Source organism: Paenibacillus sambharensis, assembly GCF_003233845.1.
In the GTDB taxonomy this organism is placed as follows: Bacteria; Bacillota; Bacilli; order Paenibacillales; family Paenibacillaceae; genus Paenibacillus_I; species Paenibacillus_I sambharensis.
This window is the reverse complement of sequence record NZ_QKRB01000054.1, coordinates 1-57,671: the sequence shown is the minus strand read 5'-3', so window position 1 is coordinate 57,671 and position 57,671 is coordinate 1. Positions and strand designations below refer to the sequence as shown.

At 54.4% G+C, this 57,671-nt stretch carries 51 protein-coding genes, 1 tRNA gene and 1 riboswitch (1 of these 53 running past the window's edge); of the genes, 8 read left to right on the top strand and 44 right to left on the bottom strand.

Features of this window, described 5'->3' with window-relative positions; all coding sequences use genetic code 11:
* From hemA to DNH61_RS19240, 11 genes are all read right to left on the bottom strand, one after another.
* A protein-coding gene (gene hemA, locus DNH61_RS19290; protein WP_111148462.1) for a glutamyl-tRNA reductase crosses the window boundary here: on the bottom strand, positions 1 to 706 show its 5' portion. Its footprint begins 683 nt before the window's first position; 706 of the gene's 1,389 nt are visible here — the first part of the coding sequence; its start codon is at positions 704 to 706; its stop codon lies off the left edge, out of view.
* A gap of 210 nt (positions 707 to 916) precedes the next feature.
* A complete protein-coding gene (gene speD / locus DNH61_RS19285; RefSeq protein WP_111148460.1) occupies positions 917 to 1,321 on the bottom strand; it encodes an adenosylmethionine decarboxylase in 405 nt (134 codons plus the stop codon).
* Between the two features lie 350 nt (positions 1,322 to 1,671).
* On the bottom strand, positions 1,672 to 2,265 hold the full coding sequence (locus DNH61_RS19280; RefSeq protein WP_111148458.1) for a non-ribosomal peptide synthetase module: 594 nt from the start codon (positions 2,263 to 2,265) through the stop codon (positions 1,672 to 1,674).
* A gap of 193 nt (positions 2,266 to 2,458) precedes the next feature.
* On the bottom strand, positions 2,459 to 3,046 hold the full coding sequence (yihA, locus tag DNH61_RS19275) for a ribosome biogenesis GTP-binding protein YihA/YsxC (protein WP_111148456.1): 588 nt from the start codon (positions 3,044 to 3,046) through the stop codon (positions 2,459 to 2,461).
* 32 nt (positions 3,047 to 3,078) lie between these two features.
* Positions 3,079 to 5,418, bottom strand: a complete 2,340-nt coding sequence (lon, locus tag DNH61_RS19270) for an endopeptidase La (RefSeq protein ID WP_111148454.1) — start codon at positions 5,416 to 5,418, stop codon at positions 3,079 to 3,081.
* Positions 5,419 to 5,454: 36 nt separating this feature from the next.
* The gene (gene lonB / locus DNH61_RS19265; protein WP_111148452.1) at positions 5,455 to 7,158 is read right to left on the bottom strand and encodes an ATP-dependent protease LonB; all 1,704 of its coding nucleotides are present in this window, start codon (positions 7,156 to 7,158) and stop codon (positions 5,455 to 5,457) included.
* Between the two features lie 223 nt (positions 7,159 to 7,381).
* Positions 7,382 to 8,491, bottom strand: coding sequence for a flavodoxin-dependent (E)-4-hydroxy-3-methylbut-2-enyl-diphosphate synthase (gene ispG / locus DNH61_RS19260; protein ID WP_111148450.1), 1,110 nt, complete (start codon positions 8,489 to 8,491; stop codon positions 7,382 to 7,384).
* 89 nt (positions 8,492 to 8,580) lie between these two features.
* The gene (gene clpX / locus DNH61_RS19255; RefSeq protein WP_111148448.1) at positions 8,581 to 9,837 is read right to left on the bottom strand and encodes an ATP-dependent protease ATP-binding subunit ClpX; all 1,257 of its coding nucleotides are present in this window, start codon (positions 9,835 to 9,837) and stop codon (positions 8,581 to 8,583) included.
* 24 nt (positions 9,838 to 9,861) lie between these two features.
* Positions 9,862 to 10,455, bottom strand: a complete 594-nt coding sequence (clpP, locus tag DNH61_RS19250; protein ID WP_111148446.1) for an ATP-dependent Clp endopeptidase proteolytic subunit ClpP — start codon at positions 10,453 to 10,455, stop codon at positions 9,862 to 9,864.
* A gap of 224 nt (positions 10,456 to 10,679) precedes the next feature.
* Positions 10,680 to 11,981: a trigger factor gene (gene tig, locus DNH61_RS19245; protein WP_111148444.1), complete on the bottom strand. Its 1,302-nt coding sequence runs from the start codon at positions 11,979 to 11,981 to the stop codon at positions 10,680 to 10,682.
* Positions 11,982 to 12,070: 89 nt separating this feature from the next.
* A complete protein-coding gene (locus tag DNH61_RS19240; RefSeq protein ID WP_111148442.1) occupies positions 12,071 to 12,955 on the bottom strand; it encodes a hypothetical protein in 885 nt (294 codons plus the stop codon).
* A gap of 363 nt (positions 12,956 to 13,318) precedes the next feature.
* On the opposite strand from DNH61_RS19240, the gene DNH61_RS19235 reads away from it, so the two are divergent.
* Positions 13,319 to 13,392: transfer RNA gene (locus tag DNH61_RS19235), tRNA-Arg, on the top strand.
* Between the two features lie 79 nt (positions 13,393 to 13,471).
* Here DNH61_RS19235 and DNH61_RS19230 read toward each other — a convergent pair.
* From DNH61_RS19230 to DNH61_RS19220, 3 genes are all read right to left on the bottom strand, one after another.
* Positions 13,472 to 13,675 carry a PLDc N-terminal domain-containing protein gene (locus DNH61_RS19230; RefSeq protein WP_245948263.1) on the bottom strand — a complete coding sequence of 68 codons (204 nt, stop codon included), beginning with the start codon at positions 13,673 to 13,675 and terminating at the stop codon, positions 13,472 to 13,474.
* Between the two features lie 170 nt (positions 13,676 to 13,845).
* Positions 13,846 to 15,591 carry a methyl-accepting chemotaxis protein gene (locus tag DNH61_RS19225; RefSeq protein WP_111148440.1) on the bottom strand — a complete coding sequence of 582 codons (1,746 nt, stop codon included), beginning with the start codon at positions 15,589 to 15,591 and terminating at the stop codon, positions 13,846 to 13,848.
* Complete coding sequence (locus tag DNH61_RS19220) at positions 15,581 to 17,266, bottom strand: pyridoxal phosphate-dependent decarboxylase family protein (RefSeq protein WP_111148438.1); 1,686 nt, start codon at positions 17,264 to 17,266, stop codon at positions 15,581 to 15,583. The genes DNH61_RS19225 and DNH61_RS19220 overlap by 11 nt, the downstream gene beginning before the upstream one ends.
* A 130-nt stretch (positions 17,267 to 17,396) precedes the next feature.
* Positions 17,397 to 17,491, bottom strand: a riboswitch (cyclic di-GMP riboswitch).
* A gap of 357 nt (positions 17,492 to 17,848) precedes the next feature.
* Between DNH61_RS19220 and DNH61_RS19215 the strand changes: the two genes are divergently transcribed.
* Positions 17,849 to 18,757: a YihY/virulence factor BrkB family protein gene (locus tag DNH61_RS19215; RefSeq protein ID WP_111148436.1), complete on the top strand. Its 909-nt coding sequence runs from the start codon at positions 17,849 to 17,851 to the stop codon at positions 18,755 to 18,757.
* Positions 18,758 to 18,787: 30 nt separating this feature from the next.
* On the opposite strand, the gene DNH61_RS19210 is transcribed toward DNH61_RS19215, so the two are convergent.
* Both DNH61_RS19210 and DNH61_RS19205 read right to left on the bottom strand, forming a co-directional pair.
* Positions 18,788 to 19,132: a hypothetical protein gene (locus DNH61_RS19210; protein WP_111148434.1), complete on the bottom strand. Its 345-nt coding sequence runs from the start codon at positions 19,130 to 19,132 to the stop codon at positions 18,788 to 18,790.
* Entirely contained in the window at positions 19,129 to 19,479 is a 351-nt protein-coding gene (locus tag DNH61_RS19205; RefSeq protein WP_111148432.1) for a hypothetical protein, read from the bottom strand. The genes DNH61_RS19210 and DNH61_RS19205 overlap by 4 nt, the downstream gene beginning before the upstream one ends.
* Before the next feature lie 136 nt (positions 19,480 to 19,615).
* Here DNH61_RS19205 and asnB point away from each other — a divergent pair, with 136 nt between their 5' ends.
* Positions 19,616 to 21,460, top strand: a complete 1,845-nt coding sequence (gene asnB / locus DNH61_RS19200; RefSeq protein WP_111148430.1) for an asparagine synthase (glutamine-hydrolyzing) — start codon at positions 19,616 to 19,618, stop codon at positions 21,458 to 21,460.
* A 101-nt stretch (positions 21,461 to 21,561) separates the two neighbouring features.
* Here the strand turns inward: asnB and DNH61_RS19195 are convergent, their stop codons facing one another.
* From DNH61_RS19195 to DNH61_RS19185, 3 genes are all read right to left on the bottom strand, one after another.
* A complete protein-coding gene (locus tag DNH61_RS19195) occupies positions 21,562 to 22,251 on the bottom strand; it encodes a non-canonical purine NTP pyrophosphatase (RefSeq protein ID WP_111148428.1) in 690 nt (229 codons plus the stop codon).
* Complete coding sequence (rph, locus tag DNH61_RS19190; RefSeq protein ID WP_111148426.1) at positions 22,248 to 22,994, bottom strand: ribonuclease PH; 747 nt, start codon at positions 22,992 to 22,994, stop codon at positions 22,248 to 22,250. Before rph ends, DNH61_RS19195 begins: the two co-directional genes overlap by 4 nt.
* 195 nt (positions 22,995 to 23,189) lie before the next feature.
* Positions 23,190 to 24,260, bottom strand: coding sequence for a GerMN domain-containing protein (locus DNH61_RS19185; protein WP_111148424.1), 1,071 nt, complete (start codon positions 24,258 to 24,260; stop codon positions 23,190 to 23,192).
* A 128-nt stretch (positions 24,261 to 24,388) separates the two neighbouring features.
* On the opposite strand from DNH61_RS19185, the gene DNH61_RS19180 reads away from it, so the two are divergent.
* Positions 24,389 to 24,928 (top strand): phosphatidylglycerophosphatase A family protein, encoded by a 540-nt coding sequence (locus DNH61_RS19180; protein ID WP_111148422.1) that lies wholly within the window; start codon positions 24,389 to 24,391, stop codon positions 24,926 to 24,928.
* 133 nt (positions 24,929 to 25,061) lie between these two features.
* On the opposite strand, the gene DNH61_RS19175 is transcribed toward DNH61_RS19180, so the two are convergent.
* From DNH61_RS19175 to DNH61_RS19130, 10 genes are read right to left on the bottom strand one after another with little or no spacing between them, the layout of a single operon-like run.
* On the bottom strand, positions 25,062 to 26,060 hold the full coding sequence (locus tag DNH61_RS19175; RefSeq protein WP_111148420.1) for an MBL fold metallo-hydrolase: 999 nt from the start codon (positions 26,058 to 26,060) through the stop codon (positions 25,062 to 25,064).
* A 2-nt stretch (positions 26,061 to 26,062) separates the two neighbouring features.
* Entirely contained in the window at positions 26,063 to 26,806 is a 744-nt protein-coding gene (locus DNH61_RS19170; protein WP_181438790.1) for a class I SAM-dependent methyltransferase, read from the bottom strand.
* A 27-nt stretch (positions 26,807 to 26,833) separates the two neighbouring features.
* Positions 26,834 to 27,907 (bottom strand): type 2 isopentenyl-diphosphate Delta-isomerase, encoded by a 1,074-nt coding sequence (fni, locus tag DNH61_RS19165; RefSeq protein WP_245948262.1) that lies wholly within the window; start codon positions 27,905 to 27,907, stop codon positions 26,834 to 26,836.
* A gap of 23 nt (positions 27,908 to 27,930) precedes the next feature.
* The gene (locus DNH61_RS19160) at positions 27,931 to 29,427 is read right to left on the bottom strand and encodes a phytoene desaturase family protein (RefSeq protein WP_111148416.1); all 1,497 of its coding nucleotides are present in this window, start codon (positions 29,425 to 29,427) and stop codon (positions 27,931 to 27,933) included.
* Positions 29,424 to 30,563, bottom strand: coding sequence for a glycosyltransferase family 2 protein (locus tag DNH61_RS19155; protein WP_111148414.1), 1,140 nt, complete (start codon positions 30,561 to 30,563; stop codon positions 29,424 to 29,426). The genes DNH61_RS19160 and DNH61_RS19155 overlap by 4 nt, the downstream gene beginning before the upstream one ends.
* Positions 30,539 to 31,306, bottom strand: coding sequence for a lysophospholipid acyltransferase family protein (locus DNH61_RS19150; protein WP_111148412.1), 768 nt, complete (start codon positions 31,304 to 31,306; stop codon positions 30,539 to 30,541). Before DNH61_RS19150 ends, DNH61_RS19155 begins: the two co-directional genes overlap by 25 nt.
* Positions 31,275 to 32,066 carry a carotenoid biosynthesis protein gene (locus DNH61_RS19145; RefSeq protein ID WP_111148411.1) on the bottom strand — a complete coding sequence of 264 codons (792 nt, stop codon included), beginning with the start codon at positions 32,064 to 32,066 and terminating at the stop codon, positions 31,275 to 31,277. The genes DNH61_RS19150 and DNH61_RS19145 overlap by 32 nt, the downstream gene beginning before the upstream one ends.
* On the bottom strand, positions 32,063 to 32,956 hold the full coding sequence (locus DNH61_RS19140; RefSeq protein ID WP_111148409.1) for a phytoene/squalene synthase family protein: 894 nt from the start codon (positions 32,954 to 32,956) through the stop codon (positions 32,063 to 32,065). Before DNH61_RS19140 ends, DNH61_RS19145 begins: the two co-directional genes overlap by 4 nt.
* Positions 32,953 to 34,521 (bottom strand): phytoene desaturase family protein, encoded by a 1,569-nt coding sequence (locus DNH61_RS19135; RefSeq protein WP_111148407.1) that lies wholly within the window; start codon positions 34,519 to 34,521, stop codon positions 32,953 to 32,955. Before DNH61_RS19135 ends, DNH61_RS19140 begins: the two co-directional genes overlap by 4 nt.
* A complete protein-coding gene (locus DNH61_RS19130) occupies positions 34,518 to 36,089 on the bottom strand; it encodes a phytoene desaturase family protein (RefSeq protein ID WP_111148405.1) in 1,572 nt (523 codons plus the stop codon). The genes DNH61_RS19135 and DNH61_RS19130 overlap by 4 nt, the downstream gene beginning before the upstream one ends.
* A 272-nt stretch (positions 36,090 to 36,361) precedes the next feature.
* Here DNH61_RS19130 and nagB point away from each other — a divergent pair, with 272 nt between their 5' ends.
* Positions 36,362 to 37,099 carry a glucosamine-6-phosphate deaminase gene (gene nagB, locus DNH61_RS19125; RefSeq protein ID WP_111148403.1) on the top strand — a complete coding sequence of 246 codons (738 nt, stop codon included), beginning with the start codon at positions 36,362 to 36,364 and terminating at the stop codon, positions 37,097 to 37,099.
* The gene (nagA, locus tag DNH61_RS19120) at positions 37,086 to 38,294 is read left to right on the top strand and encodes an N-acetylglucosamine-6-phosphate deacetylase (protein WP_111148401.1); all 1,209 of its coding nucleotides are present in this window, start codon (positions 37,086 to 37,088) and stop codon (positions 38,292 to 38,294) included. Before nagB ends, nagA begins: the two co-directional genes overlap by 14 nt.
* A 117-nt stretch (positions 38,295 to 38,411) precedes the next feature.
* Here nagA and DNH61_RS19115 read toward each other — a convergent pair whose 3' ends face one another.
* The 6 genes from DNH61_RS19115 to citZ all read right to left on the bottom strand — a co-directional run bounded on the left by DNH61_RS19115 (position 38,412) and on the right by citZ (position 45,880).
* Positions 38,412 to 39,368, bottom strand: a complete 957-nt coding sequence (locus tag DNH61_RS19115) for a sugar kinase (RefSeq protein ID WP_111148399.1) — start codon at positions 39,366 to 39,368, stop codon at positions 38,412 to 38,414.
* Between the two features lie 54 nt (positions 39,369 to 39,422).
* Positions 39,423 to 39,863 (bottom strand): hypothetical protein, encoded by a 441-nt coding sequence (locus DNH61_RS19110; protein ID WP_245948261.1) that lies wholly within the window; start codon positions 39,861 to 39,863, stop codon positions 39,423 to 39,425.
* Between the two features lie 58 nt (positions 39,864 to 39,921).
* Positions 39,922 to 42,201, bottom strand: a complete 2,280-nt coding sequence (gene recQ / locus DNH61_RS19105) for a DNA helicase RecQ (RefSeq protein WP_111148395.1) — start codon at positions 42,199 to 42,201, stop codon at positions 39,922 to 39,924.
* A gap of 124 nt (positions 42,202 to 42,325) precedes the next feature.
* A complete protein-coding gene (mdh, locus tag DNH61_RS19100) occupies positions 42,326 to 43,267 on the bottom strand; it encodes a malate dehydrogenase (protein WP_111148393.1) in 942 nt (313 codons plus the stop codon).
* 59 nt (positions 43,268 to 43,326) lie between these two features.
* Positions 43,327 to 44,619 carry an NADP-dependent isocitrate dehydrogenase gene (gene icd / locus DNH61_RS19095; protein WP_111148391.1) on the bottom strand — a complete coding sequence of 431 codons (1,293 nt, stop codon included), beginning with the start codon at positions 44,617 to 44,619 and terminating at the stop codon, positions 43,327 to 43,329.
* A 148-nt stretch (positions 44,620 to 44,767) separates the two neighbouring features.
* Complete coding sequence (gene citZ, locus DNH61_RS19090; protein WP_111148389.1) at positions 44,768 to 45,880, bottom strand: citrate synthase; 1,113 nt, start codon at positions 45,878 to 45,880, stop codon at positions 44,768 to 44,770.
* A 340-nt stretch (positions 45,881 to 46,220) separates the two neighbouring features.
* On the opposite strand from citZ, the gene DNH61_RS19085 reads away from it, so the two are divergent.
* Positions 46,221 to 47,735, top strand: a complete 1,515-nt coding sequence (locus DNH61_RS19085) for a Ppx/GppA phosphatase family protein (protein ID WP_111148387.1) — start codon at positions 46,221 to 46,223, stop codon at positions 47,733 to 47,735.
* Between the two features lie 6 nt (positions 47,736 to 47,741).
* On the opposite strand, the gene ppk1 is transcribed toward DNH61_RS19085, so the two are convergent.
* Positions 47,742 to 49,805, bottom strand: a complete 2,064-nt coding sequence (gene ppk1, locus DNH61_RS19080) for a polyphosphate kinase 1 (RefSeq protein ID WP_111148385.1) — start codon at positions 49,803 to 49,805, stop codon at positions 47,742 to 47,744.
* A gap of 159 nt (positions 49,806 to 49,964) precedes the next feature.
* On the opposite strand from ppk1, the gene ytvI reads away from it, so the two are divergent.
* On the top strand, positions 49,965 to 51,086 hold the full coding sequence (gene ytvI, locus DNH61_RS19075) for a sporulation integral membrane protein YtvI (protein ID WP_111148383.1): 1,122 nt from the start codon (positions 49,965 to 49,967) through the stop codon (positions 51,084 to 51,086).
* A gap of 69 nt (positions 51,087 to 51,155) precedes the next feature.
* Here the strand turns inward: ytvI and DNH61_RS19070 are convergent, their stop codons facing one another.
* From DNH61_RS19070 to DNH61_RS26480, 8 genes are all read right to left on the bottom strand, one after another.
* A complete protein-coding gene (locus DNH61_RS19070) occupies positions 51,156 to 51,548 on the bottom strand; it encodes an FxsA family protein (protein ID WP_111148381.1) in 393 nt (130 codons plus the stop codon).
* A gap of 22 nt (positions 51,549 to 51,570) precedes the next feature.
* Positions 51,571 to 52,056: an acyl-CoA thioesterase gene (locus tag DNH61_RS19065; RefSeq protein ID WP_111148379.1), complete on the bottom strand. Its 486-nt coding sequence runs from the start codon at positions 52,054 to 52,056 to the stop codon at positions 51,571 to 51,573.
* 145 nt (positions 52,057 to 52,201) lie between these two features.
* On the bottom strand, positions 52,202 to 53,956 hold the full coding sequence (pyk, locus tag DNH61_RS19060) for a pyruvate kinase (RefSeq protein WP_111148377.1): 1,755 nt from the start codon (positions 53,954 to 53,956) through the stop codon (positions 52,202 to 52,204).
* A 281-nt stretch (positions 53,957 to 54,237) separates the two neighbouring features.
* A complete protein-coding gene (locus DNH61_RS19055; RefSeq protein ID WP_111148375.1) occupies positions 54,238 to 55,263 on the bottom strand; it encodes an acetyl-CoA carboxylase carboxyltransferase subunit alpha in 1,026 nt (341 codons plus the stop codon).
* A complete protein-coding gene (accD, locus tag DNH61_RS19050) occupies positions 55,253 to 56,119 on the bottom strand; it encodes an acetyl-CoA carboxylase, carboxyltransferase subunit beta (protein WP_111148373.1) in 867 nt (288 codons plus the stop codon). The genes DNH61_RS19055 and accD overlap by 11 nt, the downstream gene beginning before the upstream one ends.
* 114 nt (positions 56,120 to 56,233) lie before the next feature.
* Positions 56,234 to 56,422, bottom strand: coding sequence for a glutamate decarboxylase (locus DNH61_RS19045; RefSeq protein WP_111148371.1), 189 nt, complete (start codon positions 56,420 to 56,422; stop codon positions 56,234 to 56,236).
* Between the two features lie 224 nt (positions 56,423 to 56,646).
* Positions 56,647 to 57,150 carry a phosphatidylglycerophosphatase A family protein gene (locus tag DNH61_RS19040; protein ID WP_111148369.1) on the bottom strand — a complete coding sequence of 168 codons (504 nt, stop codon included), beginning with the start codon at positions 57,148 to 57,150 and terminating at the stop codon, positions 56,647 to 56,649.
* Positions 57,151 to 57,343: 193 nt separating this feature from the next.
* Positions 57,344 to 57,671 (bottom strand): hypothetical protein (locus DNH61_RS26480; RefSeq protein WP_181438788.1); only part of this gene is annotated, 328 nt, incomplete at its 5' end.

Below are 57,671 nucleotides of genomic sequence, written 5' to 3'. Positions count from 1 at the left end.
CTTCCTTAAGCGTTATCGGCTCGCCCTTGAACTTGCCCGCAAGCTCCAGGGCACGCTCGTAAGTCCGGTTTACAACAAGCACCCGCTCTGCACCATTGGCGTGCAAATGCTTCGCTGTCAGCTCGCTCATCTTGCCCGCTCCGATAATCATGACCGTCTTGCCGCTGAACTTGCCGAATATCCGTTTGCCGAGTTCGACTGCTGCATAGCTAACCGATACAGCCGATTCACCAATTGAAGTCTCTGCATGGGCACGCTTGGCCAATGTAACAGCCTGCTTGAACAGCATGTTAAACAGCGTCCCGGTCGCTTTCTCCTGCTGGGCAAGCAGGAATGCATTCTTGACCTGCCCCAGAATCTGGGTTTCACCAATGACCATGGAATCCAGTCCGCTGGTAACACGGAACAAGTGATCAATCGCACGATCGTCTTCATACATATATAGATGCTGCGTGAACTGGTCACGCGGCAGTCCAAACCACTGTTCCATGAAGCTTCTTATATAATGTCCGCACAGGTGATGACGGTCCACGACCGCATAAATCTCTGTGCGGTTGCAAGTACCGACAATGACGCCTTCCAATATGCTCTTCGTATGTTTGAGCTGTCTGACCGCCTCCGGTAGATCAGCTTCAGCGAACGAGAAACGTTCTCTGACCTCTACGGGAGCTGTACGGTAATTCAGACCGACCACTATGATGTGCACATGCGTCACCACCTTTACTTGATCTTAAGCTGTGTTAATTATAGCATAGTTCGACAGGTTGTACGGATTCATTTATGAATAAAATTTGAATGCAAATCAACCAAATATAGTGTAAACAAGCACTCGGTTGATTATACCAGAAACACCCGCAAGAGGAAAATATCAAAAAAAATAACCACAGCATCAGCTGTGGTTATTCGATCATGCCGGTTAAGATTTGACCAGCTCTACATGCTTAAATTCAGGGTCAACCACCTGTAATTCGCCCAAGCCGCGAACAAGCTTCTTGGCATGAATCGTGGTTGGCTTCAATACCGACATCATGTAATCAATCGCGAGTTGAGGATCTACTGTTTCGCCACAAGTATAACAATCCAGTGCGGCAAAACCTCTCTCAGGATACGTGTGAATGGAGAGATGACTTTCCGACAGCAATACAAGAACCGTCGCCCCTTGAGGCTCAAACTGTTTGGATTGTACCGACAGTACTGTAGCGCCGCATGCCTCTGCAGCCTCTACCATCTGAGCTTGCAAGAACTCAGCGTTGTTCAGCAAATCGAAATCTACACCCCAAGTGTCAACAGCTACATGTCTTCCGAAAGTTGAATATTCCATCTTCCGGTTCCCCCTTCCTAGGAATAAAATGTTTGAAAAATTTCATCCGCTAGGACCTACGTCATTCACTACCCGAGGGAATAATCTCTCGCAACATTACATGTCCTGAGTGAATCCTGGTTCCTATTATCATGTCAACGAAGTTAAAAATAACATCTATCGTCGAATAATGCAATAGTTTTTTTCAAATCCGACGCTGGATGTACAAACTCTAATCTTCACGGCCGCTGCGCATGTTCCGTAGACAGAGTATGAGCGTCTCCGTATGGTTGTGCTGTCTTCATAGTAAAAAAATAAACCGCCATAGCCGGAAGGCTCTAGCGGTTTAGATTCAAGCTTGCAACCCTTGCTCAAGGAGCTTCAAGGATGAACAGCTTCTGGGTGTGCTGCTTCAGACGCGCATCAATGTCGCTGATCTCGACCGGGTTCTTCGACTGATTCCGAAGGTCCAGCAGCTCATTAATCGCACTCTGAATCCGTTCAATCTCAAATTCGATTTGGCGGTTATGGAACACACGCTCCAGCTGACCGAGTGTATCCTTCAGTTCGAAGACCGTCCGGGTTTCACCGGCGGCATGCTCTTCAATCTTCTGAACAGCACCCTTCTTATAGTGGTAAACCATCGTATAATTCGGATAGATACGGTTCACGATCGCATCGCCGCGGAAGGTGGATACCGCTTTGCGCATGGCGTTAGTTAATTTCTGATGAACCAGGCGGCAGGAAAGCACACACACAAACAGTTCTTCATGTCTTTCAAAGGTCAGGCGGATTTCTTCACTCGCTGCTTCATCCACGAGGGCCAGTTCATGATTGCCGTTCTCGAGCACCCGCACCTTCATGCGAACATTCTGATCTCCCATGAAACGGACAAACTTGGCCATCTCTTGCGCCGTTAACTGCAGACAGGCTTTCACATATTCCGTGGCTAACCGTTGAGCCATAAAAATCTCCTCAATTCTTTAAACTTACATGACTTTCTGCCTGATTCTATTATAAGCCATTTAGCTTCCAACTTCTTGCCGGCGAGGCTCGATATTTCCGCATATTTCTGAATAATCCCGTGGATTTCACGAAGAGGCCAGCCTTTTTCGCTGTATCCTCTCTTTTGTAGCGAATGTTAAGCGGGTTTCTGCCTTATCCGGCAATTGCTCGCTGGATTACTTCCCACAGCTCTTCCCTACCTATACCCTTTTCGGAGGAAAATAAAACAAACTGGTCAGACGGATCAGCCTGAAGCGTTTCCTTCGCAATCCGGATATGTTTATCCCACTTGCCCTTCGGGATTTTGTCACACTTGGTGACGACGACGCATACCGGGATGTCATGGTGCTTAAGCCAATCATACATCAGACAGTCATCCTCCGTCGGCGGAAAGCGGATATCGACAATCTGGATGAGAAGCTTCAGCGGCTCGCGCTCCCGGATGTAGGATTCGATGATTTCGCCCCACTTGGCCCGCTGGGCCTTGGAAACCTTGGCATAACCGTAGCCTGGAAAGTCCACAAAATATAACATGTCATTAATGCGGTAATAGTTGAGCTGCTGTGTCTTTCCCGGCTGTGAGCTGGTTCTTGCCAAATTCCTGCGTTCGATCATCCGGTTGATGAGCGAGGATTTCCCCACGTTTGAACGCCCTGCCAGAGCAATCTCCGGCAAGGCGTCCTCAGGGAATTGGTCCGGTTTAACGGCACTGATTACAAACTCGGCTTGCTTGATCTTCATAAAAGGCTTCCCTGCTTTCGGTTAGTAACGGATTAATGTACATCAGCTTGAACGGTAAGCGCATGCTCCAGCACTTCATCCATATGCGCAACCGGAACAAACTCCAGCTCGCTTCGGACGCTGTCCGGGATATCGCGCAGGTCACGTTCATTGTCTTTTGGAAGCAATACTTTCTTGATGCCGGCGCGGTGCGCGGCGAGTGACTTTTCCTTCAGTCCGCCAATCGGCAGCACACGTCCCCGCAGTGTAATTTCGCCCGTCATCGCCACCTCCCTGGATACGAAGCGGCCGGTCAGCGCTGAGATCAGCGCGGTAGCCATCGTAATTCCCGCGGACGGGCCATCCTTAGGAATCGCTCCTTCCGGTATGTGGATGTGAATATCATTCTTCTCGTGGAACTCCGGATCAATCCCGAATTCCTTCGCTTTGCCCCGGGTATAGCTGAAGGCGGCTTGAGCGGATTCCTTCATCACATCGCCCAGCTTGCCTGTCAGGGTCAGCTTGCCGCTGCCGGGCAGTACGGTCACTTCAATGACAAGCGTGTCCCCGCCAACCTCTGTCCATGCAAGCCCGGTAACTGCGCCGATCTGATCCTCCTGCTCCGCAAGACCAAACCGGAATTTGCCCGGTCCGAGCCAGTCCTTGACCTTGTCGGTGTCCACAGTAATCGGAGCGGCTTCCGGACTGGCCACAATTTCCTTGGCAGCCTTCCTGCAGAGTGCTGCGATTTGCTGCTCAAGATTCCTGACGCCGGATTCCCGGGTATATTCCCGGACTACCTGCATTACAGCGTCATCTTCAACAACAAGCTGCTCTTCCTCCAGCCCGTGCTCACGCTTCTGCTTGGGCAGCAGATACTTCCGGGCAATCTGCATCTTCTCAAGCTCCGTATAGCCCGGTATATAGAGCATCTCCATCCGGTCAAGGAGCGGCCTCGGAATATTGTGAACAGCATTCGCTGTCGTGATGAACATAACATTCGACAGGTCAAAGGGCACCTCAACGAAATGGTCGCTGAATGTGTTATTCTGCTCAGGGTCCAGCACCTCCAGAAGCGCAGATGCCGGGTCTCCACGGAAATCCATCGCCATCTTGTCGATTTCATCCAGGAGGAAGACCGGGTTAAGTGAGCCCGCTGTCTTCATCCCCTGTATGACACGGCCCGGCATCGCGCCGACATAAGTACGGCGGTGGCCGCGGATTTCCGCTTCATCACGCACACCGCCAAGCGATATCCGGACGAATTCCCGTCCAAGCGATTTGGCCACAGAACGCGCAAGCGAGGTTTTGCCCACCCCTGGAGGGCCGACGAGACAGAGAATAGGCCCCTTCATCTTCTTGACCAGCTGCTGCACGGCTAAGTACTCCAGCACCCGCTCCTTCGGCTTTTCAAGGCCGTAGTGATCTTCGTCCAGAATAGCTTCAGCATTCTTGATATCCAGGTCATCCTCGGTAAGCTTGTTCCATGGAAGCGCCAACAGCCAATCCACATAGTTGCGGATTACACCTGCTTCAGCCGAAGCAGCCGGCATCTTCTCCAGGCGGTCGATCTCCTTCTCAATCTTCTCCTTGACGCTCTCCGGCACACCTGCTTCTGCCAGCTGGTTGCGAAGCTCCTCCACCTCACCGGCACGGCCTTCCTTATCGCCAAGCTCCTTCTGGATCGCCTTCATCTGCTCGCGGAGGTAATACTCCTTCTGTGTCTTCTCCATCTGCTTCTTGACCCGCTGGCTGATCTTCCGCTCAAGCTCCAGCACTTCCCGCTCATTATTCAGAATGTCCAGCAGCTTCTCCAAGCGGGCGCGTACATCTACCGTTTCGAGAATCTCCTGTTTATCCTTGATTTTCAGCGAAAGATGGCTTGTGATAACGTCCGCCAGCCGCCCGGGCTCATCAATATCCGATACAGCCGCCAGCGTCTCTGGCGTTACCTTCTTGGAGAGATTGATGTAGTGCTCAAACTGGTTCAATACCGTGCGCATCAGCGCATCAATCTCCGGATCTGTTGACTCCTGCTCCGGAAGTTCCTTCACCATCACCTCATAAAACTCATCATTGCTCAAGTATTCCTGTATTTCGGCGCGGACAACGCCCTCTACGAGAACTCGGATCGTACCGTTCGGCAGCTTAAGCATCTGCCTGACACGCGCGATCGTTCCCACTCGGTATATATCTTCTACTGTCGGCTCTTCAATGTTGACCTCCGACTGCGAGCACAGCAAAATCATATGATCTTCGATCATTGACCGCTCCAACGCCCGGACTGATTTATCCCTGCCGACGTCTAGGTGGAGCACCATGCTGGGATACACAAGAAGACCCCTCAGCGGAAGCAATGGCAGCCGCCGCCCTTTTCCTTTTCCAGGTCCCATGCAAGCACCTCCAAAAATGTCTTTCCCCTTATTTTATCATTCCGCGGAATCCGCCTGCAAATACGACACCCCTGGTGCATGAAATAATTCAGCAGGCTTAACGATTTCCAGCTCGGGAACCTGCAGCTCGACGGCCGGGAATGCCGCTTTGAACAGATCATCCACATGATCCGCGGGAATGACCTTGAGTCCTTCCAAACCGCCAAATATGTCCTGCCAATTGTCCTTCGGAATCAGTACCGTCTCAGCCCCTGCCTGGAATGCTGCTTCTACCTTGGCAAGCACCCCGCCTACCGGCTTGATGTTGCCGTGAATTCCTACCTCACCAGTCATCGCCAGCTTGTTGTCAACCGGCTCTCCCATAATCGCAGAGGCGATCGCCGTCAGCATGGCTACCCCTGCGGAAGGCCCGTCAATCGGTGTACCGCCCGGAAAGTTAATATGAAGATCGTAATGCTGCGGCTGGAAGCCGTAACGGCGAAGCACGGTCAGCACATTTTCCACTGAACCCTTCGCCATGCTCTTCCTGCGTAGTGTCCGGGAGCCGCCTCCGAGTTCTTCCTCATCTACAACACCTGTAATGGTGAAGCTGCCTTTGCCGCTGCGGACCGGAATCGCACTGACTTCGATCTCCAGCAGTGTGCCCATATTCGGACCGTAAACCGCTAGACCATTCACAAATCCCACCTGAGGCTCTGCCGGAACCTTCCGGTCAGGCCGAGGCGGAATCTGACTGCTGTTCACTACCCATTCAATGTCTGCCGCCGTAATCGTATCCCGCTTCTCCGACATCGCAAGTCCGGCCGCCAGCTGTACGACATTCACCGCTTCCCGGCCGTTGGTTGCGTACTTCATAATGACATTAACCGCTTCCTGATTGGTGGGAAACCCAATTTTCTGAATTGCATTGGATGCAATGACCGCAATCTCATCCTGAAGCAGCGGGCGGAAATAGATTTCCATACACCGCGAACGCAATGCCGGCGGCAGTTCCGTCGAGGATCGGGTCGTCGCTCCGACAAGCCTGAAGTCCGCTGGCAGCCCATTCTGAAAAATATCATGAATATACATCGGAATGTTATGGTCTTCCGAATTGTAATACGCGCTCTCCAAATAAACCTTGCGGTCCTCAAGCACCTTTAACAGCTTGTTCATCTGGATAGGATGCAATTCACCGATTTCATCGATGAAGAGCATGCCGCCATGAGCCTTGGTAACCGCCCCCGGCTTCGGCTGGGGGATTCCGGCCACACCCATCGCGCCCGCTCCCTGATAGATCGGGTCATGGACCGATCCGATCAGGGGATCAGCGATACCCCTCTCATCAAACCGGGCGGTCGTTGCGTCAATCTCAGTAAATTTCGCCTCTGCCAGAAATGGCGATGAAGGATTCCTCTTCGCCTCCTCCAGCACAACTCTGGCGGCGGCCGTCTTCCCCACACCCGGCGGCCCATAAATAATGACATGCTGCGGATTGGCGCTGCACATGGCAGCCTTCAATGCGCGCAGTCCGTCCTTCTGGCCGATAATATCATTCATTGACTGCGGCCGCGTTTTCTCGGCCAGCGGCTTGGTAAGTGAAATCGACCGCAATTTTCTCAGCTTATCCATCTCTTTGCGCGATTCCTTATCCACCGCAGACCGGTTCGTCTTCTGGTTACGCAGAAGATTCCAGAAATACAAGCCGATCACAACGGCGAAGAATACTTGAATCAACATCAACACAATACTTAAATTCATTCCAATCCGCTCCTCCCAAAGGTAACCGGTTAACCTGCTTCTACACCACTGCATCCTCTTGTTTATGTACCGGGCAGCCATTCTGGAAAGTTCCGCCCGTGCAAGCGGCAAGCTTCTCTCAAAAGCAAAACACCGGCAAAAGGCTAATACTTGGTAGTATTGCCCCTTGCCGGTAGGAATAACCGTAACGTCTTATGGAATTTATATGGATGGAATGACAGCTTTACACTGGCATATGCTTGCTTCGGCCGGGAATTTCCCCTGTAGCTTCATAGACGCGAACGATTTCGTCAATCTCCTTCTTCAGCTCGCTCAGCAGCTCAGTTTCAGGAACTTTACGGATCATCTCTCCGTAGCGGAACAGCATCCCTTCACCCCGCGCTCCAGCGATACCAATATCAGCTTCACGCGCCTCACCCGGTCCATTGACCGCACAGCCCAGTACAGATACCTTAATCGGAACCTTAATCTGGGATATGTACTCTTCCACCTCATTGGCGATCGAGAAGAGATCGATATCCAGGCGTCCACAGGTCGGGCAGGACACAAGGGTTGCCGCATTGGTGATCAGACCGAAGGTCTTAAGCAGCTCGCGTGCCACCTTTACTTCTTCGACCGGATCAGCACTAAGACTAATCCTTACTGTATTACCAATCCCCATAGCGAGCAGGGCCCCAATGCCCGCGGAGCTCTTGACAGTGCCGGAGAACAGCGTCCCCGCCTCCGTAATCCCCAGATGCAGCGGATAACGGATTTTCTCGGCTGCCATACTGTAGGCGGCAATGGCCATCGGCACATCCGAGGCTTTCAGCGAAACGATAATATCGTGGAAATCCAGCTCTTCCAGAATGCCGATATGGAACAACGCACTCTCTACCATGGCTTCAGGTGTCGGGTAACCGTATTTCTCCAGCAGGTGGTTCTCCAGCGAGCCGGCATTTACACCGATCCGGATCGGAATGTTCCGCTCCTTGCACGCTTTTACTACCGCCTCTACCTTCTCCCTGCGGCCGATATTGCCCGGGTTAATACGTACCTTGTCGATCCCGTTCTCGATGGCCTTCAGGGCAAGCCGGTAGTCAAAATGAACATCGGCAACAAGCGGAATGTGGATGCGCTTCTTGATTTCCTTAATGGCTTCCGCTGCTTCCACATTGTTCACCGTCACGCGCACCACCTGACAGCCGGCTTCCTCAAGACGCAGGATCTCATTAACTGTCGCCTCTACGTTCGCCGTCTTGGTCGTGCACATGCTCTGGATGATGACCTCATTGCTGCCGCCGATAGTGAGATTCCCGACTTTGACTGGTATGGTATCTTTCCTGTGTATCATAAGTCTCCCTCTCCCTATGAACGTCAAAGTCCACCCTGCGGGAGCGCATTAGCGGCTCCCGGCAAGGGTGGATTCGACGTTTATCCGTATTAGGCGCTTTCTTCCTTCTTCTTACCCTTCTTGGTTGTCAGCTCCGGCATGATTTTATCCTGAACGACCTTCTCGGTAATCAGGCAGTTGTTCACTTCGTCGCGTGACGGCGCTTCATACATCACGTCGAGCATAATGCCTTCGATAATCGCCCGGAGTCCGCGTGCGCCTGTGTTGCGCTTAATCGCTTCCTTCGCAATCGCTTCAAGCGCCGCAGGCTCAAACTCCAGCTTGACATTATCCATCTCAAGCAGCTTCTGATACTGCTTGACAAGCGCGTTCTTCGGTTCGGACAGAATCCGAATGAGGGCCTTCTCGTCAAGCGGCTCCAGAGCAGAGATAACCGGCAGACGTCCGACGAATTCCGGAATCAGACCAAACTTCAGCAGATCCTCCGGCAGCACGAGCGACAGATACTCGCCCGGCTTCAAATCCTTCTGTCCTTCGCCTCCTGTATTGAAGCCGATAACCTTCTTGCCGATCCGGCGTTTGATCAGCTGTTCCAAGCCGTCAAATGCTCCGCCGCAAATGAATAGGATATTGGTGGTGTCAATCTGGATAAACTCCTGGTGAGGATGCTTCCGTCCGCCTTGCGGAGGTACCGAAGCAACGGTGCCTTCCAGAATCTTCAGCAGTGCCTGCTGCACCCCTTCACCCGATACGTCGCGTGTAATCGACGGGTTCTCGGATTTACGTGCGACCTTATCAATCTCATCGATATAGATAATCCCGCGCTCAGCCTTCTCCACATCATAATCAGCAGCCTGGATCAGCTTGAGGAGGATATTTTCCACATCTTCACCGACATAGCCTGCTTCCGTCAGCGAGGTTGCATCCGCAATTGCAAACGGCACGTTCAAAATTTTGGCCATTGTCTGAGCAAGGAGTGTCTTGCCTGAGCCCGTTGGTCCAACCAGAAGAATGTTACTCTTCTGCAGCTCGACATCCTCAATCTTGCTCTGCGAGTTAATTCGCTTGTAGTGGTTATAGACAGCAACAGCCAGCGACTTCTTGGCCTGGTCCTGCCCGATCACGTATTGGTCGAGGATATCACGGATATCCTTCGGCTTCGGCACGTCCTTCAGATCGAGCTCTTCCTCATGGCCGAGCTCCTCCTCGACGATTTCCGTGCAAAGCTCGATACACTCATCGCATATATAAACACCAGGACCGGCAACAAGCTTGCGCACCTGGTCTTGGGATTTGCCGCAGAACGAACATTTCAGCTGGCCCTTCTCATCATTGAACTTAAACATCGGATCACCCCTTCTTCGTAATGACTAAATGCTCGGCGTGGGCGTGGTGACGACCTTATCAATAAGCCCGTAAGCCAGCGCTTCATCCGCACTCATAAAATAATCCCGATCCGTGTCACGGTCGATCTTGTCGTACGGCTGGCCGGTACGGTCCACATAAATCTGATTCAACTTCTGCTTGGTCTTCAAAATCCAGTCGGCATGGATCTTGATATCGGTCGCCTGACCGCGTACTCCGCCAAGCGGCTGATGGATCATTACTTCGCTGTTCGGCAGCGCCAATCGCTTTCCTTTGGCGCCGGCTGTAAGCAGCAGCGACCCCATGCTTGCGGCCATACCGACACAGATCGTCGATACGTCCGGCTTGATAAACTGCATCGTATCGTAAATACCCATTCCCGCCGTTACCGAACCACCTGGCGAGTTGATATAGAGATGGATGTCTTTCTCCGGGTCGTCAGCTGCCAGGAACAGCAGCTGCGCGATGATGGCATTGGCCACATCATCATCAATAGCGCTCCCTAGAAATATAATCCGGTCCTTAAGGAGCCGGGAATAAATATCGTAGGATCGTTCTCCCCGATTGCTTTGCTCTACCACGATCGGTACAAGATTCATGTGACCAACCTCTTTTCTTTTCGGGATCGAATACCAATTATCATTTTATCATGTTCAGCTCTGCATGTCATTTTTCTGTGTAGTACAGTATACGGGCGTCAACGATCAATATGTATCGGGGGAAATTCCCCATTTTTATACAAAAAGCTATGTAGGGGCGAAATAAGGCACGTGCCTGAAGTACGTGCCTTATCTCTGTGTGATTGGGTTATGACGGGTGCGGCTTACGCCACTTCCGTAGCTGTCTTGCTGTTATCAAGCAGGAACTTGATCGTCTTGCGGAGCGTCAAGTCTTCCTTCAGGTTCTCGATGTTGCCGTTGCGCGTAAAGATGTCGCGCAGTTCTTCCACCGGACGGTTATACGATGTGGAAAGCTTCTCGAGCTCTTCGTTCACGTCTTCCTCGGTAACCGAAATGTTCTCTTCCTTCGCAACCTGCTCCAGCACCAGGTTGTTCAGAACGCGCTTCTCGGCATCGGACTTCATTTGCTCGCGAAGAGCAGCCTCGTCCTGGCCCGAGAACTGGTAGTACAGCTCCAGGTTCATTCCCTGCATGCGCAGGCGGTTCTCGAAGTCGCGAAGCATGAAGTCGGTTTCCGTTGCAACCATCGCAGCCGGAATATCAACCTCAGCATTGGCCGCAACCTTGTCTACAACAGCGATTTCGCGAGCCTGCTCTGCTTCCTTCTCCTTGCGTTCCTTCAGCTTGGCGGACAAGTCCTGCTTGTACTCATCAAGCGTATCAAATTCACTGACATCCTTCGCGAACTCATCATCCAGAGCCGGGAGGTTCTTGCGCTTGATCTCATGCAGCTTCACCTTGAATACAGCCGGCTTTCCTTTCAGATGCTCAGCGTGATAGTTCTCAGGGAAGGTTACTTCCACATCCTTGAAGTCGCCGGTCTGCATGCCGATGATCTGCTCTTCAAAGCCCGGGATAAAAGATCCGGAACCGATTTCCAGCGAATAACGCTCGCTCTGACCGCCTTCAAACTGCTCGCCATCCACATAACCGTCGAAATCAATAACGGCCGTATCGCCGTTCTCAACCGCACCTTCGTCGATTACAACGAGCTCAGCATGGCGCTGCTGAAGACGCTCCAGCTCCGCATTCAGCTCTTCTTCGGTTACTTCTGTGCTCACGGCCGGCACTTCCAGCCCCTTGTACTCGCCCAGCTTCACTTCCGGCTTAACCGTTACCTTAGCCTTGAAGATGAATGTCTGGCCTTTGCCGAACTGCTCGACATCGATCTCCGGACGGTCAACTGGCTGAATGCCTGTTTCCTGTACCGCAGCCGAGTATACATCAGGAAGCAGAATATCAATTGCATCCTGATACAGGCTTTCCACGCCAAAACGCGCTTCGAAGATACCGCGAGGCACCTTGCCCTTCCGGAAGCCCGGAACATTAACCTTCTGTGACACTTTCTTAAACGCCTTGTCGAGCGCTTCTGTCACTTGATCGGCATCCACCTCAACGTTCAGGACACCCTGATTCTTTTCTATTGTTTCCCAAGTTGCTTTCATATTATGCCTTCCCCTCCAAAACTGACACTTCCGTCAATTCTATTCACGATTTTAAACCATTCCATTATAAACTAACATCGCGCTTAATATCAAGGCTGTCCTGATGGGTCAATACCGGTAATTCCAACGCGCCTGAGCGCCCTGCAGGCCTGCTCATAACGAAACCTGAGCGATTCCGGTATGCCGTATGTATCGCGTATTGCTTCATCATCTGCCGAGCCGTATGCGACCAGCAGCAGATTCATATGAAGGGCCGCAGCCCAGCTGTCCACAACCGCCTCATCGGGATCGAGCATCCGGTTATAATCGGAGGTGCCGTACAGAAATTGTAAGTACTCCTTCCACAGCTCACGGGCAAAATGGGGCAGGGTCGGATCGGATACCTCCGTAATCTGCTCCACCCTCTCCAGAATGGCCACCACCGCCTCCGGAAATTCCTCCATCGCAAGGGGAGTCGATTCGATATCAAGCTCCACCGACTCTCCTACCCGGTCGGCAATATGTATTCTTCCCGAAACACCGCGCCTCCTCAGGCACTGCAGAGCCTTGAACTGAATGGCCGGATGCAGCGGCTCATGTGACAGCCACTCCAGCAGGGTCCGGTCCACCTCCTCGCTGCGCAGGTATACCGCCCGCTCAAGCGCCAGCAGCTGCTGCTCCAGAACCGGATGATGCTGCATGATGTGAAGAACCTGGCGGACATAGTCCTCATCGGTATTGTCAGCTTGCGAGGAGCCAAGGGCCCGTTCCCTCATCAAGCGTTCATCCTCGTCCTCTGCCTCTTCAATATATGGGCCGCCGTCCCCCTTATCGGGAAAAGCAACTTCTATCCAGGCCAGCAGGTTCCGCCATTCTTCGTAATGATGTTCTTCTTCCCCTTGGCAATTAAGCAGGAACCGCAGCAGCTGTTTGGCTTCGCCAAACTGCTCCGCTTCCAGCAGCCGGGTAAGCTGGATTTGATAATGGTCCAGCATCTTCGGAAACAGATATACATTATCCTTCGAATCCTCATGCGGATGGTTAGGGGTCGTAATAAGGAATCACCGCCTTTAAACATGCGATCCAGGCCCGCGTGCCTGGTACTGTTCGAGCACCGGGACTGCGGGTGAAGGCCCGTCATCGATTTCGTTCATTAAGTATAGCATGACCTGTCAACAGAAAGAAAAGACGCATTTCTTCCTATATTGATTTTTACCCTCTTCTATGCTAATATAACCATTGCTGTCTCCTGCCAGCAGAGACCGGACTTTTTGCGATCTCATCCGATCACAAATAATGCTTGCAGGGATTAGACGACCGTGGTACAATGATTCATGTTTCTGTCTCGCTTGCATCCTGTCCCAGTAGCTCAGTTGGATAGAGCACTCGCCTTCTAAGCGAGTTGTCGGGGGTTCGAATCCCTCCTGGGACGTTCTTAGTTATACATGCCGAAGAACCGCTTCCTGTGAAGCGGTTCTTTTCTATATGCCTGTGGAACATGGCGGATTACATTAATCGTTGCGGACGATAAGATATATAATAAGCCCCAGCACCGGGAAGACCAGCGTACCTATGAGCACAAGCAGGCAAAATTCCCGGTTCCTACCCCTGCTCCGTGCATCTCTGTAGGCCCAGATGCTTGTGATGATATTCAGCAGGTACAGCCCGAGTATAAACAGGACCACCGTCAGGCCGCTGACAAATAACAGCTCCACAAGAATCACTCCTCTTCCATCGGTTTTCTTCTACAGACTTACGTTACCCAATATTCTACCCGTCAAAAAAAGGCCGGGGGCTGTTCCATTACGGATGCCCCGGCCTGTTTACGTATTTCTACCTAATATAATATACGGCATATCCATACAACAGCCTATACGGATGCCTATCAGATCTTGAACTTGTCGATGGATTTCTGCAGCTCTTCGGAAAGCTCGGACAGCCTGCCAATCGTGCCTGTAACTTCCTGAACAGATGCGCTCTGTTCCTCGGAAGCGGCTGCCACCTCTTCGAAGCCTGCTGCCTGCTCCTGCGTTACGCCAGATATCTGCTGCATGGCATCCGCTATCTTGGCGAAGGAACGCTCAAAGCCGACCAGCGTTTCCAGCAGATGATCCGTGCGCTCCGAATAGTTCATGATGCCGTTTTGAATTTCTCTGAAGTTTGCATACGTTCCGGTAATCCAGCCATGCCCCTGCTCCACGGCCTGGTAGCCTTCCGCTACCCGCTCGATGACGAGATTGCTGTTCTCCTGCGTACTGGAGATCAGCTCTGTAATGGAAAGGGCTGCTTCGGCAGACTGCTCGGCCAGCTTGCGCACTTCACCTGCTACAACCGCAAAGCCTTTGCCCTGCTCGCCAACACGCGCGGCTTCGATGGCAGCGTTCAGCGCCAGCAGGTTGGTCTGCTGGGAGATGCCGGAGATAATGCCGATGATCTCGCCAATCTCTCTTGAACGGTCTCCAAGCTTCTGGGCTGCTTCACGGGAGTGCAGCATAACATCCCGGATCGTTTCCATCTGCTGAAGCGTCTGCTCAACCAGCTTCTGGCCTTCCTCGGACTGTCCTTTGACCTGGTGAGAAATTTCACGCATGCTGCCCACCTCAGCGGTTACTACCGCAAGCTCGCTGTCGATATCCGAGATCGTCGACGTGCTGGACGAAATGCTGTCCACAATATGAGTAAGCCCGTCGCTGAGCTTGTTCATGGACTGCGCCACTTCATCCGAGCTTTCACTGGTGCCCTGTGCATTATGGTGCAGCATCCGGCTCGTGGCTGACATCTCTTGAGACATGCTCGCAATCTGGTGTATCAGACCCTGCAGGTTATGGCCCATGACTTTGAAGGAAGCAGCCAGTCTGCCAAGCTCATCCTTCCGCTTCATCTCGAATGTCTCGCTGAGATCGCCTGCGGCAACCTTCTCGGTTGCATCCATCAGAATACGGATCGGCCTGGTCACGATACGTCCCAGGATCAGGGCAATGCCGATACCCAGTACGGCAACAATGACGGTGATCAGAATCGTCGTGAACTGAACTTGCTTGGCTGCTTCCGGTATGGCGCTGGCATCCAGGTCAATGCCCAATATGCCGTAAGCTTCACCTTGTACGTTCTTCATAGGAGCAAACACTGACTTATGAGTACCAAATTCATCACTGTAAACGTCACTTGTTGTTGCAGTATCATTCTGCATGGCCTCGTGCATCTCCGGCGTAAATTCGTATGCCGTACCGAAGTCTTCCGGCAGGCCGGTCAGCACGTCAATCCGCTCAGTCCCGCTGTGATTGGACAGGATATAGACGCTCTCAAGACCGTGTGTTTCCTGCAGGGATTCAAGCACTTTCTTGATTGCATTATAGCGGGCATCATTATGAGCCTGAATCGGAACATTGTACAGCGGCACCTGACGGAGCGATTGCTGTGCGATCGTGATATTCGTTTCAAGACGCCTGTCAAACTGTTCCAGCAGCTTGCCCGACAGTTCCTTGTTGATCAGCGTGCCGGAGATCGCGAAGGCGCTGCAGGCCATCAGCAGAATCAAGAGAATGCAGAACAGAATTTTTCCTGTCAAGGAGCGGGTAATGCCGATCTTGCCTTTGCCTGATGTTTGTTTTGTTGTCGGCTTACGTTTCAAGGGGAACCAGACCTTCCTTCATGGAGTGTGCTTCATATTCAGCAATGACGGCTGCTGCAACTTGTTTCAAGTAGGTCACGATTTCTCCTACATGCTCTACCTGCGTGTATGGCGAGATCACGAACAGCTTGGAAGCATAGAGCGCAGTCTGATTGCCATCCTTCGTCTTCACGACCAGATGCTTCTTGGTATCGCCGAAGAACATCCGGTCCCGGCCTTCGCCAAGCGCCTCGAACAACCGTTCATTCATCTCGTTCGTTCTTCTGATCTGGTCCAGCGTGCATCCGCCTGCCACCTCTTCCCAGAAGCCGGGCACGTCCTTCGGATATATCCGGAACAGGGTGATAATCCCCGGGTTAGCCGGGTTCACGACCACAAGCTCAGGAGCACGGAGCGCAAGCTCAGCGCGGAAAGCCAGATTTACTTCTACGAACTGTGCCAGGAGCCTGCGGTAGCCGTCCGCCCCGAAAGCAAGCAGCGCACTATAGATACTGATCGAGCTGGCCATCCGCGAGCATTCCAGCGTGTAGCCGGTATGGTACTGGCCGTAGCCGCGGTGTCCAACATAAGGGGTCTCCTCCGGCTCAAGATCAACCAAATTCAAATCCTGCGCGTTCTTCACCAGGAAAAGACTTGTCGTATACGGCGTTTGTCCGAGCTTCTGGAAATCAAAGCACAACGAATCGGCCAGGCTCAGATGAATCATCCTGCTGCGGATTGCTCCCAACGCCTCAAGCACTGGAGCGGAAAAAGCAAGCGGGTTAGCTTCAAAGTCATAATCGTTGAAGAAAGCGAAAAATCCTCCAAGCGCAGAATCAGCATGAATATGCGGCCGCTGCAAGCCGTGAGCGGCTGCTACCGACTGTGCAGTCTCGCGGACGCTGCTTACATCATCAATCCCCATGGCATCCGTTGTCGAGGTCGTAGCCACGATATAGACGGGGATTCCGCCTTTATGAATCACCTGCTCGAGCTTACGCCTCAAGTCTGCCGTATCCATTGAGCTGTCGGGCAGTGTACGCACACGGACCAGCCGGTCGCTGCCGAGCCCGGTCGCTTCCATAGACTTATACAAGCTGTAGTGAGCCGCTTCCGAGCAGAACGCATACAGATTGTCCGGCACTCCCCTACGCTTGGCTTCCGGAGCAAATTTGGCGATCGCCATCCTGAGGCCGGTAAAAATCGCACCTTGTCCTCCCCAGGTTGTATAGCCGCCGCTGACAAGCGGGTCATAGCCGGCCACCCTGGACATCATCGCGATTACATTAACCTCGGCTTCTGCCCCTGCAGGACCGTATACATCCCATAGATTGTTGCCATTGACCATAAATGCAGCCAGCATGCCGGCGATGCCCGGGATACTCGCCATAGGCAGGATATTGGTCAGAAAATACTTGGTGTGGTAAGGATGCGCATGAAGCAGGTGAAGCAGCTTGTCTCCAACCTCCTCCATCTTCATTCCTTGGGCCGGCACAGAGCTTGTCTTCAGTATGTCACGGTAGAACGAGCCTGACCGGTCTTTGGAGCCCTTCAGATAGACGGCATCCGGATCTTTCAGCGCATCAGTCCCTTTAAGCAGCTGTTCAAACAGACCAAGCATTACATTTCGTCTCTCCGCATTACCATCATCACTGGGAAACAGCTGCCTGATGTCTGTCATACTCTCCCTATCCATTACGAACCCTCTTTCTCTATTCTTCATTATTTCGCAACTCAGTTGTGTAGACGCAAGGCCATCTGAGATGAGCGCGCACAGCAAAATAAGCATCAAGTGCTTCCTGTAAAATGGAGCATCCAGACGCCATGATTGGAGCTGGCTGACATTACCGCAGCTTAATAAACGGTTGTAGTCCCTGTAGCTTTGCGTCACTGCCTTTCGGCAGCTTTGCCCCTATATAATAAGAGATTCAGTGGCATACAATTGAAAATCATTCTCACCATTTGAATATACTAGGAATATCGTATTCGTATCCTTCCCCTTCCAAGCGCCCGAACTACTCTGTCTGCGGGTCTCATCGTGTCTAGTCTGATAGTTGTACAATCTTAGGAAATGGAAGACTTTGAGATTTGAAGAATGGATTCATAATACTATTTCCAAGCGGACAAATCAATAACAAACCCAAAAATAATGTCGAATTATACAAAATATTCACGTTTTGTAGTCCCCTCTTCCTAATCGCTCTCTCCCAGCCGATTATCGGCAAACAAGCCAGGGTAATAGAGCATAAACTAACCGAGAATAGAAAGGAGGCTGCCGATGAACCGCAAAGAAAAAACGATTTACTTTGGCAAACAGCTGTATGCCCGCGTGAAGGATGATGAGGTTCCGGCCCTGGGGGCTCAGCTTACCTACTATTTGATCCTTGCATTCTTCCCTTTTCTGATTTTTCTTGTTAGTGTGTTGGGGTATGCGCATCTGTCCGGCAGCGACTTGATTGAACAATTAATCAGGCTTCTTCCTGAGGAAACAGGTCAGAGTGTCCGGGTAATCGTCAACGAAGTAACGAACAACCAGAGCGGCGCCCTCCTCTCCTTCGGTATGCTGGCCACAATCTGGGCGGCTTCCAACGGCATTAACGCCGTAATCAAGGGGATTAACAAGGCTTATGATGAGGAAGAGACCCGCCCCTTCTGGAAGGTTAGAGGAATCGCGATACTGTCAACGCTGGTGCTGGCCGTGGTCATTCTGCTGGCTATGCTGATGGTCGTCTTCGGCCGGGTGCTTGGCGAGTACCTGTTCTCATGGATGGGGTATCCGGCGGGCTTTGAGCTTCTATGGGGCATTATGAAATATGTCATACCGCTGCTTGTCATGTTCGGGGTGTTCATGCTGCTGTACCGGGTAACGCCAAACCGCAAGCTGACCTGGAAGGAGGTCATACCGGGGTCTGCATTTGCCACAATCGGCTGGATCGTGACCTCGCTGCTCTTCTCCTTTTATGTAAATAATTTTGGCAACTACACCAAGACATACGGAAGCCTGGGGGCGGTGATGGTGCTCCTGATCTGGATGTACATCAGTGCCATCATCATTGTGCTCGGAGGCGAAATCAACGCAACCGCAGCCCTTGGCGAGAAAGAACGCAAGCCTCGAACGGCTCAAAGCCGAGAGTCTTCTACCAGCTGGAATATGAACAAAAACAAGCCTACTTCCGCAAGGTCGTAAGGCTTGTTTTTCTTTGTCCAGAATATATGCTTACCCTATCAGCTCCCGGCGGAGCTCCTCTCTGATGTTTCCGTGCGACAAGACCTGCTCCTTGAAGGATGACCGCTCTTCGCCGCTCTCCTCCGCCCCGTCCGCCTTGAATATCGCCGTCTCGTCGGTAAAGGCCTGATGCATGCTGTTGTCATACCAGTCGATCTCATAATCCGCGTCGTTCTTCACGACCGCAACCAGGTCATAGTCATTATTCTTCGCTGCGGCAAAATAAGCGAGCACCTTCGGCGCCTCCGCCTGATCGGTGTTCACCTCTACCTCGCCGCACGTCCTTCCGTCCCGCTCCGCCACTCTTCTGAATGCGGCATGGATTACCTGTATCATACCGTTCCCTCCGGCTCATTCGTATGCATGCTCTCAATATGCCGCTTGGTTTCATCTGTCCCCAGCATGTGCAGAAGCTTATATATATCGGCCAGGATCCCTTCGTATCCATCATTGATCTCACCGCGGGTTGCCGTGCCGTAAGGATGTTTTACAAAATGGAACACCTGCGCCTCGTCCATGCTTGAGAGCTCCTCAAACAGCTCCTGCAGCTTGTTCAGCTCTTCCTCGTTTGCCCTGATCTCCAGCTCGTAAGCAGCAGCCCCCGGATCCTCCAATATTTGACCGGCACCTACAGACACATAGAACGGTTTACGGGCAAAATACGCATCATTGCCAGTTTGCATGCCGTACAGCTCCTTATTGGTGAAAGATATCTGCACGGTTAGAGTTCCAAGCGGACAGACATTTTATGCCTCGATTCCGCATATATCTCCATTACCGCGCTATGACGGAAATAAAGACGGGAGAGGACTGAGTGATATGTGCGGAATCACCGGATGGATCGATTGGTCGCATGATCTGACCCAGGAAAGCGCAACACTTGAAAGAATGACGGATACGCTCACAGCGCGGGGACCCGATGCTTCGGGCACCTGGATTACTGCGAACTGTGCGCTTGGTCACCGCAGGCTTAGCGTTATTGACCCGGAGAACGGCCTGCAGCCCATGATCAGGCAAGCCGGGGACAATACATTCGTTCTCGTATACAATGGAGAGCTCTATAACGCTCTGGAATTAAAGCATGAGCTGGTTTCGCGCGGACATACCTTCACGACGACCTGCGATACGGAGGTTCTGCTTGCCGCTTATGTGGAATGGGGACCAGAAGCGCTGGAGCGCTTCAACGGCATATTTGCCTTTGCCATCTGGGACTCCAATGAACAAAAGCTGTTCGCAGCCCGTGACAGACTCGGGGTGAAGCCTTTCTTCTACAGCCGTGCAGAAGGACTGTTCATCTTCGGCTCCGAGCCAAAGGCTATTCTGGCCCACCCATCCTTCAAGCCTGAGGTTGGGGCGGAAGGACTTGCGGAAATATTCATTATCGGTCCGGCACGTACCCCCGGGCAAGGCGTGTATCGTGAGCTCACCGAGCTTAGAGCAGGCCAGTGCCTGACGGTCGACAGATCCGGGGTCCGCACCCGGACATACTGGAAGCTGGAGAGCCAGCCACATGAAGACGATGTACAGACTACAGCCGCCAAGGTCGGCGAGCTGCTCCGCGATACGGTCGAACGCCAGCTCATCTCCGATGTGCCGGTCTGTACCCTGCTGTCCGGCGGGCTGGATTCCAGCGCGCTCACAACCCTGGCTGTCAATTACTATAACTCTACCGGCCAAGGTATAGTGGACACCTTCTCCGTCGATTACGTCGATAACGACAAGCATTTTAAAGCGCATGCTTTTCAGCCTAATTCCGATGCGCCCTGGATCAAGCGAATGACCGAGCATCTGGGAACCCGGCATCACAACATCTACTTCGACACGCCCGAGCTGGCCGGCGCACTGGATGAAGCGGTCTTTGCACGGGACCTGCCGGGAATGGCCGATGTAGACGCCTCCCTCTATCTGTTCTGCCGGGAGATCAAGAAGAATGCCACCGTGGCCATCTCCGGCGAGGCTGCTGACGAAATATTCGGCGGGTACCCGTGGTTCCATCGGGAAGAATCGCTTCAGGCACGCACCTTCCCTTGGGCGCTTGCTTCTGCTATGCGTGCGGAGCTGCTGGCTCCGGACATCGCCGATTGGATCAAGCCGCTGGATTATATCGAGGCCCGGTATGCTGAAGCAATCAGTGAAGTCCCCAAGCTTGCTGGCGAAGATGCCGCAATGCAGCGGATGCGCGAAATGTCCTACCTGAATATTACAAGGTTCATGCCAACCCTGCTCGACCGCAAGGACAGAATGAGCATGGCTGTGGGACTCGAAGTCCGGGTGCCATTCTGCGACCACAGGCTTGTTCAGTATGTATTCAATATACCTTGGGAGATCAAGACAGCCGGCGACCGGGAGAAGGGTATTCTCCGTAAAGCGCTTAGGGGTGTGCTTCCGGATGATGTATTAACGCGCAAGAAGAGTCCTTATCCTAAGACCCATAACCCGAATTATCTGGAAGCGGTCAGGAGCCGCCTTCTGGAAGTGCTGGACGACAGCTCATCACCGCTGCTGCAGCTGATTAATGTCAAGAAAATAAGAGAGATCGCTGAATCGGACGCTGCCACTTCGAACATCCCGTGGTTTGGTCAGCTGATGTCCGGTCCGCAGCTGTTTGCCTATCTGACGCAAGTGGACACTTGGCTGCGGACGTATAAAGTCACTATTCGCTAACAATGCTCGTTTATGCAGCAAGGGCTGAGTCCAAAACCTGTTCGCAAGCGAACGGGAGTGGATCAGCCCTTTTTCATTGACTATGAACGTGTACTGCCTGTTTAGTCTGCCTTTGGGCCGCCGAGGTTGTCAATTAGCCGTTTCAGTGCTTGGCCTCTATGGCTGATCGACTGCTTCTCATCCTTGGACAGCTCCCCCATAGTCCGGTTAAATGAAGGAACCCAGAAGAGCGGATCGTACCCGAAGCCTTCCACGCCGAACGGCCTGTCAACAATCCAGCCCTCCGCAAAGCCCTCCGAATCCGTGAAGGTTCGGGAGATCGGGTTATAGAATGCCAGAGCGCACACGAAGCGCGCACGGCTGAGAAGCTTCGCTCCATCCGGAAGAATGCCGGCCTCATCCCGGTTATCCAACTGTACATCCGTCTCCGGGTGCTCCCTTCTGATCCGTTCTAGCTCGCGAAGAAGCTTCTCATTATTCGCCTTGTCACTGGCCCCTTCTCCGGCATAGCGCGCGGAATAGACGCCCGGCGCTCCACCAAGCAGTGCCACTTCAAGACCGGAATCGTCCGCAAGCACAGGCAGACCGAGTGCCTGGCCTACCGTCTCCGCCTTCTTCCTGGCGTTCGCCCGGAAGGTGTCGCCATCCTCAACGATTTCGGGAAGATGATCATAATCGAACATGCTGTGAACCGTTAAACCCAGCGGGGCGAACGCATGGGCAAACTCACGGACTTTACCTGCATTCTTCGTCGCTACGATTACCGTATTGCCGCTGCCTGCCGCATTCATGCCAGCTGAACTCCAATTCTGCTGCCCGCTTCGCCCAGCACCACTCGCTGCTTGCCGATCAATTCACGGATTCCTGTCTCGCCAAGCATCAGCAGCATGTCCAGTTCTTCCCGCGAGAATGGGGCTTCCTCACCCGTTCCCTGGATTTCCACAAATTTTCCCGCCCCGGTCATGACGACGTTCATATCCACCTTAGCCTGTGAATCCTCTTCGTAGTTAAGATCAAGAAGCGCCTCTTCCTTAATAACCCCCACACTTACGGATGCCAGGTAATCGGTGATCGGATACTTGGCAAAGGTATGCTGCTGCGCCAGCTTATGTACAGCAAGCGACAGGGCAACGAAAGCGCCTGTTATGGATGTAGTCCGTGTCCCGCCATCCGCCTGAATCACATCGCAGTCCAGTGTAATCGTCCGCTCCCCAAGTGCTTGAAGGTCAACGACCGAGCGCAGCGCGCGGCCAATCAGGCGCTGAATTTCCATGGTTCTTCCGGTCAGCTTGCCTCGTGCCGATTCCCGCTGATTGCGGGTTTGCGTCGCTCTAGGGAGCATGGAATATTCCGCATTGATCCAGCCCTTGCCCTGTCCCTTCATGAATTGGGGCACCTTCTCTTCCACAGTAGCCGTGCACAGCACCTTGGTTTCGCCCATCTCAATCAATACAGAGCCCTCAGCATATTTATTAACATTGAGTTGTATTGTAACCGGCCTCAGCTCATCGCTCTGGCGTTTATCTGTTCTCATCCGGTAAGCCTCCTGATCATCTGATGGTGGCCTTGAAAGCCTTTCTTATTTTACCAAAGTCATCTGGGAAAAGCATCCTGAGGTCATGCCAAGCGATTGTCAGAAGGCCTGTAGCACCTCTTGGAACAGAAAAAAGGAGGAGGATCCGCACGGCAGACAGGTCCTCCATCCCTATTTACTGGCATTATTTCCGCATCAAGCCTTCAGTGCATTAACAAAATCCGGTCTTCCCACCGGCTCCGCGTAGGAGCGGTTATTGGTATCGACCACGTCCGATAAGCCGTTGACCCGGATCAATACCTTTGCAGCACCCGTGTTCTCTGTGACGGAAAGCACAACTGCCTGGAGCATTTCTGCTGGAAGCTGCTGTCCTTCCTCATAGGTTTCCTCGTTCAGTTCAACCATAACGGTGTCGCCCTTCTGGCTGATTGCCTTCACCTGCACGTCCGATGTCATAACATAGTTTAGCTCGCGGCTGTCCAAAGGTCCTGCAATCAGCTGCTGGAGCGCTTCCTTGGCAGGCTCCCCGCTCCGGTCAACGAGGCGTGTTACCGGGACATAATACTGCTCATTATCCTCCGACAGCGCGGAGAAGTACAGCGTAACCGGCATGGACTGGCTGTGCTCGACACCCGGGCCTACTTCAAGATTAATGCCGATCTGCCGGGTGAGCGGCTTGCTGAGCGGATAACCGTCGACCGGCATCTCCATCAGCTTCTCCCCTTCATGCAGAATCTGAACCTGCTCCACACCGGAAATTCCCGTTAACGTCCACGTGATGGCTTCGACAATTTTCCTTTCGTCCTGAAGGCTGTAATCGGTGAACGGCTTGGTAAAATCAACGGTTGCCAGCTTCTGCCCGGCATCAATATGCAAACTGTTGATACTTGTACCCTTAGGCAGAATTCCCCGGAAGCCGACCGGCAGCTCGCCCGCATGCGGTCCGTCCTCAACCATCATCTCCAGCGCAATGCGGCCGGCAGCACCCGCTTCCTCCCCCGTGTCAGCCATAATCGTAACCGGTGCCAGGTAATCCCCGCTGTCCTTTAAGTAAACCGTCAGCTGCTTGCCCTTCTCCTTCACAGCCGACTCCGCCAGGGCAGCTCCCGCCTGTGCAGCCTCGGCAGCACCCGTATCATACTGGACCATCGGCGGATCGATCTGCTCTGCCGATTGACCTGGAAGCAGTCCGCAGCCGGCCGTCAGCAGCGGGATTGCAAGCACCCCCAGCGCCGTCCTTCTTTTCCATCCACCAGTTCGAATCATAGTAACCGAGCCTCCCCTTTGCATGTGTGTCCGAAATTTGGTACAACCATCGTTTTGTAGTACTATGTATACGAGCCCTTCTTCTTTTTAGACCACTAACGGCCAAAATCGTACAAGGGGTGTTGAACATGTCTGATCCAAGCAAGTACAGTCTAAACAGCAAGCTCGTCGCACAAGCAACCGAGGAATGGCTTGAGAAGCGGGGCGTTACAAAGAGGGAAATCGCTGAGCTCGTCATGGTGCTCCAGCAGGCTTATTTCCCAGACCTGACCATTGAGGAATGTGAGCAGAACGTCAACGCGGTTCTCTCCAAGCGGGAAGTCCAGAATGCCGTTCTGACCGGCATCCAGCTCGATTTGCTGGCGGAAGAGGGCAAGCTGCTGCCGCCGCTGCAGGAAATGATTAAACATGATGAAGGCTTATATGGCTGCGATGAAGTGCTGGCACTGTCCATTGTTAACGTCTATGGCAGTATCGGCTTTACCAACTTCGGCTACATTGACAAGCTGAAGCCCGGCGTGCTTATGCGTCTGAACGATAAGTCGGATCGTGAGATTCACACCTTCCTCGACGATATTGTTGGCGCTGTCGCCGCTTCCGCGAGCAGCCGGATTGCACACCGCAAGCAGGCAGAGCGGGAAGGCAGCACGAACGTGCCGCTCGACTAGCATTTGGCCTGCCTGACAGGCGGCTGTTATACTGGCTCACCATAAGCAGATCGCCAGCGCAAGTCCCCCTTGTGGACACGCGCTGGCGATCTTTTTGTGTATATGAAGTGTTGACAGATTGATTGCTCTCGTGCTAAACGACTGCCGAGACATATTTGAACAGCCCATAGCCAGCCTTTACTTTGGCAGCCCGTCCTTTGTGCACCAGATGCTCCAGATGCGCGAGCGTTTCGGACATGGCGAACCGCAAATTATGGGCGCTGCCCATCGTGCGCGCGCCGAACAGCCGCTCACAAAGCTGATAGCCGGTTACAGGCTCCTGCAGGAGTCCTTCTATGTGGTGAAGACGCTGTTCATGGTGCGTAATCAAATCCTGCGTTCTGCCGCGGAAATTGGCGAACGGTTCCCGGTGACCCGGATAAGCCATGACGACATCAAAGCGTGACAGCCGGTTCAGACTGTCCAGAAACTGCTGCAGCGGATCTGGGTGCTCTCCCGGAACAAGACTGATATTGGGCGTAATTCCCGGAAGCACGGCGTCGCCACAGATCATCTCCAGCCCAGTCCGGTCATAGAAGCAGATATGCCCGCTCGCATGACCCGGGGTATGAAGAAGCTCCCACGACCTGCCGCCGAACTGCATGCTCATACCTTCCTCTATATAGGTGACCTCAGGCTGAGGGCTTACTCGTTCTACGAAGCCCGCAAGATGGCTGGCTATCTGTTCAAGCAGCGTTTCCGGCATCCCATGCTGTCTGAACTGTTCGGTTAGCTCCTGGTCAAAGCTGCGGTCTTCTCCCCATAATCTTAGCGCATAACGGTGCGCCGGGAGCGACATGCAGGCAGGCGCCCCGGACCGCTCCTGAAACCAGCCGGCCAGCCCGTAGTGATCCGGATGCTGATGTGTCAGCACAATCCGCTTGATTTGACCTGCTGTAATGGAAAGTCCGCTGAGCACCTCTGTCCATAGAGCTGCTGCCTCCGGGGTGTGCAGCCCCGGGTCAATCAGCGTCCAGCCTTCAGCTTCCGGCAGCAGATAGCTGTTCACGTATCGAAGGGAGAAGGGAAGCGGCACTTTCACCCGAATCCAGCCATTATCGCACAGATGGACGGCAAGCCCGTTGCCAGACATACTCAAGCCGTTACGCCCCCAGTCATAATCAGCCGCTTCGACTCCCGGCTGTCATAGTCGGACCCGTCATAATCCCCATACACCCGTTCCAGCTGCAATCCTGCGGCAGCCAGCTCGCGCTCGAACCAGTCAAGCTGATAGAGCCGGACCCGTTCTGTATAAACCCGCTCTGCGCCGTCCGGCAGAATAATCCGAATGTCCTTGATGACTGCACCGGCTTCAATCCGCCTGTCCTCACGGATTATCCAGCCCGTATCCTCATCCGTCCGCTCCGAATGCGGAACCAGATTCGCCTGCACATACACCGGGTTCAGGAAATCAATCAGGAACCGGCCTCCCTGCTTCAGGACCCTTCTCAGTTCCTTGATAACTGCCCGATTGTCTGCCTCATCCTCGAAATAGCCAAAGGAGGTGAAGAAATTTACCGTTCCGTCAAATTGGCCGTCCGCAAACGGCAGGCTCCGCATATCGCCGCGCTCCCATCTCACGCGTCCTTCCGCATCTCGCACCCGTGCCTCTGCCAGCAGCTGTTCCGAGAGATCCATGCCCGTAACCTTGAAGCCCAGCTCATGCAGGGCAAGAGCATGCCTTCCCATTCCACAGCCGACATCCAGCACCGCGGCCCCTTCCGGCAGTCCCAAATAACCGACCATATTGCGGACCTCGCGGTATGCGTTGTCCCAGTCCCTATGCTTATATACGATCATATAATCCGTGCCAAAGCTGTGTTCAAACCATTCCCCCACGACTATGTACCTCCTGTAGATCCCTGCTTATGATAAGCGCACAAGACGGTCTGTACCCTGCAGCTCCGCCAGTGCCGCAGCACCTATTCCAAACATGGCAGCCTTAAGCTCAAACTCAATCCGCTCCAGCTGATGATGAATCGCTTCCAGGCGCTCTTCTCGCCCGCCAACCGCCGCTCCTGCCAGCAGGGACCTGCCAAAGCCGGCCAAGTCCGCGCCGAGAGCAAGCGACTTGGCAGCATCCACGCCGCTTCTGAGGCCGCCGCTAGCGATAACAGTGACATCCTGCAGACGGGAGCGGACTTCCCCGATGCATTCGGCCGTCGGAATTCCCCAATCCGCGAAGGCATCCGCCGCTTCTCTGCGGACCGAATCAGCGCTGCGATGCTTCTCCACCTGGCTCCATGAGGTGCCACCTGCTCCGGCAACATCGATGAAGGCGGCACCTGCCTCTGCCAGCCGGACTGCATTCGCTCCGTCAATGCCCCAGCCGACCTCCTTGACCCCTACCGGCACTTCCAGCTTCACGCACAGCGCTTCTATCCGCTCCAGCAAACCCTTGAAGTTGGTGTCTCCTTCCGGCTGGAAGATTTCCTGCATGCTGTTAAGATGTAGGACAAGCCCGTCCGCTTCTGCAAGCTCAACGATTTCACGGCACTCATCCACTCCGAAGCCGTAGTTCAGCTGAACGGCGCCGACATTTGCCAGAACCGGTATGCTGGGAGCCGCCTGTCTGATCCTGAAGGTCGAGGCGAGTTCGGCATCCTCAATTGCTGCGCGCATCGAGCCTAGCCCGATCGCCCAGCCGCGTTCCTCCGCAGCCTCGGCCAGCAGCAGATTAATGGCGCCAGCCTCATCCGTACCGCCCGTCATGGAGCTGATCAGCAGCGGCACCGCCATTTTCTTCCCCAGGAAATGTGCTTCGGTCCCGATATCCTGAAAATTCAGCTCCGGTACGGCAGCATGCCTGAACCGGTAGCCATCGAAGCCCGGCCTTATTCTGCTTTCCACCCGCTCTTCCAGGCAGATTCGGATATGCTCGCTCTTGCGTCTGGCCGTAATGCGACCTGCATCCTGTATCGTTTTCTGCTCCCGTTTCATAGATCGACTCCCATCATTCATACTCAAGTTGAACCGTACAGATCAATAAGCCGGTCAGCAACAAGCTGCCCTGACAATGTCACGATCGGCGTCCCTCCGCCCGGGTGGGTTGTACCGCCGACAAACCACAGTCCTTCAATGTCGCGTGACCGGTTCGCAGGCCGGAAGAAGGTTTGGGCTGCCGTGTTGGATGAAATGCCATAGATCGCGCCTCTGTAGGCGCCCGTATCCCTGGCAAGATCATCAGGCGTATACAACCGCTTAACCTTGGCTTCATTCAGTCCGCATATACCCCTGGCCGCCAGCAGCCCGGTGACCCGCTCCGCATACGCTTCCCTGTTCTCCTTCCACGACCAGCCAGCGGACAGGCAGGGCGCATTCACCAGCACAAACAGGCTGCTCCCTCCCGAAGGTGCGGCATCCGGTTCCGAGTATGCGGGATGGCACACATAGACAGCCGGATCCTGCGGCGCCTGCTTGCGGCGGAATATGGAATCGAACTCTTCCTCATAGACTCCCGGGAACAGCACGTTATGATGAAGCAGCTGTTCATAGCTCCTCTGTACCCCCAGCAGCATTACAAATCCGGACAAGGACGGCTCATAGCCGGCAATCCTGCGGTCGGACATGGACGGCCGCTCATGCTCGGGCAGAAGCCAGCGGTAAGTAGACAATACGTCAGCATTGGCAAGCACGATATCAGCCGGAAAATCCCCCTGATCCGTTTCCACACCCGCTGCCCGGCCGGCATGCACCTTGATCCGGTTCACCTTTACACTTGTACGGATGTCGGCACCCTGCTCTCTAGCAAGCTGCGCCAAGGCTTCCGCAATCCGGTACGTTCCGCCCTTCACCCCATAAATACCCGATACCGCTTCCACTTGTGCTAGCATAGCAAATATTGCCGGTGATTGGTATGGGGACGAGCCGATATAGGTCGCATAACGGCCAAATAAAGCCAGTGTATTCGGGTGGCGGAAATACCGCCGCAGCAGCTTGTTGAGTGTAGTGAGGGGCCTCACTCGCATCAGCGCGGCCGCCAGGCGCGGGTCGGCCTTCTCCCGCCAGTCCAGCAGCAGACGGTTCAGAAACTGTGACCTGGCCAGTGCATCAAGACGCCCCGCTTCCTTCATGAAGCTGCGGAAGCTTCCCGCATCCTCCGGGCTGTAGCTTGCTATCTGCTCCTCCATGGCTTCCATGGAGCCGGTCAAATCCACTACCGAACCGTCGGCAAATACATTTCTCGTGGCTGGGTCAAGGCGGTACATATCCAAATAATCCTCCATTCGCCTGTCCGCAGCTTGGAACGGAGCGGCAAACAGCTCAGGCATCGTGATTGTGCTCGGACCGCGGTCAAACCGGAATCCATGCTCCTCGATGCGCTGCAGTTTGCCTCCAACCGCTGCCTGCGACTCCAGCATTGTTACATGAAAGCCTGCACCCGCAAGCCTGGATGCAGCAGACAAACCGCCAAGACCTGCCCCGACAACGACAACTTTCTTACCGGTGTATGTTCTCATCTATAAACCCTGCCCTTCCAATTGTACCCTTTTCCGCTGATGTGCGCACCCCATGATGAGGCGGCAATCGCCAGGACGGCAGCAATGCTCGCAGGATACAGCAAGCACAGCCAGACAGGCTGTCCCTGCATCCGGTCAGCCGTCCTCTTGATAAGCATAGCGGCGGTGAAGCCTGCCAGTGCCGGCAGCAGCAGCGGGCCATTCCAAGGAGAAACGGCCAGACACACGGCAGGCATGAGATAGAGTAAGCTGTAGAGCAGCATAATCATGAACAGGAGCAAGGAACGCCGTCCAAGGCCAGCGAAGACATTTTTGCGGAAGCCGGACCAGACCTCACCAGCGTTGCTGTACATCCGCATCCGTACAATGCCGCGCACATCAGTCAGCAGAAGCTTGCCGCCTGCACGCTTGACGCATTTGGCAAGTGCCATATCATCCACAAGCTCATCTCGGATTGACGCATGCCCGCCAATGCTGTGGTACAGCTTCGTATCCAGCATAATCCACGCCCCATGTGCTGCGGCGAACATCGGACTCTGGGAATCGGCAATAAGCCGGATCGGCAGATGACAGGCAATTGTGAAGCCCATCATCGGCACGACAAGCCGCTCCAGCCAGCTGCCTGTCTCCTGATAAGGGAAGCCTGTAATCATGCCGCTTCCGGCATGCTCCGCAGCGGCTGCCGCACGGCTTAGGGCCCCCCGCTCAACGCGGGCATCCGCGTCCATGAACAGCAGCCAGTTGCCCGATGCCTGCCCGGCCAGCTGCATGCAGGCATGGCATTTGCCCGCCCAGCCCGCAGGCAGCTGCATCCCATCGAGCAGCCTGATCCTTGCATCCTTTGCGGCATAAGACCGGGCCACCCGTGCTGTGCCATCATCGGAACGGTCATCCAGCACGAGAATCTCGATATCCTTAAGCTCCGGATCAGCGGCGATAAGCGATTCCAGACACCCCGGCAGTCGCTTCTCCTCATTGCGAGCCGGGATCAATACGGATAACCTCGGTGTTTCACCCGGGAGCTGCTCCGCCGAAACTCCATGCTTGGCAAAGGCAGGAAGCTGCCGTACATTCCAGAGGGCAAATATAAGCTGCAGCAGCAGAACAGCTGCTATGACCCAAAGAACGATTTCCACTCTGTCACCCTCTTCTTCATGGCTGTGAATGTCTCATTAACCGATTGGCCTGGCGCAAGCAGCGGCCTGAAGCCCGATGACATAAGGTCAGCCCCGCTGTTCACCACCAGGCTTCGATGAGCATCGAGCTGCTTGGTCAGCACATCCCGCAAGCTTCCAGCAATATCTCTTCTGGACCAGGCGGCCCAATTGCTGCGGATCGTATCGCCGGCCATCAGCGAGGCTTCTGCCTTCTGATGATGATAGAGCGAATAGTAGGCTGTAACCGGAACGACGGCCGTATCCGGCACAGCGTTCAGCAGCCAGCCTGCCCCGCTTTGAAACCGCAGCGGACGCTGCTCCAGGTGGAAGATGTCCCCCTGCGGGAACAGCCACACCCGCTTGCCCTCTCGCAGGAGAGCGGCGGCATAAGAAAGAGATTCCAGCATGCCCTTGCCCGAGGTCTTATCGATCGAGAAGGCGCCAATTTTGCGGAAGAACCGGTAATCCCGCATTTGACGTTCGTCCATCATCACATAATGATCCTGGCGGGTACAAGTACGGAAGGCATGATAGACGAGCAGGCCATCCCACCAGGAGCTGTGGTTCATTATATAGAGACAGCCCCCGGACCCCGTCGGGTCAGGAGGCGGATCAAGCTCGCCGTGTATCCCCGCATAGCGGAAGCTGCGGCGAAGCAGAACATGCAGATTATAACGATAGAAGATCCAGTCAAAGAACCTGCTCTTGGCGGCTTCGATCAAGGCGCAGCCTCCCTTCCATCCAGAGAGCTCCGGCTGCAGCCGCGGCTCCAGCCAGCCATAAGTCTTCCTTAAAGGCCAACAAACCGAACATCAGCAGCATGCCTATATACAGGCGTCCTGCTTCTTCTCTCAGTGCCCGAGGTGCAGCCCGAAGCGGGAACAGCAGGGACAGCAGTGCGGCAATCGTGAACCAGCTTGCGAAATTTTGCAGCGGCACCCCGTAAAAGCTGCCGAAGGATCCCGGCTCCAGCCAGATCCAGAACTGCCTGGCGTAAGCAACCGGATCAAGCACAAGGTCCAGCAGCAGCGCATATCCCCCCACCTCAAGCGCGCGAAGCACGCGGCTTTGCGACCTCGCAAGCAGCAGTGACATGCTTAATATTCCTACCCAGGCCATCGCGATGCCGACAGGCACTTCCTCAACGAACAGACGGAGCGTATCCGTATACGCATACCTGCCGAAGGGCCAGCCGGTGACCGTTCCAATCCATTCTGCAGCATAAGTCACCGCAGCAGCCAGGATCAGAAGCAGGCCGCTGCCGCGGTCTCTATTATTAATGTCATACACGCGGGTAACCAGATAGACGGCATATAAGGAGAAGAAGATAAGAAATAGTCCGTTGCTGAACTGCAGCTGCTGCGGCACCTCCCATAGAAGCATCAGCAGCAGCCCTGCTGCATACCAGAACCAGAACAGCGGGCGCAGCAGCTCCCAGCTGAACCGTCTGCCGGCACGTCTAAGCGGAGGAAGATTCATCATGACACCGCACTTGTGCCGGGTGTCCGCTTATCTGCATCCTGCGGCATTACCGCATGCCGCTTCATCAGCCGCTGCACAATGACCAGTTTCCGGCCGCTGCTCACATAAGCTCGGCTGCGGAATACATCGTAGCCGCCCGCCTCCACACTATCCAGAATGGCTTCGTACATCAGAGCCGACAGCTCCACGCAGAACCCGCTCACCTTCGGATAGCCGTCCAGGTCCCGCAGCCCCTTCGCAAACCACTGACGAGCCATCCCGGACAATTCCTGAATCGTACTGATCCAGGCATCATTAATCAGCCCGCTGTCAAACATCTCTGGCGTGTAGCCGTGCCGTTCCATGACTTCAAGGGGAACATATCTGCGCCCTTTCGCCTTGTCCTCGCCGACATCCCGGATAATGTTCACGATCTGCATGGCTTTGCCAAGCCATACTCCCGACTCTCTCATCTCCTCGCCTGGCCGGTCATGAAGAACGGGAATCAGCATTTCACCCACCGTTCCCGCTACCAGATAAGCGTATTCCTCCAGCTCCTCCACCGTCTTGTAATGAAGCCGGTGACCGTCCAGCCGCTGTCCCCTCATCTGCCTAAGGAACGGCTCCCTGCTTACGGGAAACTCGGCCATCAGCCACCGGAGGGCTGGCCAGATGAAATGCCCGCCTGCTTCCTCAAGCCGCTCAAATTTCGCGGACAGTTCATCCAGCGTATAGACGGCTTTTTCCGGCTCATCGACCGCATCATCAATCATCCGGCAAAAGGCATAAATGACATATACCGCCTCCCTCCTTGGTGACGGCAGGAAGCCAAATGCCTTATAGAAGGTTGTCGAGCCTCTCTTGATCATCGCTTCACAAGCCTGCAGCTCCGTTACTATCTTCTTGTTCATTGCGGCCACTCCCTTTCAAGTTGGTCGGCCAGCAGCCTGGCTCCCTGCATGACAATCGGAATTCCGCCACCCGGATGCACAGAAGCTCCGACACTGTACAGCCCTCTAACCGGGTAAGGAACGATCTGCGGCCGAAACACACCCGACTGGTTCAAGGTTGGGGCGATTCCAAATGCACCGCCGCCGTGCCAGCCTTCCGCTGCTCCGTCTGCCGGGGAGCGGACCGATTTCCAGCGAATCGATTCCCTTAGACCCGGAAAAGCCCGTTCCTCAGCGTCAGCCAGCACTCTGTCAGCCAGCTGCTCTGCAGCCTGCTTCCACTCCACCCCCGCATTCCCGCTGCGCTCTCCGTCACAGGCAACCGGCATTGGAATCAGCACGTACAGCACACTCTCCCCGGCCGGTGCCGCTTCCGGATCAACAGCACAGGGATTAAAGATGTAGTAGGCCGGTATTTCTTCCCTCTCTGCCGGGGGCCTGCCCGTACTGGCAATCCGTCTCAAGCTTGCACGCAAGGAGCGGGGAAGAAAATACTGATGGACCGTGACCGACCAGTCAGTCGCTGTTCGTCCTGTTTGACCCTCTGCCCCAGGCCCGGATACAGCCTTCCTGCCATGGCCCCATCGTGTGGAGCAACCCAAGTAGATAAGGACACAGCCTGATGAAGGCTTAAACTTACGGATTGGTATATCCGTCTCCGTTCTGTCCAGTAACCGGTGAAGTCCGGGGAAATCGCCGTTATAAACAACTGCCTCATGCTTGTGATAGACACCATCTTCTGTTACAAGCCCGCTGACCCTGCCGGTGCCTGTTACGATTTGCTTGACGCTTCCCTCTTCACCCGTTCGTACATCCACGCCGGCCGCGCGGACCTTCTCTTCCAGCAGTCCTGCCAATGCTCCGTATCCGCCCTTCCAATACCAAATGCCATCCGCATGCTCGGCATAAGGGATAAAGCTGTACAGGGAAGGCGTACCGAACGGAAGACCGCCCACATAGAGTGTCTGCAGGGAGAATGCATCAGCCGCCTTCTCTGTGCGAAAATAATAATCGGCCAGCCGGCTTGCGCTCTTAAAGACCTGCATTCGTCCCAGCAAACGGAGATTCCGTGGGGTAAAGAAATCACGTTTGCGCAGGAACGCCCTTTCCAGGAAAGCCTGTCTGGCTTCGATGAACCGCGGCTCCATATCCGCCATATAACGCCTGAACGCCTTGCCTTCTCCGGGATGAAGCCGTTCCAGCTCCTCTTCCATCCGCTCCTTGTCACGGTACTTCGTCAGTACGGTCCCGTCCGCATAATGAATGCGGTACATCAGATCAAGCGGTACAAGCGGGATTCTCTCTTCCGGTATCCCCGCTTCCATCAGCCGGCTCTTCAGCATATCAGGCAAAAGAACAATCGTCGGACCCCGGTCAATCCGGTAAGCACCCCCATCCGTTTCATACGCCAGCCGTCCGCCCATCAACTCCGATCGTTCGTACAGGGTGATTGGCATCCCTTTTGCCGCTTGATACAATGCCGTCATCATCCCGCCGACACCGCCGCCCACTATTCCGAGCCTCATACCGAACCCCTCCCCTTCATCATGGGCCTTATCGTACCCGGCTGAACGATCCCTTGACTCTTCTGGTGAAAAGGAGCGGCCTTGCCGTCACTCTTCATAATCAGCCCGGCACTGATCCGTGCGGACTCCAGTATCGTCGGCAGCCCGCTGCCCGGATGCGTTCCGCCGCCTACAAGCCAGCAGTTGCGGGCATCCTGGAACCGGTTATGCGGCCGAAGCATCATCATTTGGTCGACCGAATGGGCGATATTGAAAGCTGCTCCCTGATAGACATGAATGGACTGCTCCCAATCAAGCGGTGTAATGACCGCCTCCTCCTCAATATCGCTGCGCAGCCCGGCGAGCTCAGGCTCTCTCTCCAGCCGGTCCAGCACATAGGCCTTCACTTCTGCCTTTACCCTTTCATCGCTCCAATCTGTGGCACCTTTAAGGTTAGGCGCCGGCATAAGCACATAGAGTGCAGACTTGCCTTCCGGTGCCATCGTCGGATCAATAGCTGACGGATTGTGTACGTAAATTGAAGCATCCCCGGACAGCGAGCCGCCCATCAGCTCCCGGACATTACGCGGATAATCATCCGCAAACATCACGGTATGATGCGGCAAATCTATTCTCCTGTTAACGCCCAGATACAGCATATATGCCGAGCAGGAGAGCTTCAGGCTGTTGATCTTGTCAGTATTATACTTGCGGAGCTGGCCCGGCTCGAAGAGCTGGGTAACCGCAGTGCCGAAATCCGCATTGATGACGACATGATCCGCATCCACACGTTCGCCTGACTCCAGCAGTACGCCTGCGGCCCGGCCGCCGGAGGTAAGGACCTGTTTTACTCCACTGTTAAGATGAATCGTACCGCCCAGCTCGCAGGTCACATCCGCCATTGCCCCGCAAATCCGGTTAACTCCGCCGATCGGATGCCACAGGCCAAATGCATGCTCAATATAAGACAGGATGGTGAACGTTCCGGGACATTCCCAAGGTGACATGCCCAGATACTTCGCCTGAAAGGCAAAGGCATACCGCAGACGCTCATCCTGAAAATACCGGGAGAGCCTCCCATAAACGGTATCCCGCAAATTCAGCCGCGGCAGCGCCCGCAGCACATCCGGCTTCACGTAATCCGCAACCCGTTGAAACGGCCGCTGCAGGAGGGGCATAACCCGCTTGAACTTCTTGCCCTCCTCCTCCATAAATCGTTCATAGCCAGCCGACTCACCGGGAAAACAGCGCTCAATCTCCGCGAGCATCCGCTTCCTGTCCCTTGTGGCTTCGAAACGTATACTGCCAAACTGAAGGCGGTACAGCGGATCAATCTCCTTCAGCTGCACGTAATCGTGCAGGGAACGGCCAACCGAATGAAACATGTCTTCCAGAAGGCCTGGCATCATCAGAAAGGTTGGACCCCGGTCGAAACGGTAATCCCCCAGCTTGACAGCAGAAGTTCTGCCGCCAACGTAGGCCTGTTTTTCCATCACCTTAACCCGATAGCCCTGTGATGCCAGCAGCATAGCGGCCGCAAGCCCGCCTGGGCCTGCACCGATGACAACAACTGTGCCGGTAGTATTCATTTAGGCTGTCTCCCTGCTCTATAGGTTATATTTCATGTAAAGAACATTCATAAACAAACATTATACAATGATTATACACACATTATATATCGCTGTAAACGCGATGTTTCGACATATTATGAAGGGCTCGGCAATCCTTGAAGGGCAATGGGCAGCGGGATGTGCAGTCTATGAATTTTCGTTTACGAATGTTTCAAGCGGGCTGTGTTGATTAGCCACCAGGGTGAGGGTAGTATTAAGGGAAAAGAGGACTGGACAGGAGGCTTAAAGCGATGAAGATCAAGAGATTCACCGGCAAGGCAGCTCTGCATACTGAGGCAGCCAAGCTGATCACGCAGCTTCTGAAGGATAAGCCTGACTGTACGCTGGGGTTCGCCACCGGTTCGACACCCATTGGCATATACGAGCAGCTCGTGGGCATGTATGCGAAGGGCCGCCTTTCTTTTGCAAGAGCGCGGAGTTTCAATCTGGACGAATATGTCGGACTCACCGAAAGCCATCCGCAGAGCTACAGGTATTACATGCAGCATCACTTATTCCGTCATACCGACTTTGACCAGCGGAACACTTACATACCTAACGGAATCGCAGCTGATCTTGAGGCCGAATGCCGGCGGTATGACAGCCTGCTAGCGGAACATCCGATCGACCTGCAGCTTCTCGGTATTGGCCATAATGGGCATATCGGGTTTAATGAGCCGGGTCATTCGTTAACCGGGGAAACCCACTTGGTCACGTTGAAGCCGGAGACCCGTGCAGCTAATGCCCGCTTCTTCGACTCAGAGGATGAGGTGCCGCGGCAGGCCATTACCATGGGAATGGGTTCGATTCTGAAGGCTAAGTCTATTCTGCTTGTCGTTACAGGGGCAGACAAGGCTGCCGTTGTCAACGAAGCGCTGGCCGGGCCGATTACAACCGCATGCCCTGCATCCCTGCTGCAGACCCATGCCAATGTTACCGTTCTGCTGGATGCGGATGCCGGTAAGGAGCTGCCTGATGCCGGATTCTAAAACGGAATGGCGGCTGTATAACGCCCAGATTGCAGCAGGCAGTGCTATCATACACGGCAGCGTCCATATCCGGAATGGACAGATTCATGCAGTAGAAGCAACCGGAGCCGCTCCGCCCCATGCCGGTTCTGCTGAACTGCCTTCACCAGATGGCAGAAGGCACTGCCCGGCTATTGATGCAGATGGCGGATGGCTGCTGCCCGGCTTTATTGATATCCACTGTCACGGCGGCTTAGGCGGCGATTTCATGGATGCCTCTGACACATCCTACGAACAGATTACCCGCTTCCACGCTGCCCATGGCACAACCGCAATGCTGGCCACAACCGTTACGGCATCCAAGCCTGCTATCGACAAGGTGCTTGCCGCTGCTGCTTCCTTCCGCCAGGAAGGAAGCAGCAAGGGAGCACGGCTCCTGGGGGCTCATCTGGAGGGCCCGTTCATCAGTCCACGCTGGCCAGGCGCCCAAAATCCCGCCTATATTGCGGAACCGAATACAGAGTGGCTGAAGCAGTGGACTGCAGAATACCCGGACCTGATCCGAATCGTAACACTCGCTCCCGAGCAGCCCGGCGCATCTGAGCTGATCCGGTTCCTGAAAGAGAAGGGGATTGTCGCCAGCTGCGGGCATACCGATGCCTCATACGACGTCATCACGGAGGCGGCCAATTCTGGGCTTCAGCATGCCGTACATACGTTTAATGCGATGCGCGGCCTGCACCACCGGGAGCCCGGTACAGCAGGTGCCGTCTTGACCCTGGATGACATCAGTACCGAGGTTATCGCCGACGGTCATCATGTTCATGCGGGTGCCATCAGGCTGCTGCTCCGCTGCAAGCCCCTCAACAAGGTCATCCTTATAACAGATGCCATCTCGGCAGCCGGGCTTGGCGACGGCAGCTACGAGCTTGGCGGCCTACCGCTGTCCGTCAAGGATGGGGTTGCCAGGCTCCAGAAGGACGGCAGCTTGGCAGGCAGCACGTTAACGATGCTCAGCGCATTCCGCTTTGTAATCGAGCATTGCGGTCTCAGCCCTCTGGAAGCCAGCCGGCTGGCCAGCGCTAATCCCGCCTTGCTGCTCGGCATGGAGGAACACCTCGGTACAATAGCATCCGGCAAGTCTGCCGATCTGGTGCTTCTGAACAGACAGCTTGAGCATCAAGCCACATGGGTGAACGGGGAATTAGCCGGGTGAACCGCGGGGCTTGTGTGACTCGGAGTGAACACTATATTAGTCAATTAAAAAGAAGAAGCTCCTCCAGTCAGCCGACTGTAGGAGCTTCTTCTCTATATGCATGCCCTAATGGTTAGACTAGCGTTCCACCCATGCCCGGTCCTCCAGCAGACGCTCGACTGCCTGCCAGTCGGGAAGCGCTTCCCAATCACCGCGGCCTTGAACGACCAGCGAGCCGCAGATGCTGGCAATCCGTACGGCGTCAACTGCTGTTCTGCCGCGCAGCAGGCCGGACAGAAATCCTGCGCAGAACCCGTCTCCCGCTCCAACCGTGTCGACGACCTTCTCCGCCGGGAAGAACGGTACGTCGGACCGGCTTCCCCGCTCCAGCACAACCGTGCTGCCGTTATAGCCCTTCACAACCGAGACGGCCTTCAGCTTCGCAAGACGGGCCATGATATCCTGTTCACTGTCCGTATCGTAGAGCAGCTGCAGCTCATCCCACCCGGGAAGGAAATAATCGGCTTCCTCAGCAATTGGCAGCAGGACGCGGCGGGCGTCCTCTACACTCCACAGCTTAAGCCGGAGATTCGGATCAAAGCAGATGGTCACGCCGGCTTCCTTCGCCATCCGCACTGCCTCCAGCATCGTATTGCGAGCGGTTTCACTAATGGCTGCCGTGATGCCTGTTACATGCAGCAGCTTCGCTCCCTGTATGTATGCCTGATCAAGATGCTGAGGTTCCATGCGGCTTGCCGCCGAATGCTTCCGGTAGTAATGAACGGCCAGCTTGCCCGCGATGCTTTCCCGGAACATTAAGCCTGTCTGTTCACCGGCCAGCAGTCGGGCACGGGATACATCCACACCTTCTCCGCGGATCGCCTTCAGGATACGGGTGCCGAACGGGTCATGCCCCAGCGCTCCAAACCAGCCGACGGAGCTGCCCAGCCGGGCCGCTCCAATCGCTACATTACTCTCTGCGCCGCCAAATGAGTGCTCCAGCGCTGATGAATGCTCCAGCGCGCGAAATTCCGGTGTCATGAACAAGGCCATTGTTTCCCCGAATGTAATCAAATCAGGTGATTGAACAGTCACGTTCCCCTTCTCCCTTCGCTATGGCTGATTCTGACTCTACTGTCTCTGCTGCCTCTATACGACTTGCTTGTACATCGGGTACTGCATGAAATACAGAATAACCAGGTAAATGACCAGAACAATCAGGCTCATCGTCCGGACCCGCTTGATCATCTCTGCTGCACTCTTGCCAGAGCGGATCGAAGAAACGATTCCCTTCAGCGGCTTAGTCATTATTCCGCCAAGCGCAGCGATAGCCAGGAACAGTACGATGACGATAACCATCCATAGAGCCGTATAGTCGCCAGCCTGCGAGATCAGGTAACCGCCAGTAAGCAGCTGCAGGACCAGAAAGTACTGTGCAATCCGGTTGCCGAGCACCAGCCCATCAGCCAGCCCTGCCTGCCCTTCCCCAGTCAGCTGTGTGGTCCGCCCCACCAGGAACGGCAGCAGCAGATAGAAGCCCATACCGCCTGTTCCGATAACATGAAGCAGCAGCATAATATTCAACATCATCAGCACCCCCAAATTAATCTATTAAATAGTATACTGCAATCGTAATTCAAAGACAAAATCAGGCTCCTAGTCTTCGCTTGCACAATACGGCCTTAATCATAAAATAATCAATGTCTTCAGGCAGTGCTTCCTTCAGCGGCTTCAGCTTGTCTTCGCCGAGCTCGTCAGCCGCGCGGTGAATGGCTGCCTCCTGTGCCTCGCTTACAATGCGGGACCAGTCCAGCTCGCAGCCTTCCTCGGCACATCGGATCAGATGACCCTCGATCGTAACGGAGCTCATTCCTCTCTCCGCTGCAATCTGCTGTGGCGACATGCCGCTCTGGAACATCTCCCAGGTAACCGTGTGACTGGCCTCCGCTCTGCCTTCCTCCGGTGAGCCGCCACGCCGGGAAGCCGGCCTTTGTGCGGGAGCAGAACGATTGTCACTCTCGGCAACACCTTCGGATAAGCCGTTATCGCTATCCGTCCCGCCCCCAGTATGCTCAGCTATAAGCTCCAGCACTGCCCGGCCATACTTGTGCGCCTTCGCCGTACCCACACCCTTGATGCCAAGCAGGTCATCAAGTGTCCGCGGACGGGCTTCCGCCATCTCCCGCAGAGCGGCATCAAAGAAGAGCATGAACGGCGGAACGCCCTCTGAAGCGGCCGCTTCCTTGCGCCAGGCGCGAAGCGCTTCGAAGAGCGGCGTATTCACAGCGGAGCTGGACGATGCCGCACCTCCCAGAGCTTTGCGGGAAGGCTGCGACAGCACGGTTTTACGGCGGTAGAGCGTCTCCTTGCCCTCGAGCACAGGCAGCGCCTTCGCCGTCAAGGCGACTGTGGGGTACTGACCGTCGCTCATGCGCAGCAGTCCTTCGGCAACAAGCCAGTACAGGAGGTCAGCAATCTCCTTCTCCGAGCGGCTGCGCATCAGACCGTAGGTCGTCAGCCTGTCCAGGCCAAACTCCCGGATTCGCTTCTCTCCGGAGCCCTTCAGTACCTTCGCTGCCATCACGACCCCGAACCGGCCCTTCATCCGGCCAACACAGGACAGCGCCATCTGCGCATCCGCCGTTATATCTATTGGCTCGCTCGTATCCAGGCAGCTGCTGCACTTGCCGCAGGGAGCGACATCCGCTTCCCCGAAGTATTCCACAATAAACTGCTGCAGGCAGCGTTCTGTACGCGTGTAATTCATCATCGCATGCAGCTTCGACAGCTGGATGGATTTGCGCGATTCATCGCCGGTCCCCTGGTCGATCAAGAACCGCTGAATCTGTGTATCCTGCGGTTCAAAGAGCAGCACGCATTCGCTCTCTTCGCCGTCACGGCCGGCACGGCCTGCTTCCTGGTAGTATGACTCAATGTCGCCGGGCATCTGATAGTGCACGACATACCGGACATTCGGCTTATCGATCCCCATTCCGAAGGCATTGGTGGCCACCATGACACGAAGCTCGTCAAAACGGAATTTCTCCTGGTTCTCCGTCCGCTCCTCATCGCTTAATCCGCCGTGATATTTGCCCGCTTCCAATCCCCACTTGCCGAGCTCGGCATGCAGCTGCTCCACTTCCTTGCGGGTTGCCGCGTAAATGATGCCGGATTGCTCCCGCCGTTCCGCCAAATACTGCCGCAGGTAACCACGCTTATCCCCGCCGCTTAGCACGGAGAGCGACAGATTTGAGCGGGCAAAGCCCGTCACGAACACATTCGGATTTCGCAGCGACAGCATCGCGGATATATCCTCGGCTACATCCGGTGTAGCCGTTGCTGTAAATGCGGCAACAAGCGGCCGGTCCTGAAGGCGGCCGATCCATCCGGCGAGCTGCCTGTAGCTCGGACGGAAATCGTGGCCCCACTGCGAGACACAGTGCGCCTCGTCAATGGCGATGAGAGGTACACGCATCTGGGAGAGGAGGCCGGAGAAGGCCGGAGCATCCAGCCGTTCAGGAGCAATGTACAGCAGCTTATAATCGCCGCGAGCTGCCGAACGCATGACGTCACGGTACTCGGCAGCGCCGAGTGAGCTGTTCAAATAAGCGGCCGGCACACCCAGCCTGTTCAGCGCATCCACCTGATCCTTCATCAGCGAGATAAGCGGAGATACGACAACAGTCGTTCCCTCCAGAAGCATAGCCGGAATCTGGTAGCAAACCGACTTCCCCCCGCCCGTCGGCAGGATCGCCAGTGTGTCGCGCCCTTCCAGCAGCCCGCCGATAATATCCGATTGTCCTTTGCGGAAGCTGTCGTAGCCGTACACCGACTTCAGCAGCACCGCAGCCTGCTCCAATGCCGTCTGCTGTGTCTGCTGTCCTGATCCGGAATCCTCCCATTGCTGCTCCCGTTGCCTGCCAGTCATCTCGTTCCTTCCTTTCAGTGCAGCAGTTAATATGCAGGGGCTGTTAAACACGGCAAGACCCTGCCGTTAAGGTCAGGGTCTTGCGTGCAGGTGCTCCCTGCACTGCTGCGAAACATTCTATGTGTTAGCCTGTAATGACTTTAATGACGTTGCGAACAGAATCCGCTGACTTGTCCAGCGCCGCCTTCTCTTCTGCGGTCAGGTCCAGCTCGAATATCTTCTCGATGCCGTCACCGCCCAGAATAACCGGCACACCCATGAACAGGTTCTGGTATCCATACTCACCTTGAAGCAGTGCGATCACCGGGATGATGCGCTTCTTGTCCTTCAGAATCGCTTCTGTCATCTGGACAAGCGAAGCAGCCGGCGCATAGTAAGCACTGCCGTTGCCAAGCAGGTTAACGATCTCTCCGCCGCCAACGCGTGTACGCTGCACGATTGCTTCAATGCGGTCTGCAGGGATCAGCTTCTCAATCGGAATACCGCCTACATTCGAATAACGAACGAGCGGCACCATGTCATCGCCATGACCGCCAAGGACAAAGCCGCGGACATCCTCTACCGACACGTTAAGCTCCTGGGCAATGAACGTGCAGTAACGTGCCGTATCCAGAACACCGGACTGGCCGATTACGCGGTTCTTCGGAAAACCGAGTGCTTCGTTCGCTACGAATGTCATGGCGTCAACCGGATTGCTCAGGATGATGACATAAGCGTCAGGACTGGTAGCCTTGATGTTCTCGCACACGGATCTAACGATACCTGCATTCGTGTTCACAAGATCATCACGGCTCATGCCCGGCTTGCGCGCAATCCCCGCCGTAATAATCACAACATCGGAATCCTTCGTATCGCCGTAATCAGAAGTGCCCGTAATCTTCGCGTCCACGCCCTGCACAGGTGTCGATTCCAGCATATCAAGCGCTTTGCCCTTGGTCGGATTCTCCAGCTGCGGAATATCGACGAGCACGACATCTCCGAGCTCCTTCTGCGCCAGCATAAGGGCTGTTGTCGCACCGGTGAAGCCAGCGCCAATGACCGTGATTTTATTCCGTTTGATTGCCATATTCCCTGCCAACCTCCTATGAATTCCCGAAATGTCGGTCCGCTGCCGGACCGCTGAGCTTACAGATTGTTAATGATATGATCCGCAAACTCCGAGCATTTCACTTCTGTAGCGCCATCCATCAGACGCGCGAAATCATAGGTTACAGTCTTGTTATTGATCGAGGTTTCCATACCCTTGTAGATCAGATCCGCTGCTTCCTGCCAGCCCAGGTGCTCAAGCATCATAACGCCGGAGAGAATAACCGAGCCCGGATTTACAACGTCCTTGTCCGCATATTTAGGAGCCGTGCCGTGCGTCGCTTCAAAGATCGCATGACCGGTCAGGTAGTTAATGTTTGCGCCTGGCGCAATGCCGATGCCGCCAACCTGAGCAGCAAGCGCATCAGAGAGATAGTCACCATTAAGGTTCAAGGTAGCTATGACATCAAAGTCGGTAGGACGTGTCAATACCTGCTGCAGCGCGATGTCTGCAATAGCGTCTTTGACGATAACCTTGCCGGCTGCTTCCGCTTCTGCCTGTGCTTTATTAGCTGCATCTACGCCATCGGTTTCCTTAATACGGTCGTACTGTCCCCAGGTGAACGTCTTGTCAGCGAACTCCTGCTCAGCAACTTCATAACCCCAGTTCTTGAACGCGCCTTCTGTAAACTTCATGATGTTGCCCTTATGAACAAGTGTCACGGATTTGCGGCCGTGCTTGATCGCGTATTCAATCGCAGCGCGTGCAAGACGCTTCGAGCCTTCCGAGGAAACCGGCTTGATTCCGATGCCGGATGTTTCCGGGAAGCGGATTTTCTTAACGCCCATCTGCTCCTGCAGGAACGCAATCACTTTCTTCACTTCATCAGAGCCTTCCTGGTATTCAATACCGGCATAGATATCCTCTGTGTTCTCACGGAAGATAACCATGTTCACCAGCTCTGGCCGCTTGACAGGCGAAGGCACGCCGTCAAAGTAACGGACAGGACGCAGGCAAACATACAGATCCAGCTCCTGGCGCAGTGCCACGTTCAGGGAACGGATGCCGCCGCCGATCGGCGTTGTGAGCGGCCCCTTAATGGCCACGATGTATTCACGAATAGCAGTCAGCGTATCAGCAGGCAGCCATTCACCGTATGTATTGAATGCCTTCTCGCCGGCGAACACCTCGTACCAGGCGATTTTCTTCTCACCTTTATATGCCTTCTCAACCGCTGCGTCAAGAACCCGCTTGGAAGCGCGCCAGATGTCGCGTCCGGTACCATCACCTTCGATAAAAGGCACGATCGGATTGTTAGGCACCTGCAGTTTACCGTCTTGAATCGTAATCTTGTCACCTTCGGTTGGCATTGCGAATTTTTCCAGTTGCATCGAATGAATTCCTCCTTATCAACTTCTTATTGCTTGTCTATTATATCACACTTGCTCCGGAAGGGTCGGACGCCATCCTTGCGGCTGCTGGTTCCCGTCCTGCCCCTTCCCTTGTCATCCTGTTCTGCCATCTGACCAGTTTGCTAGCTTACCGCTGCTCAAGCGGTATAAACGGACTATCCGACGGGCCCGTATACTCGGCACGCGGACGAATCAGGCGATTGTTCTCATACTGCTCGAGAATATGCGCGGTCCACCCGGACACACGGCTGATCGCAAAGATCGGCGTAAAGAGGTCCCGGGAAATCTTCAATGTCGTATAGACGGATGCCGAATAGAAATCAACGTTTGGCTTGAGGCCCTTCTGGCCTGTTACCAGCTCTTCGATCTTGACCGACATATTGTAAAGCTCCATGTTTCCGGTAAGCTTGCCGAGCTCACGGGACATATGCTGCAGATGCTTGGCACGGGGATCGCCGTTCTTATAGACCCGGTGGCCAAAGCCCATAATCTTCACTTTATTGTTCAGCTTATCGTTAATGTAAGGTTCTACGTTGTCAACCGAACCGATCTCATCGAGCATGACCATAACCGCTTCATTGGCACCGCCGTGCAGCGGCCCTTTGAGCGCGCCAATTGCGGATGTGACGCCGGAATAGATGTCGGAGAGTGTGGCAACGGTCACCCGTGCGGCGAACGTGGAGGCGTTCAGCTCATGGTCCGCATGAAGCACAAGCGCCTGATCGAGCGCTTTCACAGCAACCTCTTCGGGCTCTTGTCCTGTCAGCATATACAGGAAATTGTAGGCAATTGTGGCTCCTGCTTTCGGAGCGATCGGTTCCTTGCCTTCCCGGATGCGGGCAAATGCGGCGACAATTGTCGGGAGCTGGGCCTGAAGCTTGATGGCTTTGCGCAGATTGGCTTCGGCTGACATATCGTTAGCCGACTCATCATACAGCGCTAGGCTTGAAACCGCTGTCCGCAAAGCAGCCATCGAGTTTGTTCCCTTAGGATAGAGCTTAATCTGCTCAAGCACCTCGGCAGGTACTGCGGCACTGGCGCTTAATTCATCCATCAAACCTTTCAATTCGGCAGCGTTCGGCAGCTTGCCGTACCAAAGCAGGTATGCGGTTTCTTCGAACGTCGCATGCTCCGCCAGCTCATCAATGTTAATGCCGCGGTAAGTCAACACGCCGTCAATGATCGAGCTGATTGACGAGGTAGTGGCGACAATGCCCTCAAGTCCTTTGGTTGCTGTCATCTTTCTCTCTCCTTTAACGTCAAAATGTGCCATCGTTATGCAATGTAAACGAAATCATTTCTAGCCCATGCATCTTTTTAATCATATAGGATTTTGTCAGGGTTGTGAACAAAAAGAGAAATAAAAATGCTTTATCGCCATCATAAAGATATTTTTCTGATAAATTTGCGGCTGAACATTGACTTTCGTCACAACCCGGCTACAAGGGAATTATTCCCACAACATCTCCATCATAACCTCCCTTTTACAGCCGCTTTCGTATTCGCCTGCCTTAGTGGTACACTAACCTTATAAGTTAGCTGGATACCGGATTTCAGTAAGCAGAAAGGACAACCATGATATGACGGAACAACGCATAGGTATTATCGATATTGGCTCCAACTCGATCCGCCTGGTCATTTATGAACGGACAGCATTGGGAGCTTACAGGGTAGTGGACAGCAGCAAGCAGGCCGGGAGGCTCAGCGATCAAATAGACAAGCATGACCGGCTGAACGAGGCTGCTGCCGAGCGGCTTGTCACTACACTTCGGCATTTCCGCCTGCTCTGCCAGCATCACGGCGCAGGCCGGGTACGAACGGTAGCCACGGCAGCAATCCGCAATGCGGTTAACCGCGACGACGTCGTAGGGCACCTGCAGCGGGAGACCGGTATGGAGATCGAGATTCTCAGCGGTGAACAGGAGGCTGCCTACGGCTTTCTCGGTATGATCAACACCATGGCGATCCGGGACGGCTTCCTGATCGATATCGGCGGGGGCAGTACAGAGCTCTCGCTCTTCCGGGACGGCAGGCTCAGGCGCAGCTACTCGTTCCCCTTCGGCTGCGTAAATCTGGCCAAGGCTTATGCGCCAAAGGGCATGCTTGAGGACCCTGGCCTGCAGGAGCTCGAAGCCTATATCCTTCATGCCATTGATACAGAGCCTTGGATCAAGGAATTCCCGGGTCTTCCGCTCGTTGGAGTCGGGGGAACAGTACGGTCAGCCGCCAAGATCCACCAGGCGAAGACCAAATATCCGCTCCCGCTAACCCATAATTATGAGATGGATAACGGCGAGATGGACAGCCTGTTTGGCGAGCTTCGCAGCCTGCCGCTGGACAAGCGCAAGAAAACACCAGGCTTGTCAAAGGACAGAGCCGATCTTATCGTTCCGGGACTCGCCATATTGCGATGCTTCAGCCGGGCTGTTCAAGCCAGCAATTACCTGGTCTGCGGCGCGGGACTGCGTGACGGCCTCTTCTATGACTCCCTGCTGCAGGAAGGAAGCAGGCTGGATGACGTCCTGGAGTACAGCATCGCCAACCTGCAGGCGCTGTACCCGGATGTACCACAGGGACATGTCGGACAGGTAAACAGGCTGGCGATGCAGCTCTATGAGACCCTGAGGCCTGCCTGTGACCTGGACAAGGATGCATCCATCTGGCTTCATACGGCTTCTTCGCTGTTCAGGATTGGAGCAAGCATCGACTACTACCATTACGCCAAGCATACATTCTACCTGATGACCAACAGCCGTCTGAACGGCTTGTCTCACAGAGGGATTATACTAGCTTCGGCCATTGCCTCCTACAAAAACAAGAGCGGTGCCCGGCATCTTCACCATGCCTATCAGCCGCCGCTCCAAGAACAAGATCTTGACTTGATTTACAGACTGGGAACACTGCTGCAGCTCGCCATCGCGCTGGACCGTAGCAAGTCGCAGCTTATCGGGAGCCTCAATATCGAGATTAGCTCCACCAAGCTGCTGCTGACTGCAGACTCTGCCACTGCGCCTCTCGACATGGAGAGGAAGGAAGTCGAGAGCATGGCTGCTGATTTCAAGAAAGTGTGGGGTATTGTGCCCATACTGCTCTAGACACCATTAGACATAGCCCTTCCATTCCGGTGTATCCTTGGCTTCGAACTGGCTTCTGAACGGGGTAAGCTCATTATGAACCCGTATATAGCCGCCGCCCGACTGCAGCTCTCTTGCCTTAACGTTATCGCGCAGGTTGAGCTGCAGGATATTAATCATGATCTTGCGCAGGGAATTATCGAACACTGGACACATCAGCTCAATTCTCCGGGTCAGATTCCGGGTCATCCAGTCCGCGCTCGAAAGATAAACCTCCTCCTGACCCCCATTGCTGACATAAATAATTCTGGAATGCTCAAGGAAACGGTCTACAATACTAATCACCCGGATATTCTCGCTTCTGCCGGGAACACCTGGGCGCAGACAGCATACCCCGCGCACAATCAGCTCGATTTTGACACCCGCTTGTGATGCCTCATACAGCTTGTCGATCATACCCTGGTCGGATAACGAATTCATCTTGGCGATTAGATGAGCAGGCCTGCCTTGCCGGGCGTGCTCGCTTTCCCTGTCGATCAACTCATACAGCCTGCTTCGCAGACCGCTTGGCGCCACGGCAAAGGCACGCCATTCATAAGGCGCCGAGTAACCGGTCATCTCGTTAAACAGTGCGGAAGCATCTGCTCCAATCACCGGATGCGAGGTGAACAGTCCGACATCCGTATACAGCTTGGCTGTATTGCCATTGTAGTTCCCTGTTCCGACATGAACATAACGACGCAGATAATTGGTTTCCCGGCGCACAACGAGCAGGATCTTGGCATGTGTCTTCAGGCCTACGAGCCCGTATACCACATGACAGCCCGCCTTCTCCAGCTGCCGGGCCCACGCAATATTCCGTTCCTCATCAAATCTTGCCTTCAGCTCCACCACAACCGTAACCTGTTTACCCTCCTCCGCTGCCTTGGCAAGCGCTCTTACGAGAGTAGATTGACCGCTGACGCGGTACAGTGTCATCTTGATAGCGAGCACATCCGGGTCAGAAGCGGCCTGCTGCACAAAATCGTTCACCGCCTCAAACGACTCATACGGATGGTACAGCAGCACATCGCGCTGCCTCAGCACCTCGAACATGTCCTCAGCCTGTTCGAATTCACGGGGATATACAGGCTCCATCGGCGGATAGCGGAGGTTGTCCCGTCCGGGTATGGAGCCGGCGAACTTCATCAGGAACGAAAGGTCGAGCGGACCTTCAATCGGAACGACATTCTCGCCGATCTCCAGCTCCTCCTGAAGCACCGCCAGGGCATATTCGTTCATCCCCTTGGCAAACTCAAGCCGCACTGGCAAGCCCCATCTGCGCTTCCTGAGCTCCTTCTCAATCTCCTCTAGAAGGTCCTCTGCGCCTTCCTCGTTAAGTGTCAGATCCGCATTTCGCGTAACGCGGAACGGACAGACAGAGAAAGGTTTATAACCATAGAACAGCGTATCCATATGCCGCTCTATTATATCCTCCAGCAGCACATACTCCAGCTTCTTGCTGTTGCCCCTGCCCGGCACCTTTACACACCGGGGCAGAATAGAAGGAACCTGCACAATGGCAAAATACGGCTCCTCCTCATGCGAATGACCATCCTTGCGCAGCAGAACAGCCAGATAAAGCTCCTTCGTATGTACAAGAGGAAACGGCCGGCTCTGATCGAAAGCCATCGGTGTAAGAACCGGGAAGACGATATCATTGTAATAATCCTCAAGCGATTCCTGCTGGCCCGGATTCAGCTCCTCATACGTGCGTATGATGATACCCTCCTTCGCCAGCCCCCTGAGCACATCACGGTATGTACGATACTGCTCGGCAACCATCATCTGCGTCCGCTTCATCAGACGCTTCCAGAGGCCTGCCGGAGAATAACCCGTATAATCAATCTTGGTTAAGCCCGCTTTCATCTGATCCTGTATCCCCGCTACACGCACGCTTGTAAACTCATCCAGATTCGAGGTAACGATAGCCAGAAATTTCGCCCGCTCCAGCAGCGGATTGCTTGAATCCTGTGCTTCTTCCAGCACTCTTCTGTTAAACTCGATCCAGCTCAAATCTCGATTCACATACTGTGACAACTGTCTGGTCATAACCGGATCCTCCCCGTCATTTTCTCCCATTATGCGACATGTTTATTATGTAGATGTTAAAAGAGTCTTGCCGCGAAGTAAACAAGCCTCTGCCTGCGTAAAGTGTCCGTCCCGGTGGTAATGTACAAGCAATATACCACTACCGAAAGGAGGACGGATATGGATCGAGTATTCTGGCAGCGGACAACGCGGGCCTTGTGGGTTGCGGCCTTTATAGCAGTTGTGATCCTGGCCTTCATGTATGTAACGCCAATTGTTTATCCCTTTGTATTCGGCTGGCTGCTCGCCTATCTTCTCAACCCGCTTATTAATTGGCTGCAGCGCAAGGCGCGTTTCCCACGCTGGCTGGCCGTTATCTCCACTCTCCTTGTCGCTGTGGGCTTGATCAGCGGGATAGCGGCGGCGCTGGTAAGCCGCATTGTTAATGAAATCATCTATCTATCCGGTGAAGTGGACTCCACTATAGCATGGTGGGGAGAAACGATTCAGAAGCTCATGGAGCGGGACGAAATTAAAAATTTGACGAATCGTATCACAGAGTTCTACGCCCAGCATCCCGAGCTTGAGGAGACGATCAAGACAAATGCAGCGGAATCAACAACTGTATTAACAGATGCCCTATCCCAGGCCGCTTCCTTCTTCTTCAGCTTCCTGATCCGGATGATCTATTCGCTTCCGACCTTTGCCATGATCTCCGTCATTGTGGTAATGGCCGCCTTCTTCATCAGCAAGGACTGGTACCGCTACACAACCCGTCTAAACAGCTGGTTTCCCACGAAGATCAGACGCACGACCTTTATTGTAACGACCAATGTTCAGAAGGCTCTGTTCGGTTACATACGCACCCAGCTGATAATCATTTCCATAACGGCTGTCCTGATTATTATCGGCCTGCTGATCCTCCGGGTTCCTTATGCCGTAACAATCGGCCTGCTGATTGGCGTCGTTGACCTGCTGCCCTACCTTGGCGTAGGCCTTGTCTTCGTCCCTTGGATTATCTATGTCTTCTTCTATGGAGATGCCTCGCTCGGGATCGGTCTGTCCGTCCTGTTCATCATCATCATCACAGCCAGACAAATCATTGAGCCTAAAGTGCTGGCAAGCAGTGTAGGCATGGAGCCGCTCCCAATGCTGATTTCTATGTTTGTTGGCCTGAAGCTGTTCGGGGTGCTCGGTCTCATAATCGGTCCTGTTGCGCTGGTGGTAATCACTGCCTTTCAGAAGGCGGATGTGTTCCGGGATACCTATCATTTCATCAAATATGGCAAGCGCAGAAAATAAACAGGCGTGCGCAGAACAAGCAGCCTGCAGCCAGCAAGCCCTATTCACACCCGCTGGCTGTCTGCAAGCTTACCAGCGGCGGACGACAAACTGGCCGCTGCGCATCCGCTTCTCCAGCCACTTCAGCAGGACGCCCCTATAGATCATCCGCGTCGGCGGGATGAGCAGGGAGAAGCCCACCGCATCGGTTATGAAGCCGGGTGTAAGCAGAAGAACACCGCCAATAACAATACAAATGCCGTCCAGCAGTGTCCGGCCGGGAATCTGGCCGCTTTGCATCTGCTGCTGTGCTTCAAGCAGCGCTTTGCGGCCTTCCTTCTTGGCAAGGTAAGCGCCGATAACGCCAGTCAGCAGGATCAGCAGGAAGGTAGCTGTCCCTCCGATCCAGCTGCCCATCCGGAGGATACCCCAGATTTCAACCGCTGGTACGATAACAATAGCAAGCAGTATCCATTTCCCCATATGATGCCTCCTCATTCGTGTCCTACTCACTGCTGTGCAGAAGGCTTTGCAGCCGCTCGTACAAGGCAGGGGCTGTCCGGTCAAGACGGTGCGGCTTCCAGTCACGATTAACCCAAACATGACGTGTACCTCCCCAGACAAGCAGCTCTCCCGGCAGATCCCCCGCAGACGCGCTGCCGTCCGGCTCTGCTGAGCCAGCCTCTTCCGGCAGCAGGCGGCGTACCTGTGTTTCGAATGCAACCCTCAGCGGGCTCATGTCTGCAAGTCTGGTACAAATCAGCACCAGATCATCATACAAAGCCGGCTTCTCGAATTTAATCGTAAGCTCAGTGACCGGCAGCAGGAGACCCATCTCCTCAAATGTCCGGTAAGGAACCCCTGCTTGCCGGATGTACTCTGTTCTTCCTATCTCAAACCAGTTTGCATAATTGGCGTGATAAACTACCGCCATCTGATCTGTTTCCTGGTAACGGACACGCAGGCGGTGTATATGCCAATTAGCAGCCATGCTATCCCTTCCTTCTCTAATTTTACCACTTCATTCTACCCAATGGTACTCGATGATGAAACAAAGAGCGACGGTGTCAGCACCATCGCTCTGTTCTGCCTGCAAGAGGCTCATTCGTTATTAAGATAATGCGGGCTTGTCCAGCTTACAGGACTCTGGCTTGTCCGGTATAGATCACGCCAGCTTCTGCATAAACCGTAACTTCCATACCGTCCTTGAAAAGCTCAGTTGCATTGCTGACACCCAGGATGACCGGGATGCCAACATTCAGGCCAACGACCGCTGCGTGGCTCGTAATCCCGCCCTGCTCGGTGATAACAGCTGCCGCTTTCTCAACTGCCGGCATAAACTCTTTATCGGTGGACGGAGTAACCAGAATATCGCCGCGCTGCAGCTTCGCAATTGCTTCTTCCGGCGTACGCGCTACAACAACCTTGCCTGTAGCAGCCAATGTTCCGATACCTTGTCCCTTCGCAACCAGATCGCCTACCGTGTGAATCTTGATCAGATTCGTGGAGCCGGAGCGGCCAACCGGAACACCTGCTGTAATCACAACCGTGTCTCCAAGACGGACAAGACCTGTATTGATAGCGCCTTGAACAGCGATATCGAACATTTCATCCGTTGTTTCAGCCGGTGTGCCAAGTGCGGGAATAACGCCCCATACGAGAGCCAGACGGCGAAGCACCTGCTCAACAGGCGTTACCGCAATGATTGGCGCCTTAGGACGGTACTTGGAGATCATACGCGCCGTATAACCGCTTTCTGTCGATGTAATGATCGCGTTAGCGTTCAGATCAAGCGCCGAGTTGGCAACAGCCTGGCTGATTGCCTCCGTAACGGTTGTCTGCTGAGCGTTCGCCTGCTTCGTGAAGATTTCACGGTAATGCAGAGCCGATTCCGCACGCTCAGCAATCCGGGACATTGTCAGAACAGATTCCACAGGGTACTTGCCTGCAGCCGTTTCGCCGGACAGCATGATGGCATCCGTTCCGTCGAAGATAGCGTTCGCCACGTCACTTGCTTCCGCACGCGTCGGGCGCGGGTTGCGCTGCATGGAGTCGAGCATTTGAGTAGCAGTGATAACCGGCTTGCCTGCGCGATTACACTTCTCAATCATTTGCTTTTGGACCAGGGGAACTTCCTCTGCCGGAATTTCTACGCCGAGGTCGCCACGCGCAACCATCAGACCGTCGGACACTTCAAGGATATCATCCAGATTGTCAACGCCCTGCTGGTTTTCGATTTTGGAGATGATTTGAATATGGGGAGCGTTATGACGCTCAAGAAGCTCACGGATTTCAAGCACATCGCTTGCTTTGCGAACGAAGGAAGCGGCAATGAAGTCTACGCCCTGCTCGATACCAAAAACGATATCGCCAGCGTCTTTCTCTGTGATGCCCGGCAGGGAAATATGTACGCCTGGCACGTTAACGCCCTTCTTGCTCTTAATTTGTCCGCTGTTGACGATTTGGCATTTGACCTCTGTGCCCTGGATATCAACAACCGTCAATCCGATCAGGCCGTCATCGATGAGGATCGTGGAACCGACTTGAACGTCAGCCGGCAGATTCTTGTAGGTGACCGGCACACGGTTACGGTCGCCCTGAATTTCTTCCGTTGTCAGCACGATGTAATCGCCCTGTTCAAGCTCGATCGGCTCTTCAGCCAGCTTGCCAAGACGGATTTCCGGTCCTTTGGTATCGAGAAGAATAGCAACGCTTTTGCCAAGTTCAGCACATGCCTGACGGATATTCTTGATCCGGTTGCCGTGCTCTTCAAAGTCGCCGTGGGAGAAGTTAAGACGAGCAACGTTCATCCCTGCCATAATAAGCTTCTTTAGATTATCAAGCGATTCGCTGGCCGGGCCGATAGTGCATACGATCTTCGTTTTCCGCATTAGTGGTTTCCTCCGTTTATCTACCTGTTTGTGGGAAATAGAGGCGTCTCTTATGAAACATTCTCGCTTAGACGCAGTTGACGCTCCTATCCCGCAAGAAAATGCTTCACCCGCAGCTGTTGCGGGGAAGCTGTGTTAAACACGTCTCTGTTAAAATTACACGAATACCGTCGATCTGTACAGTAGCATTTACCATATTTTCAATAACAATTTGGTTACAGTTTTTCGACAGCATCTTCCACAGATCGTGATTTTCCGCACCTTCTTCATCATATTACCATTTAAAGGGGGGCTGTTTCAATCGGTTCTGTCGGCAACTCTTCATCCGCGCCTGACTCTCCGCCGGATGCAGCCGCCGATGCATAGATGCCGATCTTCCTGAATTTCCGGTAACGGTCCTCAACCAGTGTGTCGGGCGCCATGGCTGAGAGCTCCTGGAGATGGCGCCAAAGCGCATCCTTGATCGCTTCCGCCTGCTGCTCCAGATTCCGATGCGCTCCGCCATGAGGCTCAGGGATGATTTCTTCCACAATGCCGAAATCCTTCAGGTCTTTGGCTGTGATTTTCATCGCTTCTGCCGCCTGATCCGCCTTGGAGGCATCCTTCCACAGAATGGAAGCGGCACCGTTTGGCGAAATTACGGAGTAGATGGCATTCTCCAGCATCAGCACCCGGTTGCCTACTCCAAGAGCAAGTGCCCCGCCGCTGCCGCCTTCACCGATCACGACACAGATGATCGGCACGCCAAAGGTAGCCATTTCACGCAGGTTGCGGGCGATGGCCTCCGACTGGCCTCGTTCCTCTGCCGTATTGCCGGGATAAGCACCCTTCGTGTCGATGAACGTGATAATCGGCCGCTTGAACTTGTCTGCCTGCTGCATCAGCCTCAGTGCCTTGCGGAAGCCCTCCGGATGCGGACTGCCGAAGAAACGTGCAATATTATCCTTCGTATCCTTGCCCCGCTGGTGTCCAATGACGGTGACCGGTATGCCGTTCAGCTTCGCGAGCCCGCCGACAATGGCCAGGTCATCCGCGAAGAGACGGTCGCCGTGCACCTCGAGGAAATCCGTGAATACCGTCTGGATGAAGTCCAGCGACGTCGGCCGCTGATGATGCCTTGCCAGATGCATCTTCTGAGCAGGCGTGAGCTCGCTGTAGAGCTCCTGCTCCAGCTGCGCGTAACGCTGCTCGAGCCGGTTAATTTCATCGGTAAAATCAATGCCCTTCTCCTGGCCGAACCGCTTCAGCTCGTCAATCTTGTTTCGAAGCTCGGAAAGCGGCTTCTCAAAGGAAAGCTCACCCGCCATGAGGCACAACCTCCTTCACCATGTGCATATCCAGCAGCCTTGTCAGCACACTCTTCATTTCCTTGCGGTGTACGACCATATCAAGCTGCCCGTGCTGCATATTAAACTCCGCTGTCTGGAAGTTGTCCGGCAGCTTCTGCCGGATTGTCTGCTCAATGACAATCCGTCCCGCGAAACCGACAAGAGCGCCAGGCTCGGCCAGATTGTAGTCGCCGAGGCTCGCAAAGCTCGCCGTTACCCCGCCCATTGTCGGGTCTGTCATAACCGATATGAACAATCCGCCCGCACCCTGGAACTTGGCCAGCGCAGCGCTTGTCTTCGCCATCTGCATCAGGCTGAGTATGCTCTCCTGCATACGCGCGCCGCCGGATGTTGAGAAAATGATAACCGGCAGCTGCTTCTCATGGGCTTGTTCGATGGCGCGCGTAATTTTCTCCCCGACAACAGAACCCATGCTGCCGCTGAAGAAATCGAAGCTCATCACGGCGACAACAACGGGAAACCCGCCGATTTCTCCTTCGCCGGTTACAACTGCGTCCTTCAGGCCGGAATTAAGCTTCTGCTGCTCCAGCTTGTCAGCATAACCAGGGAAACCGAGCGGGTCCTCGGACAGCATGTCCGCATCAAACTCGGTCAGCCGCCCGTCGTCCATAATCATCTGAATCCGTTCCCAGGCATTCAGCCGGAAATGATGGCCGCATGAGGAGCATACCTTCAGATTCTTCTCCAATTCCTTACTGTATTGAATGTTGCCGCATTTCGCACACTTATTCATCAGCCCTTCCGGAATATCCCGTTTCGGACGTTCGGATGGAACCGTGGCGTATTTCTTCTTATGAAACAAATCCTTAAACATCGGGACACCTCACAAGGCGCAATAGTTTAGTGACACACATCTCGGCCGGCGCGCCTTCCAGCGAGGCTATGCTTGTCGTTCCGGGCCGGTGTCGGCACTTCCGGGAATGAACCGTCATGAATGGAGAATGGAATTCAGCACTTCCTGAACCTCTTCCAATTCCCCGGATGGAACCAATATCTCAAATTGATGCTTGGAAAGATTGACGGGACGGACTTTCACCATAAAGCCTTCTTCAGTCAATCGCGTCCTGATCCTCTCCGAAATCTTGGCTGTAGGAGCGATATAGATTACCGTCCACATTGAAATGGTACCCCCTAAAATACTCGGAATGAGGCCGTATATTGCCATAATGATATCATAAGACCGCTTGGGGCCGCAACAAACCGGGCGGCCGCGAATGCCCGTAAATCAAGCATAATACTCGCTAAAAGGCTTGGCCCGGGCGGCTTTTTTGCGGGAAATGCTGCATGGGGAAATCAAGTAAAATAATCGATTAGCGGCAGTCGTTCGTACGCTGTCTCCGGTTATTCGGGATCTGCCCAGCGCGGCAGACCGTAATCCTTGGCAGCCGGGTCCTGATGGGCAATCCGGGCCGAGGCTGCAGCGGCAAGACCTGCCACCAGATCATCCAGGAACACATGAATATGCTCGGTATCCCGGTTAAGCCTGTCAATGACACCCGGCTTAACTTTATCCAAATAACCAAAGCTAGTCAATCCGATCATGCCATAAACATGGACAATACCCAAGGCAACCGTTTCATCCACGCCGTACAGGGACTCATCCGACTCCATGATCGCCTGCAGTGGCTCGGGAAGCAGTTTCCGTTCCGCAAGCTCGTCTAGCGCCATACCCGTAAAGAGCACGTACTGCACTTCGCGCTTGCCCAGCACCGCGCGGACACTCTCCAGACAGTCTTCCATCGTCAGCTTGTCATTATAAGGCCGCTGCAGGGTATGGACGATCTCCGCCACCTCTTCTATGCAAACGCCCCGTCTCTCCAGCCAATCTTCTATCGCGCCAGTCAACCGCATACCTCCTGTCTACGGCGCCCCCACCTGATCTGTTCCTGGTGGAGGCGCATGGTTACAGGCTTTGTCCTGTGTACTTCTACGTATATGCGCGAACCCGGCCCGATGTGTCAGTTTCGGTTAAATCATGTGACCAAAAAAAAGAAGGCATCAAAGTCAGCGCTTGAGCGCAGGACCCGGATGCCTTCGGTTATTTGACGACTGCCGAGCCTTTGCCGAGCAGCTTGTCGATTTCGGCTATCAGCGATGGAGACGGCTTGACCCGGCTCTTCTCCGAGAGCACCATCGTCTTCTGTTCGCGTTCATAGAACAGAACAGTGTCCAGCGGACCCGCATGGGAAGCGAGCAGCTGCTTCAGCTGCGCCAGCAGCGCAGGCTGCTCGCGGTCCGCTGTGATCTTGATGTACAGCCGCTGCGCACGGCTTGCGGCTGTACGGCGCGGCGCGGCCGCGGGCTCCGCCCCGCGCGCCTGCGCCGCCTTAGCGGGCCGCTGCGCGCCGGCCCGCTCCTCCGGGGCC

What these genes read in the sequence shown, in the direction of transcription:
- speD (WP_111148460.1), bottom strand. Translation starts at nt 1,321, where the DNA reads ATGGAATATTCAACTTTCGGAAGACATGTAGCTGTTGACACTTGGGGT.
- DNH61_RS19280 (WP_111148458.1), bottom strand. Translation starts at nt 2,265, where the DNA reads ATGGCTCAACGGTTAGCCACGGAATATGTGAAAGCCTGTCTGCAGTTA.
- yihA (WP_111148456.1), bottom strand. Translation starts at nt 3,046, where the DNA reads ATGAAGATCAAGCAAGCCGAGTTTGTAATCAGTGCCGTTAAACCGGAC.
- lon (WP_111148454.1), bottom strand. Translation starts at nt 5,418, where the DNA reads ATGGGACCTGGAAAAGGAAAAGGGCGGCGGCTGCCATTGCTTCCGCTG.
- lonB (WP_111148452.1), bottom strand. Translation starts at nt 7,158, where the DNA reads ATGAATTTAAGTATTGTGTTGATGTTGATTCAAGTATTCTTCGCCGTT.
- ispG (WP_111148450.1), bottom strand. Translation starts at nt 8,491, where the DNA reads ATGATACACAGGAAAGATACCATACCAGTCAAAGTCGGGAATCTCACT.
- clpX (WP_111148448.1), bottom strand. Translation starts at nt 9,837, where the DNA reads ATGTTTAAGTTCAATGATGAGAAGGGCCAGCTGAAATGTTCGTTCTGC.
- clpP (WP_111148446.1), bottom strand. Translation starts at nt 10,455, where the DNA reads ATGAATCTTGTACCGATCGTGGTAGAGCAAAGCAATCGGGGAGAACGA.
- tig (WP_111148444.1), bottom strand. Translation starts at nt 11,981, where the DNA reads ATGAAAGCAACTTGGGAAACAATAGAAAAGAATCAGGGTGTCCTGAAC.
- DNH61_RS19240 (WP_111148442.1), bottom strand. Translation starts at nt 12,955, where the DNA reads ATGCTGGACCATTATCAAATCCAGCTTACCCGGCTGCTGGAAGCGGAG.
- DNH61_RS19220 (WP_111148438.1), bottom strand. Translation starts at nt 17,266, where the DNA reads ATGGATAGGGAGAGTATGACAGACATCAGGCAGCTGTTTCCCAGTGAT.
- DNH61_RS19215 (WP_111148436.1), top strand. Translation starts at nt 17,849, where the DNA reads ATGAACCGCAAAGAAAAAACGATTTACTTTGGCAAACAGCTGTATGCC.
- DNH61_RS19210 (WP_111148434.1), bottom strand. Translation starts at nt 19,132, where the DNA reads ATGATACAGGTAATCCATGCCGCATTCAGAAGAGTGGCGGAGCGGGAC.
- DNH61_RS19205 (WP_111148432.1), bottom strand. Translation starts at nt 19,479, where the DNA reads ATGCAAACTGGCAATGATGCGTATTTTGCCCGTAAACCGTTCTATGTG.
- asnB (WP_111148430.1), top strand. Translation starts at nt 19,616, where the DNA reads ATGTGCGGAATCACCGGATGGATCGATTGGTCGCATGATCTGACCCAG.
- DNH61_RS19195 (WP_111148428.1), bottom strand. Translation starts at nt 22,251, where the DNA reads ATGAATGCGGCAGGCAGCGGCAATACGGTAATCGTAGCGACGAAGAAT.
- rph (WP_111148426.1), bottom strand. Translation starts at nt 22,994, where the DNA reads ATGAGAACAGATAAACGCCAGAGCGATGAGCTGAGGCCGGTTACAATA.
- DNH61_RS19185 (WP_111148424.1), bottom strand. Translation starts at nt 24,260, where the DNA reads ATGATTCGAACTGGTGGATGGAAAAGAAGGACGGCGCTGGGGGTGCTT.
- DNH61_RS19180 (WP_111148422.1), top strand. Translation starts at nt 24,389, where the DNA reads ATGTCTGATCCAAGCAAGTACAGTCTAAACAGCAAGCTCGTCGCACAA.
- DNH61_RS19175 (WP_111148420.1), bottom strand. Translation starts at nt 26,060, where the DNA reads ATGTCTGGCAACGGGCTTGCCGTCCATCTGTGCGATAATGGCTGGATT.
- fni (WP_245948262.1), bottom strand. Translation starts at nt 27,907, where the DNA reads ATGAAACGGGAGCAGAAAACGATACAGGATGCAGGTCGCATTACGGCC.
- DNH61_RS19160 (WP_111148416.1), bottom strand. Translation starts at nt 29,427, where the DNA reads ATGAGAACATACACCGGTAAGAAAGTTGTCGTTGTCGGGGCAGGTCTT.
- DNH61_RS19145 (WP_111148411.1), bottom strand. Translation starts at nt 32,066, where the DNA reads ATGATGAATCTTCCTCCGCTTAGACGTGCCGGCAGACGGTTCAGCTGG.
- DNH61_RS19140 (WP_111148409.1), bottom strand. Translation starts at nt 32,956, where the DNA reads ATGAACAAGAAGATAGTAACGGAGCTGCAGGCTTGTGAAGCGATGATC.
- DNH61_RS19135 (WP_111148407.1), bottom strand. Translation starts at nt 34,521, where the DNA reads ATGAGGCTCGGAATAGTGGGCGGCGGTGTCGGCGGGATGATGACGGCA.
- DNH61_RS19130 (WP_111148405.1), bottom strand. Translation starts at nt 36,089, where the DNA reads ATGAATACTACCGGCACAGTTGTTGTCATCGGTGCAGGCCCAGGCGGG.
- nagB (WP_111148403.1), top strand. Translation starts at nt 36,362, where the DNA reads ATGAAGATCAAGAGATTCACCGGCAAGGCAGCTCTGCATACTGAGGCA.
- nagA (WP_111148401.1), top strand. Translation starts at nt 37,086, where the DNA reads ATGCCGGATTCTAAAACGGAATGGCGGCTGTATAACGCCCAGATTGCA.
- DNH61_RS19110 (WP_245948261.1), bottom strand. Translation starts at nt 39,863, where the DNA reads ATGATGTTGAATATTATGCTGCTGCTTCATGTTATCGGAACAGGCGGT.
- recQ (WP_111148395.1), bottom strand. Translation starts at nt 42,201, where the DNA reads ATGACTGGCAGGCAACGGGAGCAGCAATGGGAGGATTCCGGATCAGGA.
- mdh (WP_111148393.1), bottom strand. Translation starts at nt 43,267, where the DNA reads ATGGCAATCAAACGGAATAAAATCACGGTCATTGGCGCTGGCTTCACC.
- icd (WP_111148391.1), bottom strand. Translation starts at nt 44,619, where the DNA reads ATGCAACTGGAAAAATTCGCAATGCCAACCGAAGGTGACAAGATTACG.
- citZ (WP_111148389.1), bottom strand. Translation starts at nt 45,880, where the DNA reads ATGACAGCAACCAAAGGACTTGAGGGCATTGTCGCCACTACCTCGTCA.
- DNH61_RS19085 (WP_111148387.1), top strand. Translation starts at nt 46,221, where the DNA reads ATGACGGAACAACGCATAGGTATTATCGATATTGGCTCCAACTCGATC.
- ppk1 (WP_111148385.1), bottom strand. Translation starts at nt 49,805, where the DNA reads ATGACCAGACAGTTGTCACAGTATGTGAATCGAGATTTGAGCTGGATC.
- ytvI (WP_111148383.1), top strand. Translation starts at nt 49,965, where the DNA reads ATGGATCGAGTATTCTGGCAGCGGACAACGCGGGCCTTGTGGGTTGCG.
- DNH61_RS19070 (WP_111148381.1), bottom strand. Translation starts at nt 51,548, where the DNA reads ATGGGGAAATGGATACTGCTTGCTATTGTTATCGTACCAGCGGTTGAA.
- DNH61_RS19065 (WP_111148379.1), bottom strand. Translation starts at nt 52,056, where the DNA reads ATGGCTGCTAATTGGCATATACACCGCCTGCGTGTCCGTTACCAGGAA.
- pyk (WP_111148377.1), bottom strand. Translation starts at nt 53,956, where the DNA reads ATGCGGAAAACGAAGATCGTATGCACTATCGGCCCGGCCAGCGAATCG.
- DNH61_RS19055 (WP_111148375.1), bottom strand. Translation starts at nt 55,263, where the DNA reads ATGGCGGGTGAGCTTTCCTTTGAGAAGCCGCTTTCCGAGCTTCGAAAC.
- accD (WP_111148373.1), bottom strand. Translation starts at nt 56,119, where the DNA reads ATGTTTAAGGATTTGTTTCATAAGAAGAAATACGCCACGGTTCCATCC.
- DNH61_RS19045 (WP_111148371.1), bottom strand. Translation starts at nt 56,422, where the DNA reads ATGTGGACGGTAATCTATATCGCTCCTACAGCCAAGATTTCGGAGAGG.